Below are 41813 nucleotides of genomic sequence, written 5' to 3' on the forward strand. Positions count from 1 at the left end.
AAAAGAAAAAACCAAACAAAACCCCCCCCCCCGCCCCACCCCCCCCCCCCCCCCCCCCCCCCCCCCCCCCCCCCCCCCCCCCCCCCCCCCCCCTCCCGCCCCCCCCCCCCCCCCCCGCTGGGCCCTGGTCACCGTGCGTGGCGGTTCACCGGCCGGACGGACCGGGAACGTACATATATGCACGCGGTTTCCCGAATACGGGCCAACTCCCTCTGATCTAGCTCAAGTTCTTTGTCGCGCACGGCCCTGCGGTCCCACACTTGGGGCACGTTGCCGGAGCTCTCTTGAGGGGATGCCGATGCGGGACAGCCATCGCGGTGAGGCCGAGCGACTGTTGGAACGGGCCGTGGACGAGGAGGCCCAGCGGTCCGCCGGCACGGGTGCACCGGTCGACCGGGAGGCGCTGCTGGCGCGCGGCCGCCAGACGCTGGACGCCCTCGCGGCGAGCGCCGCCGAGGAGTACGAGGCGTACGTACGGGCCGTGGACGAGTCGGCCGCCGGGGAGGAGTCCCTCGGCGAGGCCTTCCGGCGGCAGAACACCTCCACGGCGCTGCTGGTCACGGCCGTGGCGGCGGTCGCGGCCGCCGGCGTGGACCTCTCGCTGGGCGTGGCGACGGGTACGGCCTTGACCGCGGGAGCCGTCACCGGGATCGCCGGGGCGGCCGCCGCGGTCGCCAAGGTGACGGCCCTGCACCTGCCCGCCGCGAACCGCCGGGCCGGCGAACGGGGGCGGCCCGGCGGACCGGAGCAGCTGAAACTCCAGTGGCTGTCGGCGCTGGAGGTACGCGGGATACGCCCGTTCCTGGAGCAGCAGCGCGCGGTGGCGGCCGCGGCCCGCCAGGCAGCCCGGCAGGTCCCGCGCCCGGCCGGCGCGCAGCTGCGCGGCGGCGACCGCAGTGCGGAGGCCCGGCGGCGCAGCGTGCTGGAGCAGTCGTGGGCGCAACTCCCGCAGCCCGCCGCCTCGTTCACCGGGCGGCGGGCGGAGCTGACCCGGATCGCGCAGTGGGTGCAGGCGGCCCGGGCCAGTACGGAGACCCGCCCGGTGGTCGTGGTGCTGCACGGCGAGCCCGGGGCCGGCCGCACGGCCCTCGCCCTGCGGGCCGCGGACGCCCTGCGCGACCAGTTCCGGGGCGCGTGCGTTGTGGACCTGCGGGGCGGGGGCGGCGGCCCCGCCGACGGGGAGGCCCCGCTCCCGACCCGGGAGGCGCTGCTGCACCTGCTGAACCGGCTCGGCGCGCCCCGCGAGCAGCTGCTGTTCCGCGACGGGGCCTCGGCGGAGCAGCAGGTACGGCGGCTCGGCGAGCTGTACCACCAGCACCTCCAGGGGCTGCCGGTGACGGTGGTGCTCGACGACGCGGTGGACGCCGAGCAGGTCCGGATGCTGGTGCCGGAGCGGTCGGAGAGCCTGGTGCTGGTGACGGCGCGGCAGCCGCTGGAGCTGCCGGACGCCAAGGCGTGGGTGCACCAGCTGCCGGTGGAGCCGCTGGCGGACCCCGAGGCGGCGGAGCTGCTCCGGGCCGCGCCGGACTCCCCGGAGCACACCGCCGGCCACCACCGGGACGGCCACGGCGACGGCGACGGCGCCCTGACGGGGCTGCTGCCGCAGCTCCTCGCACTGGGCGGCGGCCTGCCGCTGGCCCTGCGCGTCCTGGCCCCGGTGGCCGCGACCGCCCCGGAGGCCCTGTCCGCCGCCGCGGAGTCGGAACCCGAAGCCGCGGACGCCCCCGGCCCCGCCCCCGACCTCGCCGCCGGCCTCGGCCCCGGCGCCGGCCCCCGGCTGGAGCGGGCCCTCGGCCTGGCCTACGCCTGCCTGCCCGAGGAGCGGCGCCGGCTGCTGCGCCGCCTCACCCTCGCCGGCCGGGCCTCCCTCGGCCCGTCGGCCGCGGCGGCGCTGATCGACACGGACCGGGCGGCGGCCGGGCGGCTGCTGCACGAACTGGCCCGGGCGGGCCTGCTGGACCCCGTACGCGGGGAGCGGTTCCGGATGCACGACGCGGTGCGCTCGTACGCGGCGGCGCGGCTGGCCGCGGACGAGGACCGCGCCGCGTCCACGGCCGCGCACGGCCGGCTGATCCGCAACCACGCGCAGCTCGCGGACGCGGTGATCCGGATGGTCGACGGGAAGACCTCGCACCGTGCCGACCACTTCGGCGGCCACGGCTTCCCCTCCCTCGACGCGGCACTGCGCTGGCTGGACGAGGAGTCCAGCTTCATCACGGCGGCGCTGCGGCACACCGAGGGCGTGGACCAGCAGGCGGTACTGGACCTGCTGGGCGCGCTGTGCGACTTCTGCCTGCTGCGCGGTGACCTGTACCGGTTGGGCGAGATCAACGAGCTGACGCAGGCGGTGGAGGCGGCCCGCTGGGGCGAGCCGGGGCAGGGCCGCCTGGTCCGGTCGGTGCAGTGGCGTACGGGCATCGCGGCGCGCCAGCTCGGCGAGCTGGACAAGGCGCGCACCACGCTGGCGTCGGTGGTCGACCAGTACCGGGAGGCGCATCAGGACGCCGGAGCCGGCATGGCGCTGATCTCGCTCGGCATCACCCTGCACCACCAGGGGCAGCTGCCGGAGGCGGCGGCCCGGATCCGGGAGGCGCTGGAACTCCAGGAGCCGGACAAGCTCGCGGGCGACCGGGCGTGGGGCCTGCACGCCCTGGCCGCGGTGGAGCGGGACCGGGCGCGGCTCGCGGAGGCGATGGCGCTGCTGGAGCAGTCGCTGGCCCTGCACCGGGAGAACGAGAGCGTGCACGGCGAGGCGTGGGCGCACTTCCAGCTGGGGCAGGTGTACCTGCGGCTCGGTGCCGTCCCGCAGGCGGAGGAGGAGCTGCGGCTCGCCCTCGACCTGTACGGGCGCACCCGCGACGACCGCGGCCAGGCCTGGGCGCTGACCCAGCTGGGCCGGGCCCGCGTCGTCGACGGGGATCCCGGGCCGGCGGCGGAGCGGCTGCGGGAGGCGCTGGCGCGGCACCGCGAGGCGGAGGACGCGCGCGGCGAGGCGTGGACGCTGTACCACCTCGGGCAGGCGCTGGAGGAGGCCGGCGACCTCGACCAGGCGGTCCGGGAGCTGGAGCGGGCCCGGACCATGTTCTCGCGGATGCGGGACGTGTACGGGCTCGCGTACGCACGGCACCACTCGGGCCGGGTCACCCGCGACCAGCGGGCGGCGCAGACCGGGAACCTGAAGAACTCCGGCTTCGCCCGGCAGCTGCTGGTCGACGCGCGGGCCGACTTCCGGCGCATCGGGCTGGCGCACGGGGAGGCGTGGACCTGCGTCGAGCTGGCGGTGGTCGACGCCGGAAACGAGCGGGTGTCGCAGGCGCTCGGCCTGTGCGAGGAGGCGGCCCGGCTGTTCATCTCCTACGGGGACCGGCGCGGGGAGGACTGGGCGCGGTTCCTGCGGTGCACGCTGCTGCCGTATGCCGTGCCGGGCGCGGCGGGCGTGGAGGAGGCGCGGGCCGAGCTGGCCCGACTGGCGGAGGCGCCGCATGCGATGCGGGACGGTCGGCTGGCGGACTGCCTGGGGGCGTACGCGGTGGTGCTGGGGCGGGGTGTGGACCCCGGGGAGGGGTGGCAGGCGTGGCGCCTGGCCCTGATCCCGACCCTGCGGGCCCGCGAGATCATGGGCGTCCCCATGCCCCAGTCCCCCTGACGGCCCGCCGCGGGACCGCCCCGGCCGCCGCCGGCGCACCCCGGCCGCTGCGCGGAGCCGTTCCCCGGTCCCGCCCCTTCCCGAAACCGGGGGCTCCGCCCCGGACCCCGTTCCGGGCGCTGCGCGCCCGGTGCGCTCGAACTCCCCCGGCCACCGCCGACAGGTGACCCGGCGCGGGCGGGAAGATCCAGCCCGCGCCGGCGTCAGGCGCCGGCGAGGCCGCGGGGCCGGGGGAGCCGTGGCGGCTAGGCCGGGGTCTCGGCCTTGGGGGTGGCGGGGCCCGCCTCCGGGGCCTCCTCGAAGTCGACCCGGCCCATGTGCCGGTTCATCGACTTCATCAGGCCCCAGACTCCGAGGGCGAGGGCCGCGAAGACGAGGAACCCCAGGATGCCGGGCGTCACCTTGTTCTTGTCGAAGGTGTCGCCCGCCAGCGGAACGAGCTGGATCAGTGCTGCCTGTGTAGCGCTCATGGCTACGCATTCTCCCGGATGCCCGCGAAGAGGTCGGACTCGGGGAGGGAGGTGTCGACGAGCGACTTGGCGAGCTCGTACTCCTCCGTGGGCCAGACCTCCTTCTGGATCTCCATGGGGACGCGGAACCAGCCGCCGTCCGGGTCGATCTGCGTGGCGTGCGCGATGAGCGCCTTGTCGCGGATCTCGAAGAAGTCGGCGCAGGGGACGTGCGTGGTCAGCGTCCGCTCGGTGCGCTCGAACTCCTTCCACCGCTCCAGCCACTCCCCGTACGGGGACTCCATGCCGCGGGAGAGCAGCGCCTCGTGCAGGGCGATGGTGCGCGGCTTGTTGAAGCCCTGGTTGTAGTAGAGCTTCCGGGGCTGGTAGACGGGGCCGAACTCGGCCTCGGGGTACTTCTCGGCGTCGTTCGCTCCGTCGAAGGCCACCATCGTGATCTTGTGGGTCATGATGTGGTCGGGGTGCGGGTAGCCGCCGTTCTCGTCGTACGTGGTGATGACCTGGGGCCGGAAGGCGCGGATCTTCTTCACCAGGCGGCCGGCCGCCTCGTCCACGTCCTCGAGGGCGAAGCAGCCCTCGGGCAGCGGGGGCAGCGGGTCGCCCTCGGGCAGGCCGGAGTCGACGTAGCCGAGCCATTCCTGCTCGATGCCGAGGATCTGGCGGGCTTCCTCCATCTCCTTGGCGCGGACTTCGTGGATGTTCTCCTCGATGTACTTGTCACCCTGGAGCTTGGGGTTGAGGATCGAGCCTCGCTCGCCGCCGGTGCAGGTGACCACCAGCACGGGCACCCCCTCGGACACGTACTTGGCCATGGTGGCCGCGCCCTTGCTCGACTCGTCGTCGGGGTGGGCGTGGACGGCCATCAATCGCAGCTGCTCGGTCAAGACAGGATCCTCTGTGATTCGTCAGGCGGACGGCTCCTATAGTGACCGAATCGGGGGGCGGAAAAATTCCGGGGGCGAGCCCGGAGTCAAGTCGAAGCCGGCACTCTCGGAAGGAACGATCATGAGCACGGTGCGCGAGGGCCTGCCCGAGGGCCGGTACGGCCGCTCGGCCGACGAGCGCGCGGACCGCACGCTGAAGATCGTCGGCTCGGTGCTCGGGGCCGGGATGCTGGCCGTCGTCGGCTGGATCGGCTGGGGCTACGTCGCCGGCAAGGACGTCAGCGCCGAGGTGATCAAGTTCCAGGTGGTCTCGGACTCCGAGGTGAAGGTGCACCTGGAGGTGCGCAAGGAGGCCTCGGTGACGGGCGTGTGCACCCTGGTCTCCCAGAACACCGGCCACGGTGAGGTGGGCCGGGCGGACTTCACCTTCGGCCAGAAGGAGTCGCGGGTGGACGAGGTCGTCACGCTGAAGACCACCGGCCGCGCCACAGCGATCGAACTGGTCGGCTGCCAGGCGGCGGGGTCCGCGGGCTGACCTTCCGGCCCGGCGGGAACGCCGGGCCGGACGCTGGTGGCACGCCGGGCGCGGACGCTGGTGGCACGCCGGGGCGGGATAGCGGCGGCACTTTGGCCCCGTTGCTGCTCAGGGGCCCGATGACACACTTCATACACACGGCGTCCTCCCCCTTTTCTTCCCGAATTGTTAGGCTCGTGGTTTCGCCCGCCACCGGCGGACAAGTAGTCCCCTGTACCGACGAGGAGCACCCGTGACCCAGACGAGCGAGAGCGTCACCTGGCTGACCCAGGCGGCGTACGACCAGCTGAAGGCCGAGCTGGACTACCTCTCTGGTCCCGCACGCACGGAGATCGCCATCAAGATCGCAGCTGCCCGCGAGGAGGGCGACCTGCGCGAGAACGGCGGTTACCACGCGGCCAAGGAGGAGCAGGGCAAGCAGGAGCTCCGCGTCCGCCAGCTGACGCAGCTGCTGGAGAACGCCAAGGTCGGCACGGCTCCGGCCGCCGAGGGCGAGGTCGCGCCGGGCACCGTGGTCACGATCGCCTTCGACGGCGACGAGGACGACACGATGTCCTTCCTGCTGGCCTCCCGCGAGTACGCCTCGGAGGACATCGAGACCTACTCGCCGCAGTCCCCGCTGGGCGCGGGCGTGCTGGGCAAGAGGGTCGGCGAGGACGCCGAGTACGAGCTGCCGAACGGCAAGAAGGCCTCGGTCCGGATCCTCGACGTCAAGCCGTTCACCGGCTGATCACCCTCCAAGACGAGCAGGGCGGAGCCCCCTCCGGATCGCTTCCTCGGTCCGGAGGGGGCTCCGCCGTTCCGGCCGGTCGCCCGGCCGGCCGCCGACCGGCCGCGGCTAGCCGATGACCGTGTACCCGGCGGCGTGCAGCGAGCGCGCGACCTCCGTGCAGTGCTCCGGGCCCTTCGTCTCCAGGTGCAGCTCGACCTCCACCTCCGTGAGCCCCAGCCGCGGATCGGTCCGTACATGGCTCACGTCCAGCACGTTCGCGTCCACCACCGACAGCACCGCCAGCAGCCCGGCCAGCGCCCCCGGCCGGTCCGCCACCCGCAGCCGCAGCGACAGGTAGCGGCCCGCGGCCGCCATGCCGTGCCGCAGGATCCGCTGGAGCAGCAGCGGGTCGACGTTCCCGCCGGACAGGACGGCCACCACCGGGCCGGATCCGTACAGCTCGGGCTCGCTCAGCAGCGCGGCCACCGGGGCGCAGCCCGCCGGCTCGACGACCAGCTTGGCCCGCTCCAGGCAGAGCAGCAGGGCGCTGGAGAGCTCGTCCTCCGACACGGTGCGGACGTCGTCGAGCAGTTCGCCGATGATCCGGAACGGGACGTCGCCCGGGCGGCCGACCTTGATGCCGTCGGCCATGGTGCTCGGGTTGTCGATCGAGACCGGGTGGCCCGCCCGGAGCGAGACCGGGTACGCGGCCGCGCCCGCCGCCTGCACCCCGATCACCCGCACGTCCGGCCGCAGCGCCTTCACCGCGACGGCGATGCCCGCCGCGAGGCCGCCGCCGCCGATCCCGACGAGGATCGTGCGCACCTCCGGGCACTGCTCCAGGATCTCCAAGCCCACCGTGCCCTGGCCGGCGACGATGTCGCGGTGGTCGAAGGGGTGGATGAACACCGCCCCGGTGCGGTCCGCGTACTCCTCGGCCGCGGAGAGGGTCTCGTCGACGACGTGGCCCTCCAGCCGCACGTCGGCACCGTACTCCCGGGTCGCCGCGACCTTCGGCAGCGGCGCCCCGAGCGGCATGAACACCGTCGCGTGCACGCCGAGCAGCGAGGACGCGAGGGCCACGCCCTGCGCGTGGTTGCCCGCGCTCGCGGCGACGACGCCCGCCGCCCGCTGCTCGGGCCGCAGGCCCGCGATGCGCACGTACGCCCCGCGCAGCTTGAAGGAGCCGGTGCGCTGGAGGTTCTCGCACTTGAGGTGGACCGCGGAGCCGGTGAGGGAGGAAAGGTGCCGGCTGCCTTCCATCGGGGTGACCCGGGCGACGCCCGAGAGCATCTTCTGGGCCCCGAGGACGTCGTCGAGGATGACGGGCGGGACGGGCTGCAGCACGCGGTAGTTCATGCCGCCAGTCTCGCAGCCCCCACAGGTCCCGGGCGTATGCGGCGGGCCGGGCGGACCCGTGCGGAAGAGTCGAAATCCGGCCATGCGGGACGGGCGCGAGGGCTTGGTCCGTACCGGGTTGCACGCCGGATCCGTACCGGGCTCGTACCAGTCGTACCAGTTCTCCCACGCGGCGTACGAGCCGCCGCAGGGCCGCGTACTCTGTCCCCCATCCTTGTCGGCCCCACGCGAAGAGAGCTCACGGCCATGCTTTCCAATCCGGCCAATTCCGACCTGCCCGCGGCGGCTGAAACACGCGCCGAAGCCGGTCTCCTGGACGCGCTCCAGCACCAGGTGGCCGTCTTCGCGCGCCGCGCCGAGCAGACCCGCCTGGGCGGCGTCGGCCAGGCCCGCAACTCGATGGACCGCGCCGCGTACCTGCTGCTGAACCGGCTCGACCTGGAAGGCCCGATGGGCGTCAAGGCCCTCGCCTGCGGCATGGGCATCGACTCCTCCACCGTCACCCGGCAGGTCGCCCCGCTGGTCGACACCGGGCTGGTCAAGCGCACGTCCCACCCCGAGGACGGGCGGGCGGTGGTCCTCGCGCTGTCCCCGCGCGGGCTGGCCCGGCTGGAGGAGGTCCGGGTCTCGCGGCGCGAGCTGATGGCCCGGGTCACCGACGGCTGGAGCGAGGAGGAGCGGGAGGCGTTCACCGGGCTGCTGACCCGCTTCAACAGCTCGCTGTCGGAGCTGATGGGCACCGTGTCGGAAGCCGGCCCCGCCTCCTGAGCCGGCGCGCCGCCGGGCGGCCCGGACCGGGCGTGTCCGACCCCTTGACCGGGGCGGTCCCCCTGCCCGCACCATATGCCGTGTGGACCACCGAGCGGGGCCCTACGCCGAGTTCGAGGCCTTCGTCGCGGGCGCGGCGGGGCGGCTCCTGCATGTCGCGGTCCTGCTGACGGCCGAGGCCGGTACCGCGTCGGGTGCCGCGTCCGGCGCCGACTGCCCGGCCGCCCGCCGGCTGCTGGCCGGCGCGCTGGCCCGTACGTACGCCGACTGGGAGCGGCTGCGCGGCGACGACCCCTACGACCACACCCGCCAGGAGCTGTGCGCCGCCTTCGCCCGCACCGGGCGCCGCCACCACGGCGGCCGTGGCGTCCTCGCCCCGCTCCCCCCGCTGGAACGGCTCGTGCTCGTGCTGTGCGTGTACGAGGGCGTGGCGCACGAGGTCGCGGCCGCGCAGCTCGGGCTGCCGGTCGAGCGGGTGCGGGTGCTGTCCGGGCGGGCCGTGGCCGCACTGCGGGCCCGGCGGGGGGAGGCCGCATGAGCGTCCCGGACCGTAAGGAGGCCCAGGTCAGGCGGCTGATGGAGGGCCCGTACCCGCTGGTGCCGACCGGGTTGGCGGCCACCGCCGCGGCCCGCGGGGGCCGGCTGCTGCGCCGCCGGCGCATCCTGCGCCGGGCCGGCTGGACGCTGCTGCTCGCGGCGGCGGTGGCCTTCGCGGTGTGGGCCTCGCTGGCCCACCCGTGGGAGGTCCCGCCGAGCGGTGTCTCCCCGCCCCTGGAGGGCTGGTAGCCCCCGCCCGGCGGCGACGGAGCACCGCCGGACCCGCGCACGGGCGGACCCGCGCACGGGCACACGGGCCGACCGGCGGACGGGCGGACCGGACCGGACCGGACCGGACGACCGGCGGACTGGCCGTACGGCAGCGAACCGGGGTCCGCCGCCGCTGTGTTGCCGTCAGCCGAGGGCCTGGGTCAGGTCCGCGAGCAGGTCGTCGGCGTTCTCGATGCCGACGGAGAGGCGCACCAGGTCCGCGGGGACCTCCAGGGCCGAACCGGCCGCCGAGGCGTGGGTCATGCGGCCCGGGTGCTCGATGAGGGACTCGACGCCGCCGAGGGACTCGCCCAGGGTGAACAGCCCGGCGCGGTTGCAGACCTCGACCGCCGCCTCCTCGCCGCCGTTGACCTGGAAGGACACCATGCCGCCGAAGTTGCGCATCTGCTTGGCGGCGATCTCGTGGCCCGGGTGCTCGGCCAGCCCCGGGTAGAGGACCTTGTGCACCTTGGGGTGGCGGGTCAGCATCTCGGCGACCTTCGCCGCGTTCTCCGCGTGCCGGTCCATGCGCACCGCGAGGGTCTTGATGCCGCGCAGCACGATCCAGGAGTCGAAGGGGCCGGCCACGGCGCCCATCGCGTTCTGGTGGTACGCCAGTTCTTCGCCCAGGGCCGCGTCGGCGGTGACCAGGGCGCCGCCGACGACGTCGGAGTGGCCGCCCATGTACTTCGTCAGCGAGTGCACGACGACGTCCGCGCCGAGCGCCAGGGGCTGCTGGAGGTACGGCGAGGCGAAGGTGTTGTCCACGACCAGCTTGGCGCCGGCCGCGCGCGCGATGTCGGCGACCACGGCGATGTCGGTGATGCCGAGCAGCGGGTTGGAGGGGGTCTCGACCCAGATGGCCTTCGTCTTCGGGGTGAGGGCGGCGCGTACGGACGCCGGGTCGGAGGTGTCGGCCACCGACCACTCCACGCCCCAGCGGGAGACGACCTTCGCGAAGAGGCGGAAGGTTCCGCCATAGGCGTCGTTCGGGATGACGACGTGGTCTCCCGGGGAGAGCAGCGTGCGCAGCAGGCAGTCCTCGGCCGCGAGCCCGGACGCGAAGGCCAGGCCGCGCGAGCCGCCCTCCAGCGCCGCGAGGTTCTCCTCCAGCGCGGTGCGGGTCGGGTTGGCGCTGCGGCTGTACTCGTAGCCGCCGCGCAGGCCGCCGACGCCGTCCTGCTTGTACGTGGAGACCTGGTAGATCGGGGGCACGACCGCGCCGGTCAGCGGGTCCGCCGTGTTGCCCGCGTGGATCGCGCGGGTTTCGAAGCTCTGGTGCTCGTGGCTGTCGTCGCTCATGGGCAGAGCCTAAGGCCCGTACGGCCGTACGCCACCCCGTGGCCGCTGCCCGGGACGGGTCCTGCAACACGGTGTTCGCATTCGCCTCGGCACGGGTCGGTCTGGTTCGCTTGAGGGCATGGAGATTCTGTGGTTCCTGATCGCCGTCGGCCTGCTCGTGGCCGCCCTCGGTCCTCTCATACGGCGCAGGCGGAGCGGCCTGCGCCTGGTCTCGCCCGGCAGCCCCGACGCGGCGGACCCCGCGGACTACGGCTTCGCCCTCCAGGAGGAGCTCGACATCCGGGTCCCCGGACCCGACCGGGACCTGATGGACGCGCTCGCCGTCGTGCAGCGCAGCGGGCAGTGGCAGGCCGCCTCCCAGCTGCTGGCCGGCACCCCCAAGGACGGGGAGCTGCGCTGGCAGCGGGTCCAGGCCTTCGCCGGTGCCGCGGCACTGGAGCTGGTGGCGCAGCCCGGGGTGGGTGCGCCCTGGCTGAAGGCGTGGCGGCTCCAGGCCGAGAAGGACGCGGGCGGCGCGCAGGTGCACGCCGAGCTGCTGGTGCAGCAGGCGTGGCGGCACTCGGGCGGCGTCGGCTCCGAGGACCACCGGATCATCCTGGAGGAGGCTCGGGAGGCCTGCCGCAAGGCGGTGCTGCTGGCCCCCGGCGACCCGGTCCCGTACATCACGGAGCTGGCGATCGCGCGGGCGCTGGGCTACTCGGAGGCGGAGTTCGACACCCTGTGGGCGAAGGTCATCGACGTGGCCCCGAACCACATGGGAGCCCACCTGGCCGCCCTGCACTACTGGTGCGAGAAGTGGCACGGCTCCCGGGAGAAGGCCGATGCCTTCGCCCACGCGGCGGCGGCCCGGGCCCCGCAGGGCTCGCTGCTGGCGGCGCTGCCGCTGTTCGCGGTGTACGAGCACAAGCCGGACCTGGTGCTGACCCCGTTCTGGCAGAGCGCGGTGGTGACCCGGGCGGTGGAGGGCGCGCTGTACGCGGTGCACCAGGCCCGGCCCGACGACCCGATGCTGGCGCACGTACGGCACATGCTGCTGTCGTTCCTGGTGCCGATGGAGCGGTGGGCGGAGGCCATGGAGCAGGTGCGGCACGTGGACGGCTGCGTCGGCGCCCTGCCCTGGTCGGCGTCCCAGGACCCGGCCGCGGAGTACACGGTGTACCGCGCCCTGGCGGTGGCCGGCTACGAGGCCAACGGCGGTTCCCCGGCCACCCTGCCCCACTGAACACCGCCTTCGGGCCATAAGGTTGCCGTAAGTGACCATGAGGCCGCATGATCCCCCCGTGGCCGTCGGGCCGGCCGGCGGGTCCGGGCGACCCCGGCTCCGCCACCGGCCCGCCTCCGACCCGGCGCGGCCGCAGGTGCCGTACGCACCGCACCGCACCGCCGCAGCAGCCGGGTCGCCCGTACCCGGCCCCGGCAGACCGCGCGGGCGGTGCGCCCGGCACCACCGCACCGTCTTCATCCCCGGGGGGATCTGTCCCATATGGGCGCTTCACTGCGCGCATTGCGCGCTCTCGTCCTGCTCGCAGGCTTCTATCTGCTCGGCCTCGTCCTGCTGGCCCTGCTCGCCGGCGTCGACCTCGGCGCGTACACGGCCGGGCTGCGCGGTTTCGCGCTGCTCAAACTGATCGCCGTCACCGGCGTCCTCGCCATCCCGATCGTGCGCGGCATGTTCATGCTCCGCACCCCCAAGGGGGACCCCGTCCCCGGCGTGCCCGTCGGCCCCGAGCAGGAGCCGGCCCTGTGGCAGGCCGTCCGCGAGGTCGCCGAGCAGGTCGGCACCCGCGCCCCCGACGAGATCGTGCTGATCGCCGACGTGAACGCGGCCGTCGGCGAGGACTCCCGGCTGCTCGGCCTGCGCCCCGGCACCCGCCGCCTGTACCTCGGACTGCCGCTGATGACCGGCCTGGACGAGATGCAGCTGCGCGCCGTGCTCGCCCACGAGATGGGCCACTACGCCAACTTCGACACCCGCCTCACCCCGCTGATCGCCCGCGGGCGCGCCCAGCTCACCCGTACCGTCGCCCACTTCCACGAGCGCGCCGAGGCCAAGGTCGCCAAGGAGCGCACCCGGCAGGAGGTGAAGGCGCAGAAACGCATCGCCAAGGGCAAGAAGGCCCACGAGGTCGACACCAGCGGCCAGGGCGCCACCTACCGCGCCATGGCCAAGGTCTACACCGCGTACGGCCGGTTCTACCTGCGGGCCACCCGCTCCTCCGCCCGCCGCCAGGAGCTCGCCGCCGACCTGGCCTCGGTGCAGGTCGCCGGACGCGACGCCGCCGCCTCCGCGCTGCGCGAGTTCAACGCCCTGGGCCCCGCCCACGAGTTCTACATGGACTCGTACGCCACCCTCGGCATCGGCGCCGACCTGCTGCCCCGTACCGGACAGGTCTTCGGCGGGCTGCGCAACCTCCTCGACGCCCGCTCCGCCGAGCTGGACGAGATGCGCCGCGAGCTGCCCACCGAGCCCGCCGACCCGTACGACTCCCACCCGCCGCTCGCCGAACGCGTCGCCCGCATCGAGGCCCTGCCCGACGACGGCCGCGGCCACGCGGACGCCCGCCCCGCGCTGGCGCTGCTCTCGGCCCCCGAGGCCGCCCAGGCCGCGCTGGAGCAGGCCGTGCTGACCCCGCAGGTGCTCGCCCTGAAGCGGGTGGACTGGCCCGACCTGGTCCACGAGAGCATGACCCGGTACGTGGACCGGGGCGCCCAGGACATCCGCGACGCCTTCGCCGCGGAGGGCGCGGGGGCTGCCGACGGCGGCGCCGGCTCCGGCCGCGGCCCGGCCCTGGCGGCCGTCCTCGACGCCATCGACGCCGACCCGGCCCTGCGCTGGCGCGTCGCCGACCGCTTCCCGAAGTCCGAGGAGGCCGCCGCCGCCACCGGCCGCACCGCCCGCGAGTTCACCCGCCCCGTCGTCCGCAAGCTCCTGGGCCAGCTCGTCACCGTGGAGCTCACCGCCCGCGCCACCGCCCGCTGGGAGCTGTCCTGGTCCGACCCGGCCGCCCTGCGCTACCCCTCCGAGGAGTTCGAACAGGAGCTGCGGTCCGCGCTGGAGGCGGCCGCCGCCGACCAGTGCGACACCGAACCCCTGCGAAAGCTGGTGCTCGCCAAGTGACCATCGGACTGACCATCCTCGGCATCCTGCTGCTAGCGGGTGCCTTCAAACTGCTGCGCGCCGTGTACTACGTACGCAAGGCCCGGAAGCTCAACGCCCGGTCGGACGCCCTGGAGGCCGAGATCGAGGCCACCCAGGCCGACACCGCCGCCCTGGAGGAGCGGACCAAGGCGGAGCAGGCCGCGGCCGTCGTCGCGCTCGGCTTCGTCGCGGAGGCCGACCTCGACACCGAGCACGCACAGCCCGTACCCCCGGAGGAGACGGCCGCGCTGGCGGCGGTCCGGGCCGGCGACTGGCAGACCGGAGCCGACTGGATCGACGCCGCCGGAACGGACTGGGAGGAGCGCTGGCAGCGGGTGCGCGTCCTGTCCGAGGCCGCCGCCGAGGACGACGCGTGGCTGCTCGCCTGGCAGGCGGCCCGGCCCGGGGACCCGACGGCGGCGGTCGTCGAGGCCGACACCGCCGTCATGGTCGCGTGGAACGTCCGCGGCAGCCAGTCCGGGGCCCGCACCACGCAGGAGCAGTTCCGGCTCTTCCGCGAGCTGCTGCTCGAGGCGGAGCGGACCGCGCACGCCGCCCGGAAGCTCGCCGACCCCGCGGACCCGGTCCCGTACATGGTGGAGCAGCCCATCGCGATGGGCCTGGGCTACCCCCACGAGCGGTACGAGGAGCTGTGGGCGCAGATCACGGCCCGCGCCCCGAAGCTGCTGACCGCGCACACCAGCGCCCTGCAGTACTGGGCCGCGAAGTGGCGCGGCTCGCACGAGCTGGCCCTCGGCTTCGCCCGCAAGGCGGCCGACTCGGCCGAGCCGGGCGAACTGCTGTCGCTGCTGCCGCTGATCGCGTACTTCGAGAACGAGTCCTGGAACAAGGACCTCCAGGCGGAGGACTACTACAAGGAGCCCGAGGTCCGCGCGGCCGTCGACGCCGCCCTCGCCGACCTGGCGGCGGCCGGCCCCGGCGACCGGCGGGCGGTCAGGCTGCGGCACATGCTGGCCTGGATGCTGTTCTGGCAGGACCGGGACGCGGAGGCGGTGGAGCAGTTCCGCCGCATCGACGGGTACATCGGCGCCATGCCGTGGTCGTACCACTCCCAGCCGAAGCGGCGGTACCTGTACGCACGCGACTGGGCGGTCCGCGTGACGGCGGACGCGCAGTAACGGTCCGCGTGACGGCGGACGCGCAGTAGCGGCCCGGCGACGGGCGGGCCCGGTCCCCTCCACCTCGGTGGGGAATCCGGGCCCGCCCCCGTCCGTTGAGGGAGGTACCAAGGAGGGAATCCATGTTCTCGTACCGCCGCACCCCCGAGCTCCCCACCGCCGAGCAGGCCCTCGAGGGCCGCACCGAGCCCCTGTTCGCCCTGCCCCCGCAGCACACCGTCCTCGGCACCCCCCTCGCCGGCCCCTACCCGGAGCACCTGGAGGTCGCGGACTTCGGGCTGGGCTGCTTCTGGGGCGCGGAGCGGAAGTTCTGGCAAACCCCCGGGGTGTGGACCACCCTCGTCGGCTACCAGGGCGGCCACACGCAGAACCCGACGTACGAGGAGGTCTGCTCGGGCCTGACCGGGCACACGGAGGTCGTCCGCGTGGTCTTCGACCCGGCGGCCGTCTCCTACGCCACCCTGCTGAAGCTGTTCTGGGAGTCCCACGACCCCACCCAGGGCTTCCGCCAGGGCAACGACGTGGGCACCCAGTACCGCTCCGCGGTGTACACCCACTCCCCCGCCCAGCAGGCCGCGGCCGAGGCCTCCCGCGACGCCTACCAGCAGGTCCTGAACGCCTCCGGCTACGGCCCGATCACCACGGCGGTCCTCCCGGCCGAGGACCGCCCGTTCTGGCCGGCCGAGGCCTACCACCAGCAGTACCTGGACAAGAACCCGGCGGGCTACTGCGGCATAGGCGGCACAGGCGTCTCCTGCCCCATCGGCGTCGCCAAGGCGGAAGCCTAGGCTCCCCGCGGGTCCCCTCCATCTGCCGGCAGATGGAGGGGACCCGGGGGCACGTTGGCAGGCGGCGCCCCCCGAGCCGCCCGGTCACCCGCCGTCCCGCAGCCCGTACGGCGGCAGCGTCGGCCTTGCTCGACGCGGCCCGGCGGTGACGCCGGGGCGGCCTTCCGTCCGCCGCGGCGGGGAAATCGGCCGCCCGGGGTAGAGGGGCTTCGGCAGACTGGGGCCGTGGACGACAGTGGGCAGCGGGACGGGGTTGCGGTCAATCGGGCCGTGTGGGACGAGCGGGCACGGGTGCACGGGACGACGCCCGGGGACCGGTTCTACGACGTCGGGGCGTTCCTCGCCGGCCGGCAGACCCTGTTGGACCTGGAGCGGGAGCTCGCGGGGGACGTGCGCGGGCTGGACCTGCTGCACCTGCAGTGCCACTTCGGCATGGACACCCTGAACTGGGCGCGGCTCGGGGCCCGGGTGACCGGGGTGGACTTCTCGCCCGTGGCGGTCGAGCGGGCCCGGGGGCTGGCGGCCCGGGCCGGGCTCGCGGAGCGCGCCGAGTTCGTCGAGGCGGACACGCAGGCGCTGCCCGCCTCGCTCGGCGGCCGGTTCGACCTGGCCGTCGCCACGCACGGGGTGTTGTGCTGGATCGGCGACCTGGACGCCTGGATGCGCGGCGCGGCCGCCGCGCTGCGCCCCGGCGGCCGGCTGGTCCTGGTCGACCTGCACCCGCTGCTCCAGGTCTTCGCCAGCTACGAGCCGCTCGTCGCCGACTGGCCGTACGGCGGCGGGCAGCCGCAGCGGGAGCCGGTGACCGGGACGTACGCGGATCCCGAGCTGCGCACGGAGCCGCGGGAGTCGGTGCAGTACCCGCACGCGCTGGGGGAGATCGTGACGGCCGCGGCCGGCGCCGGGCTGGCCGTGGAGCGGCTCGGCGAGCACACTGACGCCGAGTCCGATGGCCGGGGCATCCTGCCGCGGGGCCAGGACGGCAGGTACCGCTTCCCGTTCGGGCAGACGCACCTGCCCGTCCTGTACTCCCTCGTGGCGCGCCGGCCGGCGGCCGCCGCTACAGCGTGAGCTGGAAGACGGCCGTGCCGCGGTCGCGGCGGTAGCCGAGGGCCTCGTTGACCGTCCGCATCGGGGTGTTCTCGTCCGCGACGGTCGTGGCGATGGTCCGCAGGGCCGGGTGGCGGTCCGCCGCCTCGGCGAGCATGCGGAGCTTGACGGTGCGGCCGAGGCCGCGGCCGCGGTGTCCGGGAACGACGACCGTGTCGTACTGGATGGCGCGCGGGCCGTCCGGGTCGGGCAGCACGAGCTCCGTGTACGCGGCCACCTCGCCCTGCGGGGTGACGGCGGCGACCGTGGTCAGCGCGCCCCCGCGGTCCAGGATCAGCTGCTGGGAGGCGTGCAGGCGCTCCGGGGTCCAGGCGAGGACCTGCTCGTCCACACCGCCCATCGGGGCGTCGTCCATCGCGCAGTGGGCCCGGGCCGCCGCGGCGGCCCATACGTCGGGCACCAGGCCCTGCCAGCACACGAGCTCGTAGCCGGGCGGGGCGGCGGCCTCCCGGGCGGGCAGGGCGCGCCGCGCCTCCCGGACGTCCTGGACGTACCAGGCCATCGGCAGGACGCAGCTGAAGCCCAGCGATTCGGCGAAGGCCTGGCCGGGGCCGCCGAGGTCGATCTGGGCGGAGACCGAGGTGCGGCCCCGGGCGAGGAGTTCCGCGCGGACCCGCTGCCACAGGGCCGTGCCGAGGCCCTGGCGGCGTGCCTGCGGACGGACCGTCAGCACGTCGAGGAACGCGGTGTGCAGGTTCTCCTCGTCGGTGAAGAGCAGGAGCCCGGCGACGCCGTCCCCGGCCGCCCACAGGGCGGCGTGCCCGCGCGCGGGCGGCACCCGGAGCCGCCCGGCCACCTCGACCCGGGAGGGTGCCGGCAGCTGCGGCAGGTCGGCGGCCCGGGCGTCGGCCAGGACCGACCGCCAGGCCTCCGTCTCCGCATCGGACGGCGGCGGGGTGAGGGCTCGGATCATGGAGTCGCTTGTCATGCGCCGGACCTTAGTCCCGTCCCCGGGCCGCCCGCGCGGGAGTTTGCGGCGGCGGGCGGCGGGCAGCGGGCAGCGGCTGTGGGCTGGACGCGGGACGCGGGACGCGGGCGGCCGCCGGAACGCCGGATGGCGGGGCACCCGCCAGGGGTGCCCCGCCATCCGCGGTTCGACTCCGCCCGACCGGCGGAACCGGGGGTCAGGCGGCCGAGCCGGCCTTCCAGTCCGCCCAGCTCATGTTCCAGCCGTTGAGGCCGTTGTCCGGCTTGATGGTCCGGTCCGGGGAGTTGACCACCGTGACGACGTCGCCGATGAGCGAGTTGTCGTAGAACCAGGCGGCGGGCTGGTTCGGGTCGCCCGCGCCCTTGACGTCGTTCAGGCCGACACAGCCGTGGCTGGTGTTCACACTGCCGAAGATCGAGTCCGCGCCCCAGTAGTTGCCGTGGAGGAAGGTCCCGGAGTTCGACAGCCGCATCGCGTGCGGGACGTCCTTGATGTCGTACTCGCCCTTGCCGTCGGCGTCGGTGAAGCCCACGGTGGCGCCGTTCATCCGGGTCTCCTTGAACTTCTCGGAGATCACCATCTGGCCGTTGTACGTGGGGGTCGCCGGGGAGCCCGCCGAGATCGGGATGGTCTTGATGACCGCGCCGTCCCGGGTGACCGTCATCTTCTTCGACTTCGCGTCGACCGTGGAGACCTGGCTCCGGCCGATCTTGAAGGTGGCGGTGCGGTTCTGCACGCCCTGGACGCCGGGGGCGCCCTGCACCCCGTCCAGCTGCATCTTCAGCGTGACGGTGGAGTTCGGCTGCCAGTAGTTCTCGGGCCGGAAGTCGAGCCGCTGCTCGCTGAACCAGTGGCCGACGACCTCCTGGCCGCTGCTGGAGGTGACGTTGATCGCCGACTGGACCGCCTTCTTGTCCTTGATCGGCTTGTTGAAGGTGATCGACACGGGCATGCCCACGCCGACGGTCTGGCCGTCCTCCGGCACGAACGAGCCGATGAAGCTGTTCTCCGGGGAGACGGTGGTGAAGGAGGCGTTCTCGTGCGCCTCCTTGCCGCCCGCGTCCTTGGCGGTCGCCGACAGCGCGTACTTCGTGGAGCGCTTCAGCGGGGCGTCCGGCTTCCAGCTCTTGCCGTCGCCGGCGATCTTGCCGGCCACGGCGGCACCCTCGGAGGTCTTGAGCTCGACCGCCGTGAGGGTGCCGTCGGCGACGCTGACCGCCGTCGAGTCCAGGCCGACGTTGGTCGCGCCGTCCTTCGGCGTGATCGTTATCTTGGCCTTCGACGCGTCCTTGGCGGCCGCCGCGTCGACGTCGGACTGGGACTTGGCGGCGTCCCCGCCGCCCTTCGCCTTGTCCTCGTCACCTCCGCCGCACGCCGTGAGCATCAGTACGCCGCCGAGCACGGCGGATATGGCCGCCATGGACCTTCTCCGCCGCTTGCTGTCCGTCCTCACACGCCACTCCATCGCTGCTGAACCCCCCGGGGGCATCCCCGGGCAGGGGGACGCGCCCCCTGCCACGCACCAGTCAACGCGTTGACGGATCGGATCGGTTCCACATCCCGTTTGGATGTGGGCCACCCCACGGTCAGGCGTTGTCGGTCTCTCTGTCGAAACCCCCATCTTCCTCGTCCAGCTCGTACTCCAGCGACTCGGGGTCGTATTCGACGGGCTCGCTGCTCCAGGAGGCCTGTACGAGCTCCACCCCGGGGATGTCCACGACCAGGTCGATGGGGTCGATGAGGTACGCCAGGGCCTCCGACTCGTCCTCCTGTACCGCCGACTCGGCGTGGCCGCGTTCGTCGTCCGGCATGTACTCGTCGGCCGCGATGTGGTCGAGCGCGGCCCCGGTCAGCGCCTCGGCGTCCGGCACCTCCAGCACCAAATCCACGCGAAGCCGTACGTATCGTGATGTGTCAGTAGGGTTCATACGTCGGAGCGTAAGCCCGCACCCGCCTCGACTTTCCCACGACCCGCCCCTTTCCGTAGCATCACCGCACACGGTCAATTCGCTGCTTCCGCAAGGGGGATCGCCCCGTGTCCGCACGCCCGCCCCTGCTCACCTCGCTGGGTGCGACCACCCTCCTCGCCGCCCTCTGGTTCGTTCCCTCCGCGAACGCCACCGCACCCGGGTCCGCGGCCCCCGCCCCGGTCACGCCCGTCTCCGGGAACACCGGCGGCTCCGGCACCGTCACGTTGACCGCCGACGGTGCGGACGCCGCCGGTGCCACCGGTGCCGCGACCACCGGCGACACCGCCCAGGGCGGCCGGGCCGCCGCCCTGGCGCTCGCGGACACCGGCGGGATCGACACCACCCCGTACCTGCTGGCCGGCACCCTCTTCCTGGGCGTCGGCGCGGGCTTCGTCACCTTCTCGGTGCGCCGCACCCGCGCCCTGTAGGCCGCCCGGCACAGGCGGCCCGGCACAGGCGGCCCGGCACAGGGCGCCCGGCACACCACAACGGCCGAGGGCCGCTCACCGGGACACCTCCCGGGAGCGGCCCTCGGCCGTTCCGCATCCGCCGGGCCGGGCGGCCCGGGCTGCTCAGGCGAGCGGGCCCGTGACCCCCTCGACCGCCTCGACCAGTCCGCCCGAGCGCACGAAGGCGTCGGCGGCGGCCAGGTCGGGCGCCAGGAAGCGGTCCGGCCCGGGGCCCTCGACACCGGCCGCGCGGACGGCGGCGATGGCGGCGAGGCTGGCCGGGGCGGCGGTGAGCCCGTGGCGCAGCTCGATGGCGCGGGTGGCCGCGTACAGCTCGATGGCGATGATCCGGGTCAGGTTGTCGACGGCGGTGCGGAGCTTGCGCGCGGCCGACCAGCCCATCGAGACGTGGTCCTCCTGCATGGCGGAGGAGGGGATGGAGTCGGCGGAGGCCGGGACGGCCAGCCGCTTCATCTCGCTGACCAGGGCGGCCTGCGTGTACTGGGCGATCATCAGGCCGGAGTCGACGCCGGCGTCGTCGGCCAGGAAGGGCGGCAGGCCGTGCGAGCGGTGCTTGTCCAGGAGCCGGTCGGTGCGCCGCTCGGCGATGGAGCCGAGGTCGGCGGCCGCGATGGCGAGGAAGTCCAGGACGTACGCGACGGGCGCGCCGTGGAAGTTGCCGTTGGACTCCACCCGCCCGTCGGGCAGGACCACCGGGTTGTCGACGGCGGAGGCCAGCTCGCGGGAGGCGACCAGGGCGGCGTGGGCGAGGGTGTCGCGGCCGGCGCCGGCGACCTGCGGGGCGCAGCGCACGGAGTACGCGTCCTGCACGCGCGGGGCGGACTCCTCCTGGTAGTGCCCGGTGAGCCCGGAGCCCTTCAGGACGGCGGCCATGTTGGCGGCGGAGTCGCCCTGGCCGGGGTGCGGGCGGATGGCGTGCAGCTCGGGCGCGAGGACCTTCTCGGTGCCGAGCAGGGCCTCCAGCGTCAGGGCGGCGGTGATGTCGGCGGAGGTGTAGAGCCGGTGGAGGTCGGCGAGGGCCATGATCAGCATGCCGAGCATGCCGTCGGTGCCGTTGAGGAGGGCGAGGCCCTCCTTCTCGCGCAGTTCGACGGGCTCGATGCCGGCCTCGGCGAGCAGCTCGCCGGCCGGGCGGACGACGCCGTCGGGACCCTCGGCGTCGCCTTCGCCCATCAGGGTGAGGGCGCAGTGCGAGAGCGGGGCGAGGTCGCCGGAGCAGCCGAGGGAGCCGTACTCGTGGACGACGGGCGTGATGCCCGCGTTGAGCAGGTCGGCCATGGTCTGCGCGACGGAGGGCCGGACGCCGGTGTGGCCGGAGGCGACCGTCTTCAGGCGCAGGAACATCAGGGCGCGCACGACCTCCCGCTCGACGCGCGGGCCCATGCCGGCGGCGTGCGAGCGGACGATGTTGCGCTGGAGCTGGGCGCGCAGCTCGGGGCTGATGTGCCGGGAGGCCAGGGCGCCGAAGCCGGTGGAGACGCCGTAGACGGGCTCGGGCTTGGCGGCGAGGGAGTCGACGATCTCGCGGGAGCGGGCGAGGGCGTCCAGGGCCTCGGGGGACAGCTGGACCCGCGCGTTGCCGCGGGCGACGGCGATGACGTCCTCGGGGGTGGTCCCGGACGTCCCCACCACGACAGTGTGCATATCCATATTCAGCACCCTACGGACTGAATCGCTTCATGTCACTAGTGACGTTCACGAGGAGCTCTTACGCCACCCGCGACGGCGTACGGCGTCACGCCCGGCCGCGGAAGCGGCGCCGCTCGCCCGGGGCCTCCTGCTGGGCCGCGTCGGCCAGGCGCACCACGGCCGTGTCCCGCCCGGCGACGACGGGGCCGGCGGAGCGGGCGGCCTTCGCCTTGTACTGGGCGGCGTCGGCCAGCCGGAACAGCCGCCGGGAGGACTTCACGGGGCCGATCGGGTCCCCGGTCGAGGCGACCCCGCAGGCCACCCCCTCGCCCAGCTCCAGCCCGCCGGCGCGGCGGCACAGCTCCTCGGTGACCCGCACCACCTCGTCGGCCGAGGGGCCGACGCTGACCAGGCAGAACTCGTCACCCCCGAGCCGGGCGGCGAGCGCCCCGGGCAGCATGGCCCCGCACAGGCTCAGCACGGACCCGAAGCGCTCCAGGAGCCGGTCGCCGGTGGCGTGGCCGAGGGTGTCGTTGACCCGCTTGAGCCCGTTGAGGTCGCACACCACCAGGCTCACGACGACACCGCCGCGCCGGTGCTCCTCCAGGGCCCCGTCGAGCCGCATGTCGACGGCGCGGCGGTTGGCCAGCCCGGTCAGCGGATCGGTGAACGCGAGCCGCCGGGCCTCCTCCAGCCGGTCGTTCTGCGCGAGGCCGGCGGCGATCACGGCGGCGAGGACGGTGGCGAAATCGGCGTCGTCCTCGTCGAAGTCGGGCAGTCCCTCGTCCCGGGCCACGTACAGCTCGCCCCACGCGCGGCCGCTCAGCACGACGGGCGCCACGACGCAGGTGCCGCGGCCGCGCCGGCGCAGGGTCTCGCCGCGGCGGCCGGGGCGGGCGCCGCCGGCGCTCTCGACCCAGGCGTGCGGGCCTCCGCCGCCGACCCAGCGCTCGTGCAGGAACTCGGTGATCTCGGGGAAGTCGTGCACGGGGTACGACTCGTCCTCCGGGAACTCGGTCTCGTCCGCCCGCCGCTCGCCCTCGTTGACGAGGACCCGCAGCCGGCCCCGCTCCCGCTCCCAGGCGGAGATCGCGGCGAACGACCCGTCCATCGCCAGGCGCGCCCCGCGCGCAGCGGCCCGCATGCTGTCCCGCGGCGCACCCGCGGCGGCCATGGCCTGCGCCAGGCCCACGACGGCTCGCAGCCGCGCGTCGAGTCCCATCACCCCAGGTTAGGGAGTTTTATCCGAATTGGTAGGGCACGCCCCCCGCCGGGCCGGGCCGGCCGGGGGCGTGCCGAAGGGAACCGTGCGGCCGAACCGTGCGCAGGGACGCCTCGGCCGAACGCCGCGGCCGAACGCCGCGGCCGAACGCTGCGGCCGAACGCTGCGGCCGAACCGTGCGGCTACTGCCCCGGCCAGTTGGGGCGGCGCTTCTCGTTGAACGCCGCCACGCCCTCCGCCCGGTCGCCGGAGAACGCGACCGTCCGCCAGGCGGCGTCCTCGATCTCCAGGCCGGCCGCCAGGTCCATCCCGTGGCCCAGCCGCAGCGCCCGCTTGGCCGCCCGCAGGCCGACCGGGGAGTTCGCCGCCATCCGGGCGGCCAGGGCGAGGGCCTCCTCGCGGTCCCGGCCCGCGGGGACCACCGAGTCGACCAGGCCCAGCGACAGCGCCTCCGCGGCCTCCACCCGGCGGGCCGTGAAGATCAGCTCCGCCGCCCGGGCCGCGCCCACGCGCCGCGGCAGCAGCTGGGTTCCGCCGCCGCCCGGGATCACGCCCACGGACACCTCCGGCAGGCCGACCACGGCCGTCTCGTCGGCCACGATCACATCGCAGGCCAGCGCCAGCTCGAAGCCGCCGCCCAGCGCGAACCCGTGCACCGCCGCGATCGTCGGCATCGGCAGCTCCAGCACGCCCCCGTACGCGCCCCGCGTGGTGGGCCGCTGGCGCACCAGCTCCGCGTCGCTGAGGGAGTTGCGCTCCTTGAGGTCCGCGCCCACGCAGAACGCCCGCTCCGCCGTCGAGGTGAGCACGACCACCCGGGCCGACGGGTCCGCCGCCAGCTGCGCGCAGGCCGCCCCGATGGCCCGCGCCATCTGCGTGGACACCGCGTTCATCGCCTTCGGCCGGTCGAGGACCAGCTCCACGACCCCGTCGTCGCCGTGCCGACGTACCGCTACGAACTCCGACTCCATCGCCGACTCCACCGACACAGGGCCCTCCCGGTTAACGAACGTTACCCGGGGATCTTAGGCTTCCGCCGCGTCAGCGACCAGGGCTCCACGACCCCCAGCCCGCGCACCGGCCGCTGCCACATCGGCTGGAGCGCGAAGCGGTACGAGCCGCCGCCCTCCTCGGCCTCGGCCTCCTTCTCGGAGACCGGCGCCGCGCCCGTGCGCCCCAGCTCCTCGGCCATCGCCCCGTCGACCAGCACCGCGTCCTTCGGGGCTATCGAGGTCAGCCGGCTGGCCAGGTTCACGGTGGTCCCGAAGACGTCGCCCATCCGGGTCGTGACCGTCCCGAAGGCGATGCCGACCCGCAGCTCCGGCATCTGCGGGTCCGCCTCCATCGTCTCGATCAGCCGCAGTGCGATCTCCGCCGCCGTCGCCGCGTCGTCCGCCGCGTACAGCACCTCGTCGCCGAGCGTCTTGATGAGCCGGCCACCGTGCGCGGCCACCAGGTCCGCGGCGTTGGTCTCGAAGGACTCCACCAGCTCGCCGAGCTGCTCCTCCTCCAGGCGCCGCGTCAGCCGGGTGAAGCCGACCAGGTCAGCGAAGCCCACCGCGAGGCGCCGGTCGACCATCTCCTCGTCGTCGGCCGCCTGCACCACCCGGCCGGTCGCCGCCGCCAGCTGGCGCCGCCACACGTAGACGAGGAACTCCTCCAGCTCCGGGAGGAGCAGCTCGACCAGCGGGTACGTGACCTCCGTGCGGGTCATGCCCGGCTCCGGCGGCTCGGTCAGCCCCTCCAGGAAGGAATCGATCTGCCATTCGGCCAGCCGGGCGGTGGTCTGCCCGGTGGAGCGGGCCACCTGCACGGCCATCGGCTCGCTGAGCAGCCCCGCCTCGACCAGGCCGGCGAGCCGGCGCAGCGCGAGGACGTCGGCCTCGGTCAGGGCCCTGGCCTGCCCGATGTCCGCGAAGCCCATGGCCCGCCAGAAGCGGGAGGCGAGCTCCATCGACACGCCGGCGCTGCGGGCCGCCTGGAAGGGGGTGTAGCGGCGCTCGGCGCCCAGGATCAGCTGCTCCAGCCGGATGGCGAGCGGATCCGCCGTCGGCTGGGCGGTGTGGTCCACCTCGTGGTGGGGGGTGTGCTGGTCGCGCCCGATCGGCGTACCCGGGCTCCCCGGGCCTCCCGGGCCTCCCGGGTTTCCGGGTCCGCGGGCGAACGCGCCGGACGAAGAGTCGTCGACGGTCAAGGGCCGCCTCCTGTCCATTCCGTGCGCACTGCCCTGCCGAACCGGGTGATCACCGGCAAGGACCGGGATCGCCTAAACCATACGGCAGGTGTGCCGTAGCTCACTCCCCGCTCCCGTCACCTCCGGCGCCCGCCGGGGTCACGGACCGGTCCGGGACCCGCCGGGTGTGCGCACCGGGCGGGCCCGCCGGGGGGCCGACGGGGGGCGGCGGACCGGCCCGGGAACGGCCGGGACGGGCCGGGAAGGGCCCGGACCGGACCGCCCCTACCGCGCGGACCTGAGGTGCACCACGTCCCCGGCGCCGACGGCCTCGTGCGCGCCCTCCTCCGTCCGTACGACGAGCCGCCCCTCCGCGTCGACCGCTTCGGCCGTCCCGGTGAGCGACCGCCCGCCGGGCAGGTCCGCCCGCACGTGCCGGCCGAGGGTCGCGCACTGCGCCGCGTACGCCTCCTGGAGCCCGCTGGCCGCCGGATCGCCGCCGGCCGCGCGCCAGTTCCCGTACCACTCGTCCAGGGCCCGCAGTACGGCCTTCAGCAGCGGCTCGCGGTCCGTGACGGCGGCCTTCGCCAGGGCCAGCGACCCGGCCTCCGGTACCGGCAGCTCGTCCTCGGTCAGCGTCACGTTGAGGCCGATCCCGATGACGATCCCGTCCGCGACCCGCTCCGCGAGGATGCCGGCGGCCTTGCGCTCGTGGCCCTCCACGGTGACCAGCAGGTCGTTGGGCCATTTGAGTGCGGTGTCCACACCGGCGGCCCGGGACAGCCCGGTCGCGGTGGCCACCCCGGCCAGCAGGGTCAGCCAGCCCCACCGCTCCTGCGGCACGGCCTCCCCCGGCTTGAGCAGTACGGAGAAGAACAGCCCCGAGCGGGGGGGCGCGACCCAGCTGCGGTCGAGCCGCCCGCGCCCGGCGGTCTGCTCCTCCGCGACGAGCACGGCCCCCTCGGGCAGCTGCGCGGCCCGGGCGGCCAGATCGGTGTTGGTGGAGCCCGTACTGGGGACGACTTCCACCGAGGACCACAGTCCTTGCCCGGTGACGAGGGCGCGCTGCAGCGCGGCGGCGTTCAGGGGCGGCCGGTCGAGGTTCGACCAGCGGCCCGCGGAGGGCCCGGAAGGGGTTCCTCCTGAAGCATCTGATGGCGTCATGCAACCCACAGTAGGTGTGTCAAACGCCGCACTGCCGAGCGCCATGCCCGCCGATACGCTACGCACCAGTAGCCAGCAGTAGTCATCCATTGACCAGGCAGTTGACACCACACAGGGAGCCGCGACCCCGATGTCACAACCGTCAGAGCCGATCGACATCCACACCACCGCGGGCAAGATCGCGGATCTGCAGCGCCGTATCGAGGAGGCCTCCCACGCCGGGTCCGCCCGGGCCGTGGAGAAGCAGCACGCCAAGGGCAAGCTGACGGCGCGCGAGCGGATCGCCCTGCTGCTGGACGAGGGCTCTTTCGTCGAGCTGGACGAGTTCGCCCGGCACCGCTCCACCGACTTCGGCATGGAGAAGAACCGCCCGTACGGCGACGGCGTCGTCACCGGCTACGGAACCGTCGACGGACGCCCGGTGGCCGTGTTCTCCCAGGACTTCACCGTGCTCGGCGGCTCCCTGGGCGAGGTCTTCGGCCAGAAGATCATGAAGGTGATGGACTTCGCACTGAAGACCGGCTGCCCGGTCGTCGGCATCAACGACTCAGGCGGCGCCCGCATCCAGGAGGGCGTCATGGCCCTCGGCATGTACGGCGAGATCTTCCGCCGCAACGTGCACGCCTCCGGCGTCATCCCGCAGATCAGCCTGATCGTGGGCCCCTGCGCGGGCGGCGCGGTCTACTCCCCCGCCATCACCGATTTCACCGTGATGGTCGACCAGACCTCCCACATGTTCATCACCGGTCCGGACGTCATCAAGACGGTCACCGGCGAGGACGTCGGCTTCGAGGAGCTCGGCGGCGCCCGCACGCACAACTCCACCTCGGGCGTGGCCCACCACATGGCCGGGGACGAGAAGGACGCCATCGAGTACGTCAAGTCCCTGCTGTCGTACCTGCCGTCGAACAACCTCTCGGAGCCGCCCGCCTTCCCGGAGGAGGCCGACACCGAGGTCTCCGACACCGACCGCGAGCTCGACGCGCTGATCCCGGACAGCGCGAACCAGCCGTACGACATGCACACGGTGATCGAGCACGTCCTCGACGACGGCGAGTTCCTCGAGACGCAGTCGCTGTTCGCCCCGAACATCCTCACCGGCTTCGGCCGCGTCGAGGGCCACCCGGTCGGCGTCGTCGCCAACCAGCCGATGCAGTTCGCCGGCTGCCTGGACATCAACGCCTCCGAGAAGGCGGCCCGCTTCGTGCGGACCTGCGACGCCTTCAACATCCCGGTGCTGACCTTCGTCGACGTCCCGGGCTTCCTGCCGGGCACCGACCAGGAGTACAACGGAATCATCCGGCGCGGCGCCAAGCTGATCTACGCCTACGCCGAGGCCACCGTCCCCCTGATCACCGTCATCACCCGCAAGGCCTTCGGCGGCGCCTACGACGTCATGGGCTCCAAGCACCTCGGCGCCGACCTCAACCTGGCCTGGCCGACCGCGCAGATCGCCGTCATGGGCGCCCAGGGCGCGGTCAACATCCTGCACCGCCGCACCCTCGCCGAGGCCGAGGCCGCCGGCGAGGACGTGGAGGCCGTCCGCGCCCGGCTCATCACCGAGTACGAGGACACGCTGCTCAACCCGTACACCGCCGCCGAGCGCGGCTACGTCGACGCGGTGGCGATGCCGTCGGAGACCCGCGCGCACGTCGTCAAGGCCCTGCGCCAGCTGCGCACCAAGCGCGAGTCCCTGCCGCCGAAGAAGCACGGCAACATCCCCCTCTAGGTCCGGGAGGTCCAGTCCTGTGGTGATCAAGGTCGTCAAGGGGAATCCGACGCCGGAGGAGCTGGCCGCCGCCCTGGCGGTGGTCCAAGCGCGCGCGGCGGTGCTGGCCTCGGCACCGTCGGGCGCACCGCGGGTGGCCGACGCGTGGGCGGCGCCGAGCCGGCTGGCGGCGCGCACGCTGCCGCAGCCGGGGCCGCGCGCGTGGGCCCGTACGTACTGGCCCGGCCGGGGCTGAAGGCGCGAACGCGCCGGAAGACGGCGCGATCCGGTGGCGGTGCCTGAGTACCCGTACTCAGGCGCCGCACCGGTCTTCGGGGACAGGATCGGGGCATGCTCTGGTCCGACCCGAAGAACGAGCCGCCCGAGGAGATGCGCGAGACACAGGCGATGCTCCGGCGGATGACCGTGGTGCTCGTCCTCGCCATGGTGGTCTTCGTGTACCTGCTGGGTGTGGGGTTCTAGGCGGCCCGCCTACGATGACGGGCATGACTGCTGCCCAGGCCCCGGCCCCCGCCCCCGCCCTCGTCCTCGCGTCCGCCTCCCCCGCCCGGCTGAACCTGTTGCGCCAGGCCGGGCTCGCGCCGCACGTGATCGTCAGCAACGTCGACGAGGACTCGATGACCGCGGACACCCCGGCCGAGCTGGCCCTGGTCCTGGCCGAGGCCAAGGCGGCCGTCGTGGCCGGCCTGGACGAGGCCGCGGGCGCCCTGGTCATCGGCTGCGACTCGGTGCTGGAGCTGGACGGCGAGGCGCTGGGCAAGCCCGCGGACGCCGCGGAGGCCACGGCCCGATGGAAGGCGATGCGCGGACGGTCGGGCGTCCTGCGCACCGGGCACTGCGTGATCGACACGGCCACGGGCCGCCGGGTGTCGGCGACGGCGTCCACGACGGTGCACTTCGGCGAGCCGACGGACGCGGAGGTCGCGGCCTACGTGGCGAGCGGCGAGCCGCTGCACGTGGCGGGGGCGTTCACCCTGGACGGGCTGTCCGCGCCGTTCATCGAGGGGATCGACGGCGACCACGGCAACGTCATCGGCCTGTCGATGCCGCTGCTGCGCTCCCTGCTGGGCGAACTGGGCGTGTCGATCACCGACTTGTGGGCCTGAGCCCGCCCGGCTCCCGACCGCCGTCCACGCGGCCGCCCCGGGCCGGGTGCAGGGTCAGGGTCAGCACGATCAGGCACAGGATCACCATCGTCGCCGCGAAGGCGCCCCAGCCGACCGCCCCGACGGCGACGGCGCCGAGCAGGCCGTGCACGACGGCGGCCGTGACCAGGACGGCGCGGGCGAAGCGGCCGGGCGCGCGGTCGCGTACGGCGGCCACGGCGAGGAGCACCGCGCACAGGAGCAGGAAGGCCCCCATGGCCGCCCCCAGCGCATAGGTGGCCACGGCCATGGCTTCGGGGTCCGAGCCGGCGATGGACATCGACTGGTTGTGCGTGGTCCGCCCCAGCACGAAGTGGACCAGGGCGAGCAGCACCCCCTCGGCGGCGAGCGCGACGGCGGCCAGCCCGGCCACGAGCCTGCGCAGCACGGCATCCACGGCGCCCACCCCTTCCCGCCATTCGACACGCCGTTCGACGCCTGGAGGCTACTAACGGGTAAACGTACGGACAAGGGGTGCGCACCCGTTCGTTACGCGAGAGGGCGCGCCGCGGCCGCCACGCAAAGAATCTATGGGCCGTTCGTAGGGAATCCACAAAGAATCGCCGGGGCCCGCTGACCCGGCGGACAGAGACCGCGGCCGTCCGACGGGGTTACTGTGCAGTCGGGGATCCCCCTGACCTGGGGCGCCACAAGGACTTTCCGCGCTAGAGGCGGCCTCGAATCACACTCCGTGTGGGCAAGGTCACCTCTGGGGGAGGGTCGAAAGGCCGTGTGGGCAGTCCCTAAACTCAGCTTGTTTCAAGGAGGGAGCCATCGTGCGCAAGGTGCTCATCGCCAACCGTGGCGAAATCGCTGTCCGCGTTGCTCGGGCCTGCCGGGATGCCGGGATCGCGAGCGTAGCCGTCTACGCCGACCCGGACCGGGACGCCCTGCACGTCCGCGCGGCCGACGAAGCTTTCGCGTTGGGCGGTGACACCCCGGCCGCCAGCTACCTGGACATCTCCAAGGTCCTCCAGGCCGCCGCCGACTCCGGCGCGGACGCCATCCACCCCGGATACGGCTTCCTCTCCGAGAACGCCGACTTCGCGCAGGCCGTCATCGACGCTGGCCTGACCTGGATCGGCCCGCCGCCGCAGGCCATCCGCGACCTCGGCGACAAGGTCGCCGCCCGCCACATCGCGCAGCGCGCCGGCGCCCCGCTGGTCGCCGGCACCCCGGACCCGGTCTCCGGCGCCGACGAGGTCGTGGCGTTCGCCAAGGAACACGGCCTGCCGATCGCCATCAAGGCCGCCTTCGGCGGTGGCGGCCGCGGCCTGAAGGTCGCCCGCACCCTCGAAGAGGTGCCGGAGCTGTACGACTCCGCGGTCCGCGAGGCCGTCGCCGCGTTCGGCCGCGGCGAGTGCTTCGTCGAGCAGTACCTCGACAAGCCGCGCCACGTCGAGACCCAGTGCCTGGCCGACAGCCACGGCAACGTGGTCGTCGTCTCGACCCGTGACTGCTCGCTCCAGCGCCGCCACCAGAAGCTGGTCGAGGAGGCCCCGGCGCCGTTCCTCTCCGAGGAGCAGAACGCCGAGCTGTACGCCGCCTCGAAGGCGATCCTGAAGGAAGCCGGCTACGTCGGCGCCGGCACCGTCGAGTTCCTCGTCGGCCTCGACGGGACGATCTCCTTCCTCGAGGTGAACACCCGACTGCAGGTCGAGCACCCGGTGACCGAGGAGGTCGCCGGCATCGACCTGGTCCGCGAGATGTTCCGCATCGCCGATGGCGAGGCCCTGGGCTACGACGACCCGGTGCTGCGCGGCCACTCCTTCGAGTTCCGCATCAACGGCGAGGACCCGGGCCGCAACTTCCTGCCGGCCCCCGGCACGGTCACCAGGTTCGACGCGCCGTCCGGCCCCGGCGTCCGCCTGGACGCGGGCGTCGAATCCGGCTCGGTCATCGGCCCGGCGTGGGACTCCCTGCTGGCCAAGCTGATCGTCACCGGTGCCACCCGCGAGCAGGCCCTCCAGCGTGCCGCCCGTGCGCTCGCCGAGTTCCAGATCGAGGGCATGGCCACGGCCATCCCGTTCCACCGCGCGGTCGTCGCCGACCCGGCCTTCGCCCCGGCCGACGGCACCCCGTTCAAGGTCCACACCCGCTGGATCGAGACCGAGTTCGTCAACGAGATCCCGGCGTTCTCGGCCCCGGCCGCGGACGAGGCCGAGGAGGAGCCGGGCCGCGAGACGGTCGTCGTCGAGGTCGGCGGCAAGCGGCTCGAGGTCTCCCTGCCGTCCTCGCTGGGCATGACCCTGGCTCGTACGGCCGCGGCCGGCGGCGCCAAGCCGAAGCGCCGCGTGGCGAAGAAGTCCGGCCCGGCCGCCTCCGGCGACACCCTGGCGTCCCCGATGCAGGGCACGATCGTCAAGGTCGCGGTCGAGGAGGGCCAGCAGGTCAACGAGGGCGACCTGGTCGTGGTCCTGGAGGCGATGAAGATGGAGCAGCCGCTGAATGCGCACCGCTCCGGCACGATCGTCGGCCTGACGGCCGAGGTCGGCGCGTCGCTCACGTCGGGTGCCACGATCTGCGAGATCAAGGACTGACGCCCCACACCCCTTCGAACGCCGGCGAGCTGGATCCCCAGCCGCCGGCGTTCGCCGTCTCCGCCTACCGGCGGCTCCGCCCCCGGTGGCGAAATCCAGCCTCGCCGGCGTTTGAGGCGCGGGGGTGCGGGGGCGGAGCCCCTGCGGCGGGTCCGGGCGGAGCCCGGTTTCGGGAAGGGGCGGGGTGGGGAAAGGCTCCGCGCAGCGGCAGCGGCAGCCCGGCCGGGGCCGACCCGGCGGTCGGGCGGAGGCCCCCAGGCGGGCAGCCGGTCGGGCGGCGGGGTCAGCGGCGGCGGAGGTCGGCCACGCGGCGGTCCCCCGGCGGCGGCTCCAACAGAGCGGCGGCGGGTGCGCTGCGCAGCCCCGGCCCCCCGCGCCGCTGCACCGGCAGCGGCGCCTCCCGCCGCGGCCGCCGCCCCGGCATGCCCGCGTCCAGCGGCCCGGCCGCCGCGACCGCCCCGGCCACGGTGATCTGGACCCCCTGATCCGCGAGCGCCTGCAGCTCCGTGGCCGCCCGGTCGTCGTGCGGCGGCGGCTCGTCCGTGACGAGCCGGGTCATCACATCCGTCGGCACCGTCTGGAACATGGTGTCGGTGCCGAGCTTGGTGTGGTCCGCGAGGACGACGACCTCGGCCGCGGCCTGGACGAGCGCCCGGTCGACGCTCGCCGACAGCATGTTGGACGTGGACAGGCCGCGTTCCGCGGTGAGGCCGCTGCCGGACAGGAAGGCGCGGGAGACCCGCAGCCCCTGGAGGGACTGTTCGGCGCCGCTGCCGACGAGCGCGTAGTTGGACCCGCGCAGGGTGCCGCCGGTCATGACGACCTCGACACGGTTGGCGTGGGCCAGCGCCTGGGCGACGAGCAGGGAGTTGGTGACGACGGTGAGGCCCGGCACCCGGGCGAGCCGGCGGGCCAGCTCCTGGGTGGTGGTGCCCGCGCCGACGACGACGGCCTCGCCTTCTTCGACGAGGCCGGCCGCGACGTCGGCGATGGCGGTCTTCTCGGCCGTCGCGAGATGGGACTTTTGCGGAAACCCGGATTCCCGCGTGAAGCCTCCGGGCAGTACCGCACCGCCATGCCGGCGGTCGAGGAGTCCTTCTGCCTCCAGCGCCCGCACGTCCCGGCGTACGGTCACTTCGGAGGTCTGGACCACGCGGGCGAGCTCACGGAGCGACACCGCTCCGTTCGCCCGCACCATTTCGAGAATCAACTGGCGACGTTCTGCAGCGAACACGAAACTGACAGTAACCCGGGCGACCGTCTGCTTTCAGCTCCTTGCGCCGGAATTCCGAAGTTGTCCATAAGGCAGGGCACTCAGTGGTATAAGGGGCCGGACGAGTACGTCACCAAGCCGCCGCGCACCGGCGCCCTGCCCCAAGTCCCCTTGCGGAAACGGGAGGTTGCGGCCGCTGGAGGCCCGTCAGGCCTCGGTGCCGGTCTTCCGGGTGTGCAGCTGGCGCGCGACCTCGGCGATCGAACCCGACAGCGAGGGGTACACGGTGAACGCGTTTGCGATCTGCTCGACGGTCAGGTTGTTGTCGACGGCGATCGAGATCGGGTGAATCAGTTCACTGGCGCGCGGGGAGACGACCACGCCGCCGACGACGATCCCGGTGCCGGGGCGGCAGAACAGCTTCACGAAGCCGTCCCGGATGCCCTGCATCTTGGCGCGTGCGTTGCGCAGCAGCGGGAGCTTGACGACGCGGGCGTCGATCCGGCCGGCGTCGACGTCCGCCTGGGTGTAGCCGACGGTGGCGATCTCGGGGTCGGTGAAGACGTTCGAGGAGACGGTCTTGAGGTTGAGCGGGGTGACCGCGTCGCCGAGGAAGTGGTACATGGCGATGCGGCCCTGCATGGCCGCCACGGAGGCGAGTGCGAACACGCCGGTGACGTCGCCGGCCGCGTACACGCCGGGGGCGGACGTGCGGGAGACCTTGTCGGTCCAGATGTGGCCGGAGTCCTTGAGCCTGACCCCGGACTCCTCCAGGTTCATGTTCCGGGTGTTGGGGATGGCGCCGACGGCCATGAGGCAGTGGGTGCCGGTGACGACGCGGCCGTCGGAGAGGGTGACCTCGACCCGGTCGCCGACCCGCTTGGCGGACTCGGCGCGGGCGCGTCCGATGACGTTCATGCCGCGCCGGCGGAAGACGTCCTCGAGGACGGCGGCGGCGTCGGGGTCCTCGCCGGGCAGCACGCGGTCGCGGGAGGAGATCAGTGTGACGCGGGAGCCGAGCGCCTGGTAGGCGCCGGCGAACTCGGCGCCGGTGACGCCGGAGCCGACCACGATGAGCTCCTCGGGGAGCTCGTCCAGGTCGTAGACCTGGGTCCAGTTCAGGATGCGCTCGCCGTCGGGCATGGCGTCGGGGATCTCGCGCGGGGTGCCGCCGGTCGCGATCAGCACGCACTCGGCCGTCAGGATCGTCTCGGTGCCGTCGGCGGCGGTGACGATGACGTCGCGGGTGCCGTCGATGCCCTGCGGGCCGCCGAGGCGGCCGCGGCCGCGGATGACGCGGGCGCCGGCCCGGGTGACGGAGGCGGTGATGTCGTGGGACTGGGCGAGCGCGAGGCGCTTGACACGGCGGTTCACCTTGCCGAGGTCCACGCCGATGATGCGGGCGGACTGTTCGATCGGCGGGGTGTCGTCGGCGACGACGATGCCGAGCTCCTCGTACGAGGAGTCGAAGTTCGTCATGACCTCGGCCGTCGCGATGAGGGTCTTGGAGGGTACGCAGTCGGTGAGGACCGAGGCCCCGCCGAGGCCGTCGCAGTCGACGACGGTCACCTCCGCGCCGAGCTGGGCCCCCACGAGGGCCGCCTCATACCCGCCGGGTCCGCCGCCGATGATCACGATCCGGGTCACGAAAACTCCGCCTCACGTCTACCCGGCCGAGCGCCGCCCCGGCCGGGGCTTCCGGGGGGTCTCCCCGGGGGATGCATTCCGTGCTCCATTGTCCCGCACGCTTCAAGGTGCTTCTTCCCCGGTCCCGCCATCCGTGCGTCGCCGGTCCCGCAATCCGTGCGCGCATCCGCCGGCATCCGGGCACGCATACTCAGCCGCCCCTCCCGTACCCTCGACTGCATGTCGCTCTACGCCGCGTACGCCGGCAACCTCGACCCGCGGCTGATGTCGCGCCGCGCCCCGCATTCGCCGCTGCGCGGAACGGGCTGGATCAACGACTGGCGGCTGACCTTCGGCGGCGAGCAGATGGGCTGGGAGGGCGCCCTCGCCACCATCGTGGAAGCGCCCCGCCAGCAGGTCTTCGTCGCCCTCTACGACATCGCGCCGCTGGACGAGGACTCCATGGACCGGTGGGAGGGTGTCGGGCTGGACATCTACCGCCGGATGCGGATCCGCGTGCACACCCTGGACGGCGAGGAAGCCGCCTGGTGCTACGTGCTCAACGGGTACGAGGGCGGCCTGCCGTCCGCGCGCTACCTGGGCGAGATCGCCGACGCCGCCGAGTCCGCGGGCGCCCCGCACGACTACGTGATGGAACTGCGCAAGCGGCCCTGCTGACGGTACCGGGGGATCCGGGGCCCTCCGGACGATTCGGCGGAAACGACAAGGCAACGATCCGAACACCGTGAGCTGCGCCATCTACGCGCGTAGGCGATTCCGGGCTACGCTCTTCTGCGTGAACGCATCTGTTACCGACCCCCACGCCGCCGCAGACGCCGCCGCCGCGCGCCTGCGCGAGCTCACCGGCGCCGAGACCCACGACGTCGCCCTCGTCATGGGCTCCGGCTGGGCTCCCGCCGCGGAGGCGCTGGGCGCCCCCGAGTTCGAATTCCCCGTCACCGAGCTGCCCGGCTTCCCGCCCCCCGCCGTCGAGGGCCACGGCGGCAAGATCCGCTCGTACAAGATCGGCGAGAAGCGCGCGCTGCTCTTCCTCGGCCGGACGCACTACTACGAGGGCCTCGGCGTCGCCGCCGTCGCCCACGGTGTCCGCACCGCCGTCGCCGCCGGCTGCAAGACCGTCGTGCTGACCAACGGCTGCGGCGGCCTGCGCGAGGGCATGAAGCCCGGCCAGCCGGTCCTGATCAGCGACCACCTGAACCTCACCGCGACCTCGCCCATCATCGGCGCGAACTTCGTGGACCTGACCGACCTGTACTCGCCGAAGCTGCGCGCGATGTGCAAGGAGATCGACCCGACCCTGGAAGAGGGCGTGTACGTCCAGTTCCCCGGGCCGCACTACGAGACCCCGGCCGAGATCAACATGATCCGCGTGATGGGCGCCGACCTGGTCGGCATGTCCACCGTGCTGGAGGCCATCGCCGCCCGCGAGGCCGGCGCCGAAGTACTCGGCATCTCCCTGGTCACCAACCTGGCGGCGGGCCTGTCCGGCGAGCCGCTGAACCACGAGGAGGTGCTCCAGGCGGGCCGCGACTCGGCCGCGCGCATGGGCACGCTGCTGACCCAGGTCCTCGCCCGCATCTGAGGCACAGGCACCGGCACCGTACGAGAGACAAGGCGGAAGTAGTGCAGGAACAGCAGGACGACCTGATCACCCGGGCCCGGGCCTGGCTGGCCGAGGACCCCGACCAGGAGACCGCGGACGAGCTCGCCGGGCTCCTCCAGGCGGGCGACACCGCGGAGCTGGCGGACCGGTTCTCCGGCACCCTCCAGTTCGGTACCGCCGGGCTGCGCGGCGAGCTCGGCGCCGGCCCGATGCGGATGAACCGCTCCGTGGTCATCCGGGCCGCGGCGGGCCTCGCCGCGTACCTGAAGGCCGAGGGCCACACCGGCGGCCTGGTCGTGATCGGCTACGACGCGCGTTACAAGTCCGCGGACTTCGCCCGCGACACCGCCGCCGTGATGACCGGCGCGGGCCTGCGCGCCGCCCTCCTGCCCCGTCCGCTGCCGACGCCCGTCCTCGCGTACGCCATACGGCACCTGGGTGCCGTCGCCGGCGTCGAGGTGACCGCGAGCCACAACCCGCCCCGGGACAACGGCTACAAGGTCTACCTCGGCGACGGCTCCCAGATCGTGTCCCCGGCGGACACGCGGATCGCGGCCGAGATCGCCCGCGTGACGACGCTCGCGTCCGTCCCGCGCCCGGAGTCCGGCTGGCAGGAGCTCGGCGACGAGGTCCTGGAGGCCTACCTGGCCCGTACGGACGCCGTCCTGGACCCGCACTCGGCCCGGGGCGTGCGCACCGTCTACACGGCCATGCACGGCGTCGGCAAGGACGTCGTCCTGGCGGCCTTCGCCCGGCACGGCTTCCCCGAGCCGGTGCTCGTCGCCGAGCAGGCGGAGCCGGACCCGGCCTTCCCGACGGTGGCGTTCCCGAACCCGGAGGAGCCGGGCGCCATGGACCTGGCGTTCGCCAAGGCCGCCGAGGTCCAGCCGGACATCGTCATCGCGAACGACCCGGACGCGGACCGCTGCGCCGTGGCCGTACCCACGAACGGCGGCTGGCGGATGCTGCGCGGCGACGAGGTCGGCGCGCTGCTGGCGGCCCACCTGGTGCACAAGGGCGCGCGGGGCGTCTTCGCCGAGTCGATCGTGTCCTCCAGCCTGCTGGGCCGGATCGCGGAGGCGGCCGAGGTCGGCTACGAGGAGACCCTGACGGGCTTCAAGTGGATCGCCCGCGTCGAGGGCCTGCGCTACGGGTACGAGGAGGCGCTCGGCTACTGCGTGGACCCGGAGGGCGTCCGCGACAAGGACGGCATCACCGCCGCCCTGCTGGTGGCGGAGCTGGCCTCGGAGCTCAAGGAGCAGGGCCGGACCCTGACCGACCTGCTGGACGACCTGGCGATGGCCCACGGCCTGCACCACACCGACCAGCTGTCGGTCCGCGTGGAGGACCTGTCGGTCATCGCGAACGCGATGGCGCAGCTGCGCGCGGAGCCGCCGGTGTCCCTGGCGGGCCTGCGCGTGGTCTCGGCGGAGGACCTGAACCAGGGCACGGAGAAGCTCCCGCCCACGGACGGCCTGCGCTACTACCTGGAGGGCGACTACAAGGCCCGGGTGATCTGCCGCCCGTCCGGCACGGAGCCCAAGCTGAAGTGCTACCTGGAGGTCGTCGTCCCGGTGGCGGAGGCCTCCGACCTCACGTCGGCCCGCATCCGCGGCCAGGAAGTCCTGGACGCGGTCAAGAAGGACCTCTCGGCGGCGATGGGCCTCTGATCCCGCCCGAGCACAGCCCGACGGGCCCCGGACCACCGGTCCGGGGCCCGTCGGCGTTCACGCGCGTGCAACTGCCACCCCGGGCCGCACGTCGCACCCGTACCGACCCGTACTCCCCTACGCGCAGGTCGGCACACTGGTCTGCCGGGCGATGGTCCGAACGGGCCTGCGATCAGGCCGTCAGCCGGTCGCGGCCGGCGAGGGGGCCGGGCTCGGCACCGAGCGGACCAGTTCGCCCAGCGTCGGCACCGACTCCGGGCGGGAGCGGACGGCGTCGGTGCACTCCCAGGCGCGCGGCGGGTCCGCGTCCGGGCCGCCGAGGACCACCGGTCCCGGTCCGGCCGAGACGGTCTCGTTGCCCGCGAGGGTGCACACCACCTGCGCCAGGGCCACCGGCAGCAGGTCCTCCGGCTTCTTGCTGAGCCGGATCGTCCCCGCCGGGTCGCCCGGGCGCGCCGGGGCGACCGTCAGCCCGTCCGGGACGGCGCTGGTGAAGCCCGCGTCGCGCTCCTCCTGCGAGGGCTCCCGCTCCAGCGCCTCCAGCAGCGCCTCGGCCGCCAGCAGCGCGGGGTCCCCCGTCGGCTTCTTCTCGGCTATGGGGACCACCCGCTCGACGCCGACCAGCTGCGAGCCGCACACCAGCTCCACGGTGGCCCGGAAGCCCTGTGCGCTGCCCTGCTGGGCCGGAATGTCGCAGGACACCCGGGAGGGCGCCGGGCCGACGTCCACCGGCACGCTCGTCGCCCGGATCCCGCATCCGGCCGTGAGGGACGCGAGCCCCCACAGCACCGCGGCCGCGGCCGCCGCCCTACGCGTTCGCGTCGCCACCGGCGATCACCTTCCCCACGTCCACCGGCAGCCGCAGCGTGAACAGCGCGCCGCCGCCCTCGGCGTTCGCCGCGGTGATCTCGCCGCCGTGGATGTGTGCGTTCTCCACGGCGATGGACAGGCCGAGGCCGCTGCCGTCCGACTTCGGGCGGGAGGCGCTGGCCTTGTAGAAGCGGTCGAAGACGTGCGGCAGTACCTCTTCGGGGATGCCCGGCCCGTTGTCCCGCACGGCGATGACGAGCCACTCGCCGTCGACGCGCACCGACACCCGCACCGGCGAGCCGCCGTGCTTGAGGGCGTTGCCGATGAGGTTGGCGAGGATGACGTCGAGGCGCCGCGGGTCGAGGCGCGCCATGATCCCGCGCTCGGCGTCCAGCTCGACCGCGTCGAGCCAGGCCCGCGCGTCGATGCACGCCGTCACCTGGTCGGCGACGTCCACGTCGTCCAGGACGAGTCGGGCCGTCCCCGCGTCGAAGCGGGTGACCTCCATCAGGTTCTCCACCAGGTCGTTCAGCCGCCGCGTCTCGCTGACGACCAGCTGCACCGCCGGTGCGATCATCGGATCGAGGTCGTCGGCCTCCTCCTCCAGCACCTCGGCGACCGCCGTCAGCGCGGTGAGCGGCGTGCGCAGCTCGTGCGACATGTCGGCGACGAAGCGGCGGCTGGCCTCCTCGCGCGCGCTCATGTCGGCGACCTTCTTCTCCAGCGCCTCCGCGGTCCGGTTGAACGTGCGCGACAGGTCGGCGAGTTCGTCGTTGCCGGACACGTCGAGCCGGTGGTCGAGCTCGCCCTCGCCGAGGCGGCGGGCGGCCTCGCCGAGCCGCTGGACGGGCCTGAGGACCGTACGGGCCGCGGCCTGCGCGAGCAGCGCGGAGCCGAGCAGGGCGAGCCCGGTCGCGATGGTCAGGGACCAGCCGAGCGCGTTGAGGTCGTCGCGCTCCTGTGCGAGGGACTTGTACATGTAGCCGGTGGGCCCGCCGCCGACGATCCGGGTGCCGCCGACCAGGTACGGATTGCCGCCGGGCTTCGTGCGCTGCCAGTACACGTGGTACTCGGAGTCGCTCGCCGCGGTCGGCTTCTGCCGGTCGTTCACGGCCCGCTGGAGGGTCTCGGGTACGTCCTCCAGCCGGAAGGAGTCGGGTCCGGCCGCGCCGAACACCATGCGGTGGTCGGCCCGCTCGTCCACGAGCAGGACGCTGTACCCGGGGCTGCTGCCCGCCATCAGGTCGGCGGTGCGCTGGAGTTCCTCGGGGGTGGGGTCGGCGGGCAGGGCGGCGGCCCGGAGCTGCATCTCCTGCCGGAAGTCGCCGAGGGCCGCGTCCTGGGTACGGGTGAGCACCGCCTCGCGGTTGAGCCAGTAGGCGATGCCGGACGCGGACACCGCGGCCGCCAGCGCGACGAGGGAGAACACCATGAGGAGCCGCAGCCGCAGGCTGGTCCAGCGCCTGCCCGCGAACAGAGCCTTGATCACTGCGGGGAGTCCAGGCGGTAGCCGACACCTCGTACGGTGCGGATGAGGGTGGGCGAGGAGGGCACTTCCTCGACCTTGGCGCGCAGCCGCTGGACGCAGGCGTCCACGAGCCGGGAGTCGCCGAGGTAGTCGTGCTCCCAGACCAGCCGCAGCAGCTGCTGCCGCGACAGGGCCTGCCCGGGCCGGCGGCTGAGCTCCAGCAGCAGCCGCAGCTCGGTCGGCGTCAGCTGGAGGTCCTCGCCGTTCTTCGTCACCGTCATCGCGGCCCGGTCGATGACCAGGGACCCGAAGACGGCGGAGTCGTTGGCCTCCCGCTCGCCGCGGCGCAGCACGGCCCGGATCCGGGCGTCGAGCACCCGGCCCTGGACCGGCTTGACGACGTAGTCGTCGGCGCCGGACTCCAGGCCGACCACCACGTCGATGTCATCGCTGCGCGCGGTGAGCAGGATGATCGGCAGCTGGTCGGTGCGGCGGATCCGCCGGCAGACCTCGAAGCCGTCGATCCCGGGCAGCATCACGTCCAGCACGATCAGATCCGGCCGCTGCTCGCGCAGCAGCTTCAGGCCGTCCTCGCCCGTCGCCGCGGTGGCCACGCGGTGGCCCTGGCGGGTCAGGGAGAGTTCGAGGGCCGTGCGGATGGCGTCGTCGTCCTCGATCAGCAACAGGAAAGGCACGGCCACATTCTGTCCCATGTGCGGTTGGGAGTTCGACCGTCGGGCACGAGGGGTTCTCGCCGGGCCGGCTGTGACAGGCCTGTGACAGTCGACGGACACCGCGGTTAAGTCCGCCGTGCAGTCTTTAACCAACGCACCGAGCAGGACGCGGAACCAGGAACCGAAAGCAGACTCCACGACGGGGGGCGCGGGATGAACACGCTGCACAGCACCACCACCAGCGCGGTTGTCACGCGGCTGCACGATGTGAACCGCCGGGCAGGTGCCCGTTCGGTGACGGTCGCCCGTCCCCGGCAGGCGCACACGGTGGCCATCGACGCGAAGGCCTACCGGCCCGCCCCGGTTCCGGCCTCGCTGCCCGAGCCGCGGCTGTCCTCCGACTCGGAGGCGGAGTTCACGGCGTACGTCCAGGAGCGGCGGGCCGCGCTGTACGCGACGGCCTTCCACCTGACCGGTGACCGGTACGAGGCCGAGGACCTGCTGCAGAGTGCGCTGTTCTCCACGTACCGGGCCTGGGACCGGATCAGCGACAAGGCGGCCGTCGGCGGCTACCTGCGGCGCACGATGACGAACCTGCACATCAGCGCCTGGCGCCGGCGCAAGCTGAACGAGTACCCGACGGAGGAGCTGCCGGAGACGGCGGCCGACGCGGACGCGATGCGCGGTACGGAGCTGCGTGCGGTGCTGTGGCAGGCGCTGGCCCGGATCCCGGAGCCGCAGCGCACGATGCTGGTGCTGCGCTACTACGAGGGCCGGACGGACCCGGAGATCGCGGAGATCCTCGGGATCAGCGTCGGCACGGTGAAGTCGAGCATCTGGCGCTCGCTGCGCCGGCTGCGGGACGACGAGGCGCTGAGCTTCGGCCGCGACGAGGCGGAGTCCTTCGAGGAGCTCGTCGCGTAACACGCAGGGCCGGTACAGGGCCAACACAGAGCCAATGGCCGGGGGGCCGTCCTACGGGGGTGGGACGGTGGCCATGGGGGGGATGGCGGGGGGGGGGGGGGGGGGGGGGGGGGGGGGGGGGGGGGGGGTCCGGTTTTTTTGGTGGTTGGGGGGGGGGGCGCTGTTGGGTTGTTCT

39 protein-coding genes are annotated in these 41813 nt (G+C 73.7%); 21 read left to right on the top strand and 18 right to left on the bottom strand.

Going from position 1 to position 41813, the window contains the following annotated elements; all coding sequences use genetic code 11:
- Positions 1-298 precede the first annotated feature (298 nt).
- Positions 299-3646: a tetratricopeptide repeat protein gene (locus AC068A_RS15615; protein WP_478585141.1), complete on the top strand. Its 3348-nt coding sequence runs from the start codon at positions 299-301 to the stop codon at positions 3644-3646.
- 245 nt (positions 3647-3891) lie between these two features.
- Here AC068A_RS15615 and AC068A_RS15620 read toward each other — a convergent pair whose 3' ends face one another.
- Positions 3892-4116 carry a hypothetical protein gene (locus tag AC068A_RS15620; protein ID WP_478585143.1) on the bottom strand — a complete coding sequence of 75 codons (225 nt, stop codon included), beginning with the start codon at positions 4114-4116 and terminating at the stop codon, positions 3892-3894.
- Positions 4117-4118: 2 nt separating this feature from the next.
- The gene (mca, locus tag AC068A_RS15625; RefSeq protein ID WP_478585145.1) at positions 4119-5000 is read right to left on the bottom strand and encodes a mycothiol conjugate amidase Mca; all 882 of its coding nucleotides are present in this window, start codon (positions 4998-5000) and stop codon (positions 4119-4121) included.
- A 121-nt stretch (positions 5001-5121) separates the two neighbouring features.
- On the opposite strand from mca, the gene AC068A_RS15630 reads away from it, so the two are divergent.
- Both AC068A_RS15630 and greA read left to right on the top strand, forming a co-directional pair.
- Positions 5122-5535, top strand: coding sequence for a DUF4307 domain-containing protein (locus tag AC068A_RS15630; RefSeq protein ID WP_478585147.1), 414 nt, complete (start codon positions 5122-5124; stop codon positions 5533-5535).
- Positions 5536-5767: 232 nt separating this feature from the next.
- Positions 5768-6265, top strand: a complete 498-nt coding sequence (gene greA / locus AC068A_RS15635) for a transcription elongation factor GreA (protein ID WP_478585149.1) — start codon at positions 5768-5770, stop codon at positions 6263-6265.
- Between the two features lie 108 nt (positions 6266-6373).
- On the opposite strand, the gene ilvA is transcribed toward greA, so the two are convergent.
- Complete coding sequence (gene ilvA / locus AC068A_RS15640; protein WP_478585150.1) at positions 6374-7606, bottom strand: threonine ammonia-lyase; 1233 nt, start codon at positions 7604-7606, stop codon at positions 6374-6376.
- A gap of 246 nt (positions 7607-7852) precedes the next feature.
- Here ilvA and AC068A_RS15645 point away from each other — a divergent pair, with 246 nt between their 5' ends.
- The 3 genes from AC068A_RS15645 to AC068A_RS15655 all read left to right on the top strand — a co-directional run bounded on the left by AC068A_RS15645 (position 7853) and on the right by AC068A_RS15655 (position 9160).
- Complete coding sequence (locus tag AC068A_RS15645) at positions 7853-8374, top strand: MarR family winged helix-turn-helix transcriptional regulator (protein ID WP_478585152.1); 522 nt, start codon at positions 7853-7855, stop codon at positions 8372-8374.
- A gap of 82 nt (positions 8375-8456) precedes the next feature.
- A complete protein-coding gene (locus AC068A_RS15650; RefSeq protein WP_478585154.1) occupies positions 8457-8912 on the top strand; it encodes a sigma factor-like helix-turn-helix DNA-binding protein in 456 nt (151 codons plus the stop codon).
- Complete coding sequence (locus AC068A_RS15655; protein WP_478585155.1) at positions 8909-9160, top strand: hypothetical protein; 252 nt, start codon at positions 8909-8911, stop codon at positions 9158-9160. Before AC068A_RS15650 ends, AC068A_RS15655 begins: the two co-directional genes overlap by 4 nt.
- A 165-nt stretch (positions 9161-9325) precedes the next feature.
- Here the strand turns inward: AC068A_RS15655 and AC068A_RS15660 are convergent, their stop codons facing one another.
- A complete protein-coding gene (locus AC068A_RS15660; protein ID WP_478585157.1) occupies positions 9326-10483 on the bottom strand; it encodes a cystathionine gamma-synthase in 1158 nt (385 codons plus the stop codon).
- Positions 10484-10601: 118 nt separating this feature from the next.
- On the opposite strand from AC068A_RS15660, the gene AC068A_RS15665 reads away from it, so the two are divergent.
- The 5 genes from AC068A_RS15665 to AC068A_RS15685 all read left to right on the top strand — a co-directional run bounded on the left by AC068A_RS15665 (position 10602) and on the right by AC068A_RS15685 (position 16620).
- Positions 10602-11705, top strand: coding sequence for a hypothetical protein (locus tag AC068A_RS15665; RefSeq protein WP_478585158.1), 1104 nt, complete (start codon positions 10602-10604; stop codon positions 11703-11705).
- Positions 11706-11987: 282 nt separating this feature from the next.
- Entirely contained in the window at positions 11988-13601 is a 1614-nt protein-coding gene (locus AC068A_RS15670; protein WP_478585160.1) for a M48 family metallopeptidase, read from the top strand.
- The gene (locus AC068A_RS15675) at positions 13598-14761 is read left to right on the top strand and encodes a hypothetical protein (protein ID WP_478585162.1); all 1164 of its coding nucleotides are present in this window, start codon (positions 13598-13600) and stop codon (positions 14759-14761) included. Before AC068A_RS15670 ends, AC068A_RS15675 begins: the two co-directional genes overlap by 4 nt.
- 122 nt (positions 14762-14883) lie before the next feature.
- Entirely contained in the window at positions 14884-15549 is a 666-nt protein-coding gene (gene msrA, locus AC068A_RS15680; protein ID WP_478585164.1) for a peptide-methionine (S)-S-oxide reductase MsrA, read from the top strand.
- Positions 15550-15774: 225 nt separating this feature from the next.
- Positions 15775-16620, top strand: a complete 846-nt coding sequence (locus AC068A_RS15685) for a class I SAM-dependent methyltransferase (protein WP_478585166.1) — start codon at positions 15775-15777, stop codon at positions 16618-16620.
- Here AC068A_RS15685 and AC068A_RS15690 read toward each other — a convergent pair.
- The 3 genes from AC068A_RS15690 to AC068A_RS15700 form a co-directional block, all read right to left on the bottom strand.
- Positions 16610-17587 (bottom strand): GNAT family N-acetyltransferase, encoded by a 978-nt coding sequence (locus AC068A_RS15690; protein WP_478585168.1) that lies wholly within the window; start codon positions 17585-17587, stop codon positions 16610-16612. The genes AC068A_RS15685 and AC068A_RS15690 overlap by 11 nt on opposite strands.
- A 196-nt stretch (positions 17588-17783) precedes the next feature.
- Positions 17784-19052 carry a L,D-transpeptidase gene (locus tag AC068A_RS15695; protein WP_478585169.1) on the bottom strand — a complete coding sequence of 423 codons (1269 nt, stop codon included), beginning with the start codon at positions 19050-19052 and terminating at the stop codon, positions 17784-17786.
- Positions 19053-19173: 121 nt separating this feature from the next.
- Complete coding sequence (locus AC068A_RS15700; protein WP_478585170.1) at positions 19174-19476, bottom strand: hypothetical protein; 303 nt, start codon at positions 19474-19476, stop codon at positions 19174-19176.
- Between the two features lie 146 nt (positions 19477-19622).
- On the opposite strand from AC068A_RS15700, the gene AC068A_RS15705 reads away from it, so the two are divergent.
- A complete protein-coding gene (locus AC068A_RS15705) occupies positions 19623-19985 on the top strand; it encodes an LPXTG cell wall anchor domain-containing protein (protein WP_478585172.1) in 363 nt (120 codons plus the stop codon).
- A 144-nt stretch (positions 19986-20129) separates the two neighbouring features.
- On the opposite strand, the gene hutH is transcribed toward AC068A_RS15705, so the two are convergent.
- The 5 genes from hutH to AC068A_RS15730 form a co-directional block, all read right to left on the bottom strand.
- Positions 20130-21671 (bottom strand): histidine ammonia-lyase, encoded by a 1542-nt coding sequence (hutH, locus tag AC068A_RS15710; protein ID WP_478585384.1) that lies wholly within the window; start codon positions 21669-21671, stop codon positions 20130-20132.
- Positions 21672-21762: 91 nt separating this feature from the next.
- Entirely contained in the window at positions 21763-22878 is a 1116-nt protein-coding gene (locus AC068A_RS15715) for a GGDEF domain-containing protein (RefSeq protein WP_478585174.1), read from the bottom strand.
- A gap of 182 nt (positions 22879-23060) precedes the next feature.
- Positions 23061-23849 carry an enoyl-CoA hydratase/isomerase family protein gene (locus AC068A_RS15720; RefSeq protein WP_478585176.1) on the bottom strand — a complete coding sequence of 263 codons (789 nt, stop codon included), beginning with the start codon at positions 23847-23849 and terminating at the stop codon, positions 23061-23063.
- 41 nt (positions 23850-23890) lie between these two features.
- On the bottom strand, positions 23891-25072 hold the full coding sequence (locus AC068A_RS15725; RefSeq protein ID WP_478585178.1) for an adenylate/guanylate cyclase domain-containing protein: 1182 nt from the start codon (positions 25070-25072) through the stop codon (positions 23891-23893).
- A gap of 264 nt (positions 25073-25336) precedes the next feature.
- Positions 25337-26215 carry a biotin--[acetyl-CoA-carboxylase] ligase gene (locus AC068A_RS15730; RefSeq protein ID WP_478585180.1) on the bottom strand — a complete coding sequence of 293 codons (879 nt, stop codon included), beginning with the start codon at positions 26213-26215 and terminating at the stop codon, positions 25337-25339.
- Between the two features lie 130 nt (positions 26216-26345).
- On the opposite strand from AC068A_RS15730, the gene AC068A_RS15735 reads away from it, so the two are divergent.
- From AC068A_RS15735 to AC068A_RS15750, 4 genes are all read left to right on the top strand, one after another.
- Positions 26346-27944 (top strand): acyl-CoA carboxylase subunit beta, encoded by a 1599-nt coding sequence (locus AC068A_RS15735; protein WP_478585181.1) that lies wholly within the window; start codon positions 26346-26348, stop codon positions 27942-27944.
- Positions 27945-27963: 19 nt separating this feature from the next.
- Positions 27964-28179 (top strand): acyl-CoA carboxylase epsilon subunit, encoded by a 216-nt coding sequence (locus AC068A_RS15740; RefSeq protein ID WP_478585183.1) that lies wholly within the window; start codon positions 27964-27966, stop codon positions 28177-28179.
- A gap of 95 nt (positions 28180-28274) precedes the next feature.
- Positions 28275-28406 (top strand): morphogenic membrane protein MmpB, encoded by a 132-nt coding sequence (mmpB, locus tag AC068A_RS15745; RefSeq protein ID WP_478585185.1) that lies wholly within the window; start codon positions 28275-28277, stop codon positions 28404-28406.
- Positions 28407-28429: 23 nt separating this feature from the next.
- Positions 28430-29050: a Maf family protein gene (locus AC068A_RS15750; protein WP_478585187.1), complete on the top strand. Its 621-nt coding sequence runs from the start codon at positions 28430-28432 to the stop codon at positions 29048-29050.
- On the opposite strand, the gene AC068A_RS15755 is transcribed toward AC068A_RS15750, so the two are convergent.
- Complete coding sequence (locus tag AC068A_RS15755) at positions 29031-29486, bottom strand: hypothetical protein (protein ID WP_478585189.1); 456 nt, start codon at positions 29484-29486, stop codon at positions 29031-29033. The two genes, AC068A_RS15750 and AC068A_RS15755, sit on opposite strands and share 20 nt — an antisense overlap.
- Positions 29487-29865: 379 nt before the next feature.
- Here AC068A_RS15755 and AC068A_RS15760 point away from each other — a divergent pair, with 379 nt between their 5' ends.
- On the top strand, positions 29866-31629 hold the full coding sequence (locus AC068A_RS15760) for an acetyl/propionyl/methylcrotonyl-CoA carboxylase subunit alpha (protein WP_478585191.1): 1764 nt from the start codon (positions 29866-29868) through the stop codon (positions 31627-31629).
- A gap of 283 nt (positions 31630-31912) precedes the next feature.
- Here AC068A_RS15760 and AC068A_RS15765 read toward each other — a convergent pair whose 3' ends face one another.
- Positions 31913-32863, bottom strand: coding sequence for a DeoR/GlpR family DNA-binding transcription regulator (locus AC068A_RS15765; protein ID WP_478585192.1), 951 nt, complete (start codon positions 32861-32863; stop codon positions 31913-31915).
- Positions 32864-33049: 186 nt separating this feature from the next.
- On the bottom strand, positions 33050-34489 hold the full coding sequence (locus AC068A_RS15770; RefSeq protein ID WP_478585194.1) for an NAD(P)H-quinone dehydrogenase: 1440 nt from the start codon (positions 34487-34489) through the stop codon (positions 33050-33052).
- Between the two features lie 219 nt (positions 34490-34708).
- On the opposite strand from AC068A_RS15770, the gene AC068A_RS15775 reads away from it, so the two are divergent.
- The 3 genes from AC068A_RS15775 (at position 34709) to AC068A_RS15785 (ending at position 37762) form a co-directional block, all read left to right on the top strand.
- A complete protein-coding gene (locus tag AC068A_RS15775) occupies positions 34709-35146 on the top strand; it encodes a gamma-glutamylcyclotransferase family protein (protein ID WP_385686990.1) in 438 nt (145 codons plus the stop codon).
- A 118-nt stretch (positions 35147-35264) separates the two neighbouring features.
- A complete protein-coding gene (locus AC068A_RS15780; RefSeq protein WP_478585197.1) occupies positions 35265-36071 on the top strand; it encodes a purine-nucleoside phosphorylase in 807 nt (268 codons plus the stop codon).
- Between the two features lie 41 nt (positions 36072-36112).
- Complete coding sequence (locus AC068A_RS15785) at positions 36113-37762, top strand: phospho-sugar mutase (protein ID WP_478585199.1); 1650 nt, start codon at positions 36113-36115, stop codon at positions 37760-37762.
- Between the two features lie 180 nt (positions 37763-37942).
- Here the strand turns inward: AC068A_RS15785 and AC068A_RS15790 are convergent, their stop codons facing one another.
- Genes AC068A_RS15790 through afsQ1 form a run of 3 tightly spaced genes read right to left on the bottom strand, consistent with a single transcriptional unit; the run spans position 37943 to position 40735 of the window.
- Entirely contained in the window at positions 37943-38590 is a 648-nt protein-coding gene (locus tag AC068A_RS15790) for a GerMN domain-containing protein (RefSeq protein WP_478585201.1), read from the bottom strand.
- Positions 38571-40004 (bottom strand): sensor histidine kinase, encoded by a 1434-nt coding sequence (locus AC068A_RS15795; protein ID WP_478585385.1) that lies wholly within the window; start codon positions 40002-40004, stop codon positions 38571-38573. Before AC068A_RS15795 ends, AC068A_RS15790 begins: the two co-directional genes overlap by 20 nt.
- A 53-nt stretch (positions 40005-40057) precedes the next feature.
- Positions 40058-40735 (bottom strand): two-component system response regulator AfsQ1, encoded by a 678-nt coding sequence (gene afsQ1 / locus AC068A_RS15800; RefSeq protein WP_179177120.1) that lies wholly within the window; start codon positions 40733-40735, stop codon positions 40058-40060.
- A gap of 192 nt (positions 40736-40927) precedes the next feature.
- Here afsQ1 and AC068A_RS15805 point away from each other — a divergent pair, with 192 nt between their 5' ends.
- A complete protein-coding gene (locus AC068A_RS15805) occupies positions 40928-41638 on the top strand; it encodes a SigE family RNA polymerase sigma factor (RefSeq protein WP_478585203.1) in 711 nt (236 codons plus the stop codon).
- The last annotated feature ends 175 nt before the right edge of the window (positions 41639-41813 follow it).

Source organism: Streptomyces sp. NPDC043854 (assembly GCF_056436005.1).

Bases quoted from the DNA above. Each gene is read 5' to 3' on its own strand.
- AC068A_RS15795 (WP_478585385.1), bottom strand. From the start codon at position 40,004: ATGGTGTTCTCCCTCGTCGCGCTGGCGGCCGCGGTGTCCGCGTCCGGC.
- AC068A_RS15695 (WP_478585169.1), bottom strand. From the start codon at position 19,052: ATGGAGTGGCGTGTGAGGACGGACAGCAAGCGGCGGAGAAGGTCCATG.
- AC068A_RS15645 (WP_478585152.1), top strand. From the start codon at position 7,853: ATGCTTTCCAATCCGGCCAATTCCGACCTGCCCGCGGCGGCTGAAACA.
- ilvA (WP_478585150.1), bottom strand. From the start codon at position 7,606: ATGAACTACCGCGTGCTGCAGCCCGTCCCGCCCGTCATCCTCGACGAC.
- AC068A_RS15620 (WP_478585143.1), bottom strand. From the start codon at position 4,116: ATGAGCGCTACACAGGCAGCACTGATCCAGCTCGTTCCGCTGGCGGGC.
- AC068A_RS15750 (WP_478585187.1), top strand. From the start codon at position 28,430: ATGACTGCTGCCCAGGCCCCGGCCCCCGCCCCCGCCCTCGTCCTCGCG.
- mmpB (WP_478585185.1), top strand. From the start codon at position 28,275: ATGCTCTGGTCCGACCCGAAGAACGAGCCGCCCGAGGAGATGCGCGAG.
- AC068A_RS15630 (WP_478585147.1), top strand. From the start codon at position 5,122: ATGAGCACGGTGCGCGAGGGCCTGCCCGAGGGCCGGTACGGCCGCTCG.
- AC068A_RS15615 (WP_478585141.1), top strand. From the start codon at position 299: ATGCGGGACAGCCATCGCGGTGAGGCCGAGCGACTGTTGGAACGGGCC.
- msrA (WP_478585164.1), top strand. From the start codon at position 14,884: ATGTTCTCGTACCGCCGCACCCCCGAGCTCCCCACCGCCGAGCAGGCC.
- AC068A_RS15720 (WP_478585176.1), bottom strand. From the start codon at position 23,849: ATGGAGTCGGAGTTCGTAGCGGTACGTCGGCACGGCGACGACGGGGTC.
- hutH (WP_478585384.1), bottom strand. From the start codon at position 21,671: ATGCACACTGTCGTGGTGGGGACGTCCGGGACCACCCCCGAGGACGTC.
- AC068A_RS15735 (WP_478585181.1), top strand. From the start codon at position 26,346: ATGTCACAACCGTCAGAGCCGATCGACATCCACACCACCGCGGGCAAG.
- AC068A_RS15775 (WP_385686990.1), top strand. From the start codon at position 34,709: ATGTCGCTCTACGCCGCGTACGCCGGCAACCTCGACCCGCGGCTGATG.
- AC068A_RS15715 (WP_478585174.1), bottom strand. From the start codon at position 22,878: ATGGGACTCGACGCGCGGCTGCGAGCCGTCGTGGGCCTGGCGCAGGCC.
- AC068A_RS15805 (WP_478585203.1), top strand. From the start codon at position 40,928: ATGAACACGCTGCACAGCACCACCACCAGCGCGGTTGTCACGCGGCTG.
- AC068A_RS15730 (WP_478585180.1), bottom strand. From the start codon at position 26,215: ATGACGCCATCAGATGCTTCAGGAGGAACCCCTTCCGGGCCCTCCGCG.
- AC068A_RS15665 (WP_478585158.1), top strand. From the start codon at position 10,602: ATGGAGATTCTGTGGTTCCTGATCGCCGTCGGCCTGCTCGTGGCCGCC.
- AC068A_RS15655 (WP_478585155.1), top strand. From the start codon at position 8,909: ATGAGCGTCCCGGACCGTAAGGAGGCCCAGGTCAGGCGGCTGATGGAG.
- AC068A_RS15690 (WP_478585168.1), bottom strand. From the start codon at position 17,587: ATGACAAGCGACTCCATGATCCGAGCCCTCACCCCGCCGCCGTCCGAT.
- AC068A_RS15660 (WP_478585157.1), bottom strand. From the start codon at position 10,483: ATGAGCGACGACAGCCACGAGCACCAGAGCTTCGAAACCCGCGCGATC.